43 protein-coding genes are annotated in these 57,671 nt (G+C 41.8%); 20 read left to right on the top strand and 23 right to left on the bottom strand.

Annotated features, from left to right (window positions below; translation table 11 throughout):
- Window positions 1-568: 568 nt before the first annotated feature.
- Complete coding sequence (locus tag ACSAZL_RS08900) at window positions 569-2,143, bottom strand: right-handed parallel beta-helix repeat-containing protein (protein ID WP_440948324.1); 1,575 nt, start codon at window positions 2,141-2,143, stop codon at window positions 569-571.
- 512 nt (window positions 2,144-2,655) lie between these two features.
- Here ACSAZL_RS08900 and ACSAZL_RS08895 point away from each other — a divergent pair.
- Window positions 2,656-4,203, top strand: a complete 1,548-nt coding sequence (locus ACSAZL_RS08895) for an AAA family ATPase (protein ID WP_440948821.1) — start codon at window positions 2,656-2,658, stop codon at window positions 4,201-4,203.
- Here ACSAZL_RS08895 and ACSAZL_RS08890 read toward each other — a convergent pair.
- Window positions 4,196-4,369 carry a hypothetical protein gene (locus ACSAZL_RS08890; RefSeq protein WP_440948323.1) on the bottom strand — a complete coding sequence of 58 codons (174 nt, stop codon included), beginning with the start codon at window positions 4,367-4,369 and terminating at the stop codon, window positions 4,196-4,198. The genes ACSAZL_RS08895 and ACSAZL_RS08890 overlap by 8 nt on opposite strands.
- 49 nt (window positions 4,370-4,418) lie before the next feature.
- Between ACSAZL_RS08890 and ACSAZL_RS08885 the strand changes: the two genes are divergently transcribed.
- Window positions 4,419-5,885, top strand: coding sequence for a vWA domain-containing protein (locus tag ACSAZL_RS08885; protein WP_440948322.1), 1,467 nt, complete (start codon window positions 4,419-4,421; stop codon window positions 5,883-5,885).
- A gap of 332 nt (window positions 5,886-6,217) precedes the next feature.
- Here the strand turns inward: ACSAZL_RS08885 and ACSAZL_RS08880 are convergent, their stop codons facing one another.
- The 3 genes from ACSAZL_RS08880 to ACSAZL_RS08870 all read right to left on the bottom strand — a co-directional run bounded on the left by ACSAZL_RS08880 (window position 6,218) and on the right by ACSAZL_RS08870 (window position 10,912).
- Window positions 6,218-7,462, bottom strand: coding sequence for an IS110-like element ISMac14 family transposase (locus ACSAZL_RS08880; protein ID WP_440945984.1), 1,245 nt, complete (start codon window positions 7,460-7,462; stop codon window positions 6,218-6,220).
- Window positions 7,463-7,868: 406 nt separating this feature from the next.
- Window positions 7,869-9,590 carry a thiamine pyrophosphate-binding protein gene (locus ACSAZL_RS08875; protein WP_440948321.1) on the bottom strand — a complete coding sequence of 574 codons (1,722 nt, stop codon included), beginning with the start codon at window positions 9,588-9,590 and terminating at the stop codon, window positions 7,869-7,871.
- A gap of 680 nt (window positions 9,591-10,270) precedes the next feature.
- Window positions 10,271-10,912: a C39 family peptidase gene (locus ACSAZL_RS08870; protein ID WP_440948320.1), complete on the bottom strand. Its 642-nt coding sequence runs from the start codon at window positions 10,910-10,912 to the stop codon at window positions 10,271-10,273.
- Between the two features lie 858 nt (window positions 10,913-11,770).
- On the opposite strand from ACSAZL_RS08870, the gene ACSAZL_RS08865 reads away from it, so the two are divergent.
- From ACSAZL_RS08865 to ACSAZL_RS08850, 4 genes are all read left to right on the top strand, one after another.
- Window positions 11,771-12,229 carry a pyridoxamine 5'-phosphate oxidase family protein gene (locus ACSAZL_RS08865; protein WP_440948319.1) on the top strand — a complete coding sequence of 153 codons (459 nt, stop codon included), beginning with the start codon at window positions 11,771-11,773 and terminating at the stop codon, window positions 12,227-12,229.
- 747 nt (window positions 12,230-12,976) lie between these two features.
- On the top strand, window positions 12,977-13,237 hold the full coding sequence (locus tag ACSAZL_RS08860) for a hypothetical protein (protein ID WP_440948318.1): 261 nt from the start codon (window positions 12,977-12,979) through the stop codon (window positions 13,235-13,237).
- A gap of 173 nt (window positions 13,238-13,410) precedes the next feature.
- Entirely contained in the window at window positions 13,411-13,647 is a 237-nt protein-coding gene (locus ACSAZL_RS08855) for a hypothetical protein (protein WP_440948317.1), read from the top strand.
- A 288-nt stretch (window positions 13,648-13,935) separates the two neighbouring features.
- On the top strand, window positions 13,936-15,228 hold the full coding sequence (locus ACSAZL_RS08850; protein ID WP_440948316.1) for an RNA-binding domain-containing protein: 1,293 nt from the start codon (window positions 13,936-13,938) through the stop codon (window positions 15,226-15,228).
- Between the two features lie 67 nt (window positions 15,229-15,295).
- Here ACSAZL_RS08850 and ACSAZL_RS08845 read toward each other — a convergent pair whose 3' ends face one another.
- The 3 genes from ACSAZL_RS08845 to ACSAZL_RS08835 all read right to left on the bottom strand — a co-directional run bounded on the left by ACSAZL_RS08845 (window position 15,296) and on the right by ACSAZL_RS08835 (window position 17,704).
- Window positions 15,296-15,664: a metal-dependent hydrolase gene (locus ACSAZL_RS08845; RefSeq protein WP_440948315.1), complete on the bottom strand. Its 369-nt coding sequence runs from the start codon at window positions 15,662-15,664 to the stop codon at window positions 15,296-15,298.
- Window positions 15,665-15,886: 222 nt separating this feature from the next.
- The gene (locus ACSAZL_RS08840; protein ID WP_440948314.1) at window positions 15,887-16,705 is read right to left on the bottom strand and encodes a hypothetical protein; all 819 of its coding nucleotides are present in this window, start codon (window positions 16,703-16,705) and stop codon (window positions 15,887-15,889) included.
- A 147-nt stretch (window positions 16,706-16,852) separates the two neighbouring features.
- Entirely contained in the window at window positions 16,853-17,704 is an 852-nt protein-coding gene (locus ACSAZL_RS08835; protein WP_440948313.1) for a tetratricopeptide repeat protein, read from the bottom strand.
- 659 nt (window positions 17,705-18,363) lie between these two features.
- Here ACSAZL_RS08835 and ACSAZL_RS08830 point away from each other — a divergent pair.
- A complete protein-coding gene (locus ACSAZL_RS08830; protein ID WP_440948312.1) occupies window positions 18,364-18,960 on the top strand; it encodes a flavodoxin family protein in 597 nt (198 codons plus the stop codon).
- Between the two features lie 15 nt (window positions 18,961-18,975).
- On the opposite strand, the gene mtaA is transcribed toward ACSAZL_RS08830, so the two are convergent.
- A complete protein-coding gene (gene mtaA / locus ACSAZL_RS08825) occupies window positions 18,976-20,013 on the bottom strand; it encodes a methylcobamide:CoM methyltransferase MtaA (RefSeq protein WP_440948311.1) in 1,038 nt (345 codons plus the stop codon).
- Between the two features lie 490 nt (window positions 20,014-20,503).
- Between mtaA and ACSAZL_RS08820 the strand changes: the two genes are divergently transcribed.
- A complete protein-coding gene (locus ACSAZL_RS08820; protein WP_440948310.1) occupies window positions 20,504-23,134 on the top strand; it encodes a NosD domain-containing protein in 2,631 nt (876 codons plus the stop codon).
- 443 nt (window positions 23,135-23,577) lie between these two features.
- Window positions 23,578-26,208 (top strand): NosD domain-containing protein, encoded by a 2,631-nt coding sequence (locus ACSAZL_RS08815; RefSeq protein WP_440948820.1) that lies wholly within the window; start codon window positions 23,578-23,580, stop codon window positions 26,206-26,208.
- A 676-nt stretch (window positions 26,209-26,884) separates the two neighbouring features.
- Here ACSAZL_RS08815 and ACSAZL_RS08810 read toward each other — a convergent pair.
- From ACSAZL_RS08810 to ACSAZL_RS08800, 3 genes are all read right to left on the bottom strand, one after another.
- Window positions 26,885-27,832: a glycine betaine ABC transporter substrate-binding protein gene (locus ACSAZL_RS08810; RefSeq protein WP_440948309.1), complete on the bottom strand. Its 948-nt coding sequence runs from the start codon at window positions 27,830-27,832 to the stop codon at window positions 26,885-26,887.
- A 223-nt stretch (window positions 27,833-28,055) separates the two neighbouring features.
- Complete coding sequence (locus ACSAZL_RS08805; protein WP_440948308.1) at window positions 28,056-28,886, bottom strand: ABC transporter permease; 831 nt, start codon at window positions 28,884-28,886, stop codon at window positions 28,056-28,058.
- Window positions 28,880-30,436 (bottom strand): quaternary amine ABC transporter ATP-binding protein, encoded by a 1,557-nt coding sequence (locus ACSAZL_RS08800; protein WP_440948307.1) that lies wholly within the window; start codon window positions 30,434-30,436, stop codon window positions 28,880-28,882. The genes ACSAZL_RS08805 and ACSAZL_RS08800 overlap by 7 nt, the downstream gene beginning before the upstream one ends.
- Before the next feature lie 685 nt (window positions 30,437-31,121).
- Here ACSAZL_RS08800 and carA point away from each other — a divergent pair.
- The 5 genes from carA (at window position 31,122) to ACSAZL_RS08775 (ending at window position 41,375) form a co-directional block, all read left to right on the top strand.
- Entirely contained in the window at window positions 31,122-32,228 is a 1,107-nt protein-coding gene (gene carA, locus ACSAZL_RS08795) for a glutamine-hydrolyzing carbamoyl-phosphate synthase small subunit (protein ID WP_440948306.1), read from the top strand.
- Window positions 32,228-35,440 carry a carbamoyl-phosphate synthase large subunit gene (gene carB, locus ACSAZL_RS08790; RefSeq protein ID WP_440948305.1) on the top strand — a complete coding sequence of 1,071 codons (3,213 nt, stop codon included), beginning with the start codon at window positions 32,228-32,230 and terminating at the stop codon, window positions 35,438-35,440. The genes carA and carB overlap by 1 nt, the downstream gene beginning before the upstream one ends.
- A 463-nt stretch (window positions 35,441-35,903) precedes the next feature.
- A complete protein-coding gene (locus ACSAZL_RS08785; protein ID WP_440948304.1) occupies window positions 35,904-37,088 on the top strand; it encodes an argininosuccinate synthase in 1,185 nt (394 codons plus the stop codon).
- 363 nt (window positions 37,089-37,451) lie between these two features.
- Complete coding sequence (locus tag ACSAZL_RS08780; RefSeq protein WP_440948303.1) at window positions 37,452-39,947, top strand: hypothetical protein; 2,496 nt, start codon at window positions 37,452-37,454, stop codon at window positions 39,945-39,947.
- Window positions 39,948-40,787: 840 nt separating this feature from the next.
- Window positions 40,788-41,375 (top strand): class I SAM-dependent methyltransferase, encoded by a 588-nt coding sequence (locus ACSAZL_RS08775; protein WP_440948302.1) that lies wholly within the window; start codon window positions 40,788-40,790, stop codon window positions 41,373-41,375.
- Between the two features lie 217 nt (window positions 41,376-41,592).
- On the opposite strand, the gene ACSAZL_RS08770 is transcribed toward ACSAZL_RS08775, so the two are convergent.
- The 4 genes from ACSAZL_RS08770 to ACSAZL_RS08755 form a co-directional block, all read right to left on the bottom strand.
- Window positions 41,593-41,835, bottom strand: coding sequence for a type II toxin-antitoxin system HicB family antitoxin (locus tag ACSAZL_RS08770; protein ID WP_011022122.1), 243 nt, complete (start codon window positions 41,833-41,835; stop codon window positions 41,593-41,595).
- A 3-nt stretch (window positions 41,836-41,838) separates the two neighbouring features.
- Complete coding sequence (locus ACSAZL_RS08765; RefSeq protein ID WP_011022121.1) at window positions 41,839-42,033, bottom strand: type II toxin-antitoxin system HicA family toxin; 195 nt, start codon at window positions 42,031-42,033, stop codon at window positions 41,839-41,841.
- A gap of 22 nt (window positions 42,034-42,055) precedes the next feature.
- Window positions 42,056-42,286: a type II toxin-antitoxin system HicB family antitoxin gene (locus ACSAZL_RS08760; RefSeq protein WP_440948301.1), complete on the bottom strand. Its 231-nt coding sequence runs from the start codon at window positions 42,284-42,286 to the stop codon at window positions 42,056-42,058.
- A 488-nt stretch (window positions 42,287-42,774) separates the two neighbouring features.
- Complete coding sequence (locus ACSAZL_RS08755) at window positions 42,775-44,013, bottom strand: hypothetical protein (protein ID WP_440948300.1); 1,239 nt, start codon at window positions 44,011-44,013, stop codon at window positions 42,775-42,777.
- 812 nt (window positions 44,014-44,825) lie between these two features.
- Here ACSAZL_RS08755 and ACSAZL_RS08750 point away from each other — a divergent pair.
- Window positions 44,826-46,112 (top strand): ATP-binding protein, encoded by a 1,287-nt coding sequence (locus ACSAZL_RS08750; protein WP_440948299.1) that lies wholly within the window; start codon window positions 44,826-44,828, stop codon window positions 46,110-46,112.
- Between the two features lie 307 nt (window positions 46,113-46,419).
- Window positions 46,420-47,379 (top strand): Fic family protein, encoded by a 960-nt coding sequence (locus ACSAZL_RS08745; RefSeq protein WP_440948298.1) that lies wholly within the window; start codon window positions 46,420-46,422, stop codon window positions 47,377-47,379.
- A 384-nt stretch (window positions 47,380-47,763) separates the two neighbouring features.
- Here the strand turns inward: ACSAZL_RS08745 and ACSAZL_RS08740 are convergent, their stop codons facing one another.
- Window positions 47,764-47,952 carry a CxxC-x17-CxxC domain-containing protein gene (locus ACSAZL_RS08740; RefSeq protein WP_440948297.1) on the bottom strand — a complete coding sequence of 63 codons (189 nt, stop codon included), beginning with the start codon at window positions 47,950-47,952 and terminating at the stop codon, window positions 47,764-47,766.
- A 443-nt stretch (window positions 47,953-48,395) separates the two neighbouring features.
- The gene (locus tag ACSAZL_RS08735; RefSeq protein ID WP_440948296.1) at window positions 48,396-49,223 is read right to left on the bottom strand and encodes a TrmB family transcriptional regulator; all 828 of its coding nucleotides are present in this window, start codon (window positions 49,221-49,223) and stop codon (window positions 48,396-48,398) included.
- Window positions 49,224-49,503: 280 nt separating this feature from the next.
- Between ACSAZL_RS08735 and ACSAZL_RS08730 the strand changes: the two genes are divergently transcribed.
- The 3 genes from ACSAZL_RS08730 (at window position 49,504) to ACSAZL_RS08720 (ending at window position 51,705) form a co-directional block, all read left to right on the top strand.
- Window positions 49,504-50,217, top strand: coding sequence for an SAM-dependent methyltransferase (locus ACSAZL_RS08730; RefSeq protein ID WP_440948819.1), 714 nt, complete (start codon window positions 49,504-49,506; stop codon window positions 50,215-50,217).
- An 885-nt stretch (window positions 50,218-51,102) separates the two neighbouring features.
- Entirely contained in the window at window positions 51,103-51,432 is a 330-nt protein-coding gene (locus tag ACSAZL_RS08725) for a hypothetical protein (RefSeq protein ID WP_440948295.1), read from the top strand.
- A 108-nt stretch (window positions 51,433-51,540) separates the two neighbouring features.
- On the top strand, window positions 51,541-51,705 hold the full coding sequence (locus ACSAZL_RS08720) for a hypothetical protein (protein WP_440948294.1): 165 nt from the start codon (window positions 51,541-51,543) through the stop codon (window positions 51,703-51,705).
- Window positions 51,706-52,066: 361 nt separating this feature from the next.
- On the opposite strand, the gene ACSAZL_RS08715 is transcribed toward ACSAZL_RS08720, so the two are convergent.
- The 3 genes from ACSAZL_RS08715 to ACSAZL_RS08705 all read right to left on the bottom strand — a co-directional run bounded on the left by ACSAZL_RS08715 (window position 52,067) and on the right by ACSAZL_RS08705 (window position 54,744).
- Window positions 52,067-52,396, bottom strand: coding sequence for a HesB/IscA family protein (locus tag ACSAZL_RS08715; protein ID WP_440948293.1), 330 nt, complete (start codon window positions 52,394-52,396; stop codon window positions 52,067-52,069).
- Between the two features lie 458 nt (window positions 52,397-52,854).
- Window positions 52,855-53,544 (bottom strand): flavodoxin family protein, encoded by a 690-nt coding sequence (locus ACSAZL_RS08710; RefSeq protein WP_440948292.1) that lies wholly within the window; start codon window positions 53,542-53,544, stop codon window positions 52,855-52,857.
- Between the two features lie 585 nt (window positions 53,545-54,129).
- Window positions 54,130-54,744, bottom strand: a complete 615-nt coding sequence (locus ACSAZL_RS08705; protein WP_440948818.1) for an undecaprenyl diphosphate synthase family protein — start codon at window positions 54,742-54,744, stop codon at window positions 54,130-54,132.
- A gap of 397 nt (window positions 54,745-55,141) precedes the next feature.
- On the opposite strand from ACSAZL_RS08705, the gene ACSAZL_RS08700 reads away from it, so the two are divergent.
- On the top strand, window positions 55,142-56,203 hold the full coding sequence (locus ACSAZL_RS08700; protein ID WP_440948291.1) for an NAD(P)-dependent alcohol dehydrogenase: 1,062 nt from the start codon (window positions 55,142-55,144) through the stop codon (window positions 56,201-56,203).
- Window positions 56,204-56,289: 86 nt separating this feature from the next.
- On the opposite strand, the gene ACSAZL_RS08695 is transcribed toward ACSAZL_RS08700, so the two are convergent.
- Both ACSAZL_RS08695 and ACSAZL_RS08690 read right to left on the bottom strand, forming a co-directional pair.
- Window positions 56,290-56,427: a carbon starvation CstA family protein gene (locus ACSAZL_RS08695; RefSeq protein ID WP_440948817.1), complete on the bottom strand. Its 138-nt coding sequence runs from the start codon at window positions 56,425-56,427 to the stop codon at window positions 56,290-56,292.
- 706 nt (window positions 56,428-57,133) lie between these two features.
- The gene (locus tag ACSAZL_RS08690) at window positions 57,134-57,541 is read right to left on the bottom strand and encodes a DUF1699 family protein (protein ID WP_440948290.1); all 408 of its coding nucleotides are present in this window, start codon (window positions 57,539-57,541) and stop codon (window positions 57,134-57,136) included.
- Window positions 57,542-57,671: the final 130 nt, after the last annotated feature.

Genomic DNA, 57,671 nt, shown 5'->3' with positions numbered 1-57,671 from the left:
GGTAAAATAAATAGACGCAGGAGAGCGGGCTTTCCCGTAAAAAAGAAGAAAAGAAAGCAAATAAAAGTCAGAAAGTGAAAGATGCTGGAAACATTTATGAGTAAGAAAAAGGTCCTAAAAGATCAGATCAGCAGAAATTTCGATCTCGTCTCTCTTTCAAATCGTTTTGCTTTATTTTTACTTTTGAGAAGGGCCGCCAGAAGCTGGCGGAGGCGCTGATATATACATGAAATTAATAATTGGTTTTCGGTGTTAAGAAAAGCATCCTCTGGTCTTCGGGAACATTTATTCAACATATTGTTTCTCTTAATTGCGGTATTGGTTTGCAGATTGTTTTACCAGACTGACCGACCGGCCCAGACCTGGTACGGTACAGGAGGAGAAAAAGGAGATATTTCCTGCCGTGTCCTGGAATCAATTAACCAGTTAAGGAAATTCAATAAAGCTCTACAAAAATTAAAATGATACTTACGGGATAAAAAATAAGGGAAAAAGAGAGGACATGAACCTGAAAAAGTATAATGTTTTTCCTTTATGTTTTTCCTTTATTGCATTAAAGTCATATCTTTCATTTTTTTCTTTTTCTGCCTGAGATCAAGAAGGCGATCAGCAAAATACCGGCAGGATAAGCAAATCCCAACGGGGATTTCTCCGTATCTTCCTCTTCCAAACTGGCTCTTCTTGATTTGTTAACATTTTCAACAGTTTTTGGAGTAATCACTTTTTTCTGGTAGAGCGACTCGACGGCCGGGCTGTAAATAAGTGCAAGCTCATCGGAATCAGAATCCCCGATCAAATAAGAAGAATCGCATATTCCATCGCCATCAGTATCCTCACAGATTCTGGAAAAACCATCTCCATCAGGTGTTGCCCAGCAGTTACCTCCCATATATGAACCCCCTGCTATGTTTGTACCTGCTGTTTTCGTGCCGTTCCAGATATTGGTTTTATCTTCAACTGCGTTCTCTGTGTTATTGAAATAATTATTGTAAATAGAGTTGTCAAAACTCTCGGTGAGCAGGATACCACTTTCGGTGTTATCGGTCACCACGTTGCTGCTCAGCACGTTTTCTTTACAGTTCTCCACATAGAAACCAAAGGAATTCGAACATACGTTATTTTCCAGTATTTCATTGTAGTCACTGTGCCCAAGGAGGTAAATTCCCTTGCTGTTATTCAATACGGAGTTACCGGCAACCGTATTATAGCGGGCAGAATAAGCTACGAATATACCGTCCTTGTTTCCGTAAAAACTGTTCTCTTCGACGATATTGCGCTCCGCACTGCCTCCAAGCTGCAGGCCGCACACGCTGTTTGACTTAACCGAATTTCCAGTTATCCGGTTATCGCCTGAAATGACAATAAAAATTCCCCTTTCACAATTTGATACCGAATTATTGGACAGACAGTTACCCCTGGAACTATCCAGTTTGATGCCTGCCTTCTGGTTTGCTGAAATATTATTGTCACTTATATAGGTACAGCTGGAAGAGGCTACCATAACTCCGTTTTCCCGGCTTGAGTAAACAATATTTCCTGTGAGGGTATTGTTATTGCAAGCGTTTTCAAGGTACACCCCATAGTAGTTGTCCGAAACCCTGTTCTTTCTGAGTACGTTTTCGCCGCTGGATACGCAGAGAATAAGGCCGTACTTGTTATCGGAAGCAGTATTTTCTCTCAGTACATTTTTACGTGACTTTTTAAGGTAAATTCCATAGTAGTTGCCCGACAGAATATTTCCCTGGACTATGCAGTTCTGGACATTGTCGAGGTAAATCCCGGCAATAAGGTTTTCTTCATATTTTGCTCCCCGAAGAGTAAAGCCGCTAACATTGACGTTATCTGCACTGATATGAAAAACGTGATCTTCTGTGTCTGCAGCCTCAACAACCGTTTCTTCCGGAACCCCTGTTCCTGAAATAACAGTAAGATGTTTCCCGATGTTCACATTTTCAATATATTTGCCGGGCATAACAAGAATCTTATCCCCTTCTTTTGCAAAGTCCACTGCTTCCTGTATCGAAGTAAAATCCGCTCCTCCATTAGCGTCCACAGTCAGAGTATCGGCAGCAGCAGTCCCGCATGCCAGTGCAATGAAGGATAAAGCAGCCACCGCCCGAATAATTTTCCGGAATATCCCCATAATATCAACCCCTTTTGCTTTTATGAAAATAACTGCCGATGAATAGTTTACCTATTAAGGGCAAATTTTAAGATGCACAGTATTAATTTTTTTACTATTCAATATAGAAGATATAGAGAATGATACTTAAACTTTTTTTAATATAATCGAGTTAGACATAAATTAGACTTGTTTTTGAAATTTTGAATTTTCTCTGAGAGCCCATAGGCAGATCTTCATCGAGTGCAGAAAGCAGGAAGCAGTACGTGAATAAGGTTGGATGGGTAAGAAGATCTATAATTCAGTTATACTTAGCTCTCTCAAAGCGAAATTCGATAGAAAAAAATCAAGAGAAGAACATAATTGCAAGCCTTAAAATAGAATCAGGCTAAAAACTTAGAAAACAGACCGAAAACAGCATTCGAAAAACTCTTTTATCCCGGAACTATCTCATAACTTAAACCATCTTGTAACTTAAATTATCGCATAACTGGAAATATCTCGTAACTATTACAAAAGCGGGAGGCCTTAATCTGAAAGAAACTCTTATTGAGATAAAGTCAGAATTTGCAGACTACTTCAAAGAACGTGAAGCCGAAATAAGTGGCTCCCTCCTTGCTGTCCTTTCAGGCGAAAATCTGCTCTTTCTGGGCCCCCCCGGCACAGCCAAAACCCAGCTTGCCCGAAGCATCTGCCAGACGATTGAAGGCGGGAACTTCTTTAATTACCTTTTAACAAGCTTTTCAACCCCTGAAGAGATCTTCGGGCCTCTCTCCTTAAAAGCCCTTGAAGAAGACGAGTTCAGGAGAAACATAAACGGTTGCCTCCCGACAGCCCATATTGCTTTGCTGGACGAGATCTTTAAGGCGAGCAGCGCAATCCTTAACAGCCTCCTGACCATCCTGAACGAAAGAAAATACCATAACGGAAGGGAAATAGTCGATGTCCCCCTGCTCTCGGTCTTCGGGGCTTCGAACGAACTTCCGGAAGAGGACGAAAGCCTGGAAGCGCTTTATGACCGTTTCCTGTTCAGGTACAGGCTCTCATATATCCAGGACGATGAAAACTTTAAAAATCTCCTTTTCAGAGCACCTGAGGACTTTAAACCTGCTGCGAGTATGCAGGTTTCAGAAATTGAAAAGCTCCGCAAAAGCTCAAACTCCCTGCCTGTTGATCCTGATGTTGAAGTTATAATCACGGAACTCCGGAAAAACCTCCAGCTGCAGGAAATCGAGATTTCGGACAGGCGCTGGAAAAGAATCGTGCAGGTCCTGAAGGTTGCAGCCTGCAGCAGCGGCTGTCCGGCTGTTGACAGGACAATGGTCCTTTTGCTCCAGCACATGCTCTGGAACCTGCCCGAAGAGCGGGAAACCATCCGAAAAACAGTTTTCAAACTCGTTGTTTCCGGCGGGACAAATACCGAAAAACTCCGCCTGGATGCTGAGGACCTGAAAACAGCCCTTAATATCGCCCTGAAAAACGAACTTCCCGTTGGAATCATCTGCGACAGTTGCGGAGAAGAATTCCAGCTTCGGGAAAAGCTGGAGCTCCACCATACTGCCTGCCCGAACCACAGCTATACTCTGAAACAGGAAGGAAATTCGAGGATTTATCCTTATGAGAACCTGGTGAGAGAAATTGATTCTCTCCACGAACGTTCAGGGAAGAAAAATACCCTGTCCAAAAGCCAGAGAGAGATTTTTGAAAAGGAATTCGAAAACCTGGCCGGTAGAGTAAATCGAGTAAAACAGAGGCTTGAGGAAGAAAAGGAACTGCTCAGAAATCTTATGGATGCAAACATCTGGCTTTCAACCCCTGACAGAAACGAAGCCCTGCTCCTGCATGACACAGGAAGTGCACAGCTTTCCGGAACAGAAGCCCTGATAGGCGAAATCGAAGAGCTGCTGGGTTTGCAGCATAAAGAATTAAGGTCCGGAGAGTTCAAGTCTGCAAAATCAGGAGATTTTGACTCTTCCGACACCCATGCCGCAAAAATGGAAGCAAAAGTACAGGTCCCGGATTCAGGTAACAATGCCAGTGGCTTTATGAAAGGGCTCGGATCCAGATTCAAGCTCAGATGACCAAATGAGGTGTTGATACGGAAGATTCGACCGGTTTTCTGACCAGCCCTGACAGAGCCTCTTCTGAGTCATACTCTTTTTTTTCCAGAAACAGGCTCTGGCAAGAGGCCCTTTCCGTCCAGAGACAGGCAGCTTCCCTGCTGGAAGGGGAACTGAGAAGCACCATTGCTTACCCCCGCACGATTCCCCGCCCTCTGCGCGAGAAAATAGCCGAAGTGATTGCCCTTGAAATCCTCTTTGAGCAGCCGTATGAGATAAAAGATGCTGAAAGGTTCATAGGAATTTTCGGGGCATTTTACCCGATCTTTCTTACCCTGAGAAACTCAAGGCCATGGCCCGGGCTTCAGAGGATAGCAAAAAGAAGCCACGGAGCTGGAATTGCATGCCTGAAACTGCTTCTGCCTCTGATCTACAATCTTATGGAGCATATTTCAGCAGCCAGGGAAAGAGGCTCGGAAAAAGACCTGTTTACGAGGCTTGATGCCGAAACCGAAGCCATCCTCAGGGAGTTTGAACAAATCCTTAAACAAACCCTCCTCCTCTGGGCAGGTGGGAATCCCGAGAACCTGGTAGCCCGGAATGTTCAGCGACCTGAGCCGGTTTCCGGAAATTCCGACATTTACGAAGCTGTCCTCAATTTCATGCAGAAGGATGGATGCCAGAATTTTCTTGACGGGATGCTGGAAGGTCTCTACTCCAGAATGCGGGAGTTTATCTCCGAAATGGAAGAAAACCTGGATCTTTTCGATACTCTTGCCCTTCTTTTCCCGGGAAGAAGCTGGAGTTATTCCGTAAAGGAGCTTAAAAAAGAGCCTTTTTACGTCCAGCTTAAGATGCTGAAAAATTACTCAGCTTTTTTTGAAAAAAACCCTGACCTGAGAAGAATCGTAAACTTTATAGGCAGGCGGGAGTTTGACCCCCCATCTGACCGTATCCGCTATTCTCCTTTCGGGAAAAACAGGATCCAGACTGTTCGCTTTTCAGACTCGATAAATAACCTCCTGCCCATGGAAGCCGCAAAGCTCCTCAACCCGGCTCTGAAGCGGAAATTCTATGCTGATATGCTTGAAGGAAAACTCCTGAGCTACCAGTTGCTCGGGAAACATTATACAGGCCCCCCCAGGATAAAACCAAGAGGACCCATGATCACTCTCGTTGATACCTCGGGTTCCATGCACGGGACTCCCCAGACCCTTGCCAAGTCTGCCGTGCTTGCCATGGCAAAGCTTATACTTGCCCAGCAGCGGGACATGAAGGTCATCCTTTTTGCCTCCACCAGCCAGCACCTGGAAATCGAACTCAGCAGCAGGAAAAAGATGTCTGAGAGGTTCCTGAACTTCCTGCTCTATACCTTCGGCGGCGGGACGGATTTCAACACCGCGCTTGCTTCAGGCCTCAAATCCCTTAAGGAAAAGGACTTTCAGGGTGCAGACCTGCTTTTCATTACCGACGGAAAGTCCGAAATCTCTGACGAGCTCGTCCTTGCCCGCTGGGAAGAAGCAAAAAAGAAATACAATGCAAAGGTCTACTCGCTGATCGTAGGAGGTAGTGGAGCAGGTGGACTTTCGCAGATCTCGGATTATACATATATTGTGGAGATGGAGCAGGACCATGAGGGCTCGGGCGGAAGAGTAAAACTGATAAAGTGTGAGACCAGGGAAGCTGAGACTAACAAAACGTGAGACCAGGGAAGCTGAGACTAACAAAACTTGAGGCCAGGGAAACTGAGAACGATGAAATGTGAGACAAGGGAAGCTGAGTAGAAATACGGTGATTTTCCCGCACGGATAATGAATAAAAAATAGAAAACGAAAAGAGCCGGACCTGCTTTTTTTACGTGAACGGGTTTGGAGTATACTTAAAAATAATGACCAAAATCAATAAAGAAATGAGAATAGATATAGCCGCACAGATAATTTTCTTGATGTCCATTTTACTGCTCCACTGAGATTTTAAGGGCTGTAACCTATAAAAAACGTTTCATTTAGCATGAAAGTATATGAGGAGATCTTCCTCACGTACTCTCTTTTTCGTCATTTCTCGCAATTACGTATATTTCACTCATTATTTTGATCCTTTCATCAACTGAGAACATCTCAGTCTCAACTATCTTTCTCTTTTGAATTTCTCCCTTTTTATATCCAGTTTCATCTTCATACATCTCCTCTTTTGTAATAAGATGCCAGATAATTGTTGCAATTTTTCTTGCTAGGGCAATAATCGCCTTTGAATGTCCAATCGACTTCTTTTTTCTGTTGAAAAACTCTTTTAACCTGCTATTTTTCGTTCTTGCTGCTGCCTGGGCAATCTGTGTTAGGATCCACCTTGCTTCCTTAGATCCTCTCTTAGTGATTCTACCGTTATGGTATTTATCCGCTGATTGGTACACCTTCGGAACTAGGCCAAGCCATGAAGCAAGCTTATCTCCTGAAGAAAAATCTTTGAAATCACCTATTTCAGCAATAAGAGTTGCTGCTCCAAGTTCTCCTATTCCTGGAACAGACATTAAAATTTCCATTTCTTGCTTATGATTTCTATAAGCATAATTGAAAATTTCTTTTTCCAAAATTTTGATTTCATTGTCAAGATGCTTTATGATATCCAGACAGATTTGAAGCCTGAATACAGTATCTTGAGAGATTTCTCTGTCCAGAATTTCCCTTATCTGCTTACTTTTCTTACGAACATTTGGAGAAAGGTTTGCAATAATCTGGTCAACGCTTTTACCTGAACAAATTCCTGATAGAATTGCTCTACCACTCTTACCAAAAATATCTGTTAGCACATTCTTCAGACTAAACATTTCAGGTGCGAGTATGGCGTGAGCTTCATTTTTTATATCTGTTCTTTTTTGTACAAGGTTATGGCGAAGCCGAATACATGAACGAAATGTTCTATGGTTTTTTGGGAAAACTCTTGATGGTTGAACCATATTATTCAATGCAAGTTGTGCGATGAATTCGGAATCGATCTTATCTGTTTTTTTGTGTGTAAAAGCCTTCATATCTCGGGCATTTCCAACTATAACAGGTAGATGTTTTATCAACGCATCATAAATCGGAACCCAAAAGTCACTCGTTGATTCACAGGCAACAACGTCACAGTTCTCTGAGATAACCCAGTTTTTAAAAGCTAAAATTTCGTCAGGGGTTCTATAGAAATGTTGTTGCTGTTTTTCACCAGATCTACTGAGGATTGTAGCAATGAAAAAGAGTTTGTGAATGTCTAAACCACAAACTTTGTTTATAACCTCAACCAATTTAGATCACCAAATTAGATCACCAAATTAATTTGGGCAGTAGAATTGCCTCAAAGGCCAATTTAGCATCCGTGATCAAAGTCACAGTTGAGCCTTCGATGGCAATTCACTGGTTAGTTTTATCACGGCTTCGAAGAACCAAAATAAGTACAACCTTACTGCCAAAGAGAATGATGAGGTTGATCGATAAAAAGGGAAGGAAAAAAACTACTTTCATTTCTTTGTGCATGTTATTCGAAGAATTTCATATGCGTTTTATATGAAAACGTTTTGCATGTGAGTTAAAATGAAACGAAGAAAGGTCATTTAAGATTCGGAAAGCGTGGAGTTCCGTTGCCCGCATTTCCTGAATCTACGGGATTGAAACTCTGCTTTCGGCTTCCCCTACGGTTCCGGAACATGTTTCTTAAGATAGTGAAGTCGATTTTATGTAAGGGCCCAGAATCATATCTTTATAAGAGCCCCCTGCCGGAACCTTCGGATACAGGACCTCTTCCCTGTCCGTGCAGGCTTCCAGGAAGCAGGGTCCGTCTGCATTCATAAATGCTTCCATTTTCTCTTTCAAATCGTTTCTGCTACTTACCCTCTCTGCATAACCGAAGCCAAATGACCCTGCAATCTCTGCAAAATTCACATCTTTTGGCCTTTGTGTTCCTATGCGTATTCCTTCATAAGCTGCATCCTGCAGGTTCTGGACCATACCATCGCTTCTGTTGTTCAGCATGAGTATCTTGATCGGAAGGTCCAGCGATGCGATGGTATGCAGTTCTCCCAGATTCATCCTCAGACTGCCGTCACCATCGATTGCTATGACTCCTGAACGCGGGTTTGCATAATGGACGCCGATTGCGGTGGGCATGGAAAAGCCCATTGTGCCGAAGGAGCCGGAAGTCATGAAAGATTTTGGGCGGTGCATTGGCAGGTACTGTGCTGCGAGCATCTGGTGGTTGCCTACACCGGTAGTTATCTTTGTGCTTTCGTCAACGTAGCTTGCAAGCATTGAAATGACCTCGGCAGCCTGTATGTGTTCGGATGTTCTGTTGTAATCCAGAGGCCACGACCTTTTCAGGTCTCTTGCACGCATCTGCCATTCCCGAATATCCAGACGGATGTTATGCTTCCTGGCATAGTTCAGCAGGTCGCGGAGCGCTGTAGCGGCGTCCCCCAGGAATGTAAATTTCGGGCTGCGCTCGATTTTTATCTGATGCATTTTCTCGGGATTGATATCAATGTAAGCTATGTCAGTACCTATTGCAAACCCAACCTTTTCCGCAACCCGGTCATCCCATCGTACCCCGATAGCGAAGAAGAAGTCGTTCTCCTGTATGAGCATGTTAGCATACGGTGTACCGAACATTCCCAGCATTCCCAGGTTCAGGTCATCCCTTTCGTCAACGACACCTTTTGCCATGAGTGTATTGACAGAAGGTATTCCGAAAAGTTCATTGAATTCTCTGACGGCCTGGCTTCCTGACTCCGAGTTCAGACCGCCTCCGAGATAGAGCAGGGGTCTTCTGGAGTTGAGCAACAGTCCAAAAAAGGCTTTGCATTGTTCTTCAGACAGGTGTTTATCATCGTGATAACTTCCCTCGAACCTTGTGATCTTCATACCATGATACTTATGGTTTTTCAGCTGTTTGTCAAGGGGGAAATCTATGACTACAGGCCCTGGTTTTCCTGACTTTGCAAAGTAATAGGCATCCTTGATTATGGTTTCCATGTCATCAGCATTGGAGAGCTGTATGACCTTTTTGGCTGCATCTCTGAAAATACCTTTGACGTTAATATGCTGGAAGGAATCGGTGCCTATCTTATGCTCAGGGACCTGTCCTGCAAATACAAGCAGAGGAATGCTGTCCCCATAAGCATCGGCAACGCTGGTGAGCGTGTTGGTTATGGCAGGTCCGGATGTGACTATGGCCACACCTACCCTGTTGCTTGACCGTGAATAACCTGCTGCGCTGAATGCTGCCGATTGCTCGTTGGAATTAACTATAATCTCAATATCACTATGCCTGAGGGCATGGAATACCGGAAGTATTGCTGCCCCCGTATAGCCAAAGATGTGTTTGACACCAAGGTCCTCCAGACACTTAATCAGGACTTCCGCTCCATTCATTTCTTTCATCTTAAAACTCCCGGAAAGAAACAAAACTGGCACAGGACGCACTATTCAGTATAATAAGCAAAAACAGCACACTTGAGCCAGAATGTTTTCTTTTTCTTGCTCAAGCGAGTACTACCACTACTACAACTACTACGGATACAGGTAAATTGAACTCCGTGTGGTTTGTGGTAGAACTTAACATTACAGGAGAAAAGGGAGAATATTATACTTAAGGGTTGTCGTGGGTTTTTCTGCCAATTCAACCCCGGATCGTGAGGCATACAATCAAAAAAACAGTTGCAGAAGAACTATTAATAAACATACCCATACAAGCCGAATGTGTCTTTTTTTCAAGTTTCATGTATTCTCTTCAGTTTCATGTATCTTCTTCAGTTTCATGTATCCTCTTCGAATTGTACGGGTAAAAACCACTTTCCACAGATGTACACAAAAATGCCACCTATTTTCTCAATAGGACAGTAATTTAAAAGCTCATCTTGCTTTTAACGAATAATATTGGGCAAATAGGCAAATAAATTATACATTTATGTACATCTGCAGAATCTAGGTTTAACGGCTTAATGATGCTATTTTTCAGTTCAAGTGTGTAAGTCCCGTCCCAAATGCAGAATCATATTTAATTTTATGACATGCTCTTAGATTTCTCAATTCTGGACATTTCAAGCATACTGGTACCTGGATCAGTCCACATGTATGAAACCAGGATTTTGTGCAGGCTTGTCTCCACTGATAAAGATTCCCATATGAATCATATTTGTTTTTTTATCAGCTGTAGGAGATGCATAACTGAAAGTATGCCAGCGTTCTATGAACTCATCATGTGGAATATACCCTCTGTTGCCAAGTATCCATGGGTCTTCAAAGTACACATTTTTGCTGTCTATGCCTATGACTACCATGTAGTGACTGCTCGCATTCATTTCCCAGGATTGATCCGCATTCTTCCAGGCCTGAAGTCTAACTATTACTGGAACGCCCTTATTAATGGAGTCTCTCAAATCGTCCAGTGTCAGGTTCTCCCTAATCTCGGCTCTGAACCCCATTTTTTCTGCCCCTTCTACGATGCCGCTGGGGGTGGTGCCCTTGCGGTCGGTCTCTCCGAGAGTAGTATTGACGAGCTCAATAAACTGGCCTTCTCCCATATCTTTACCGCCCCAATAGCTTACCACAGCCTGAAAGCATGAAGCTCCACACGAGTAGTTGGTGGATTGGCGCACATCAGGCACCTGCAACAACATAGTTGTGCCATTCTCAGGAACTACACATTTAACTTTGATCTCACTGGCGCCTGCAGGCATTCCTATAGCTATTAATATTGCCAAACCAGCAACGCTTAGAAAAAATGCTGCTTTTCTTATATTCAAACTCTTATTATCTATTTTCATAGACGTATCCCCACAAAATTCAAATTAGGAGAAGAGACCAGGTTTTTGTTAGAGAGTATAAAGCAGGCCTCTTCAATTAAAGAGTCGTAGCTAAATAGCTTAAGCGACTATTTGCGTTTTGAATCAAAGTTGCGCTGGCGCACCCTTCTGCAAGCTGCAGGGTGTGTTCTCGCCTCCGCTCCAAATTTCGTTATAGTAGACAATAACCCTGAATAATTCAGTTTGAGCAGAAATTAACAGCCCAAAAATGGAATTGATACATCATATTATCATTAACGGTTACTGGGGGAGTTTTCCATCCCCGCAGCAAGCTAGCGGGGTATTCGACTGAGATAAGATACAATATTATAATATTATAATTATAATTGTGAGAAACAAGATTTAGAAACAAAGTAGCTGATTAGATGCACAAGGCAATAAAAAAGCGATAAAACCCGTCAAAGAAACAAAAAGTTCATCCTTTTAATCTTGAGTTAAATGAGAGTTAATTTTTTAGTTGGTTTTGAGAGTTTTTTACTCGTATAAATCAAACCTACCCTGACAACTACTATAAGGGACAGACTCTAAGACGCGGTCTTAAAATTCAAATCATTTCTACAAATGGATGATAAGTACTTTGACGTTAACTTTTAGGATATCACTTTATCCTATAGAGCTGTGAGTTTAATTCACAAAATCAAACCCATTAGACATCATGATTTAAATCCGCTTTATAGGCAGTTAACAATTTAATACTGTAATTTTTTAGTAAATATTATAGAATTATTCACAAACTATCTCTTTCAGGTGAATAGTATGGGAAGCCAGAAACTCATCCAGGACCCCCAGCAAATCGAAGCCATCCTTTCGACCGCCAGATTCCTCCGACTCGCCCTTTCCGATGCCGAAACCCCGTACATCGTCCCCATGTCCTTCGGCTATAAGGAAAACGCCATCTATCTCCACAGCTCCCAAAAAGGCAGGAAAATCGAGATCCTTAAAAAGAACCCCAGGGTCTGTTTTGAAGCCGCCGCCGAAACCGAACTTATCACTGCTGACGACCCCTGCAATTATAACGTCCGCTACAGGAGCGTTATCGGGTTCGGGCAGGCAAAGTTTCTGGAAGCTTACAATGAAAAGGTCGAGGGGCTTACCGTGCTATCCGAGCATTACGGAAAAAAGGGACCATTTGAGTTTGAGGAATGGAAGGTTGACAGGTTGTGTGTGATCAAAATTGAGATTGAGAAGATGACCGGGAAAGAAAGCGGTTTTTAATCTGCTAATTCCTTTACCCAAAAACCGATTTTTAATTTACAAAGTAACAGTCAGCGCCTCTGCCAGCTTGTCTGGCGGCCCTGCGAAAAAAGAAAGAAAATTAGACTAAAGAAGAAACTTGAAAATAAGTGTTTTTCAGAGAGTTTTAATTCAATTCGCATCCTGACAGGGTATTTGGCTTTTTCACTTTTTGGCTTTGCGTATTCACTTTTTGGCCTTGCTTCTTTCTTTTTACTTTGAAAGCCGCTCTCCTGCGTCGAGCGTGGCAAGAACGACACTATAAAGGAGAGGTTGGAGATGTGGGAAGGGTGAGGAATATATTGAATTGATACCTGTGGAATAAGACAATATTTGAGGGGTAGAATCACCCCACTCTCCCCCTGTTCTTGTCACCATCAGGCTATATATTGGCTCGTACCTATGTGCTCCTGGGTTGGCTTTATCTATGATCTCTGTGTAAACTCAACGACCTGAACCCCACAATAAAGGAAGATAATAAAAATATACAAAAGTGTACATGCCGGCAAGAAACCTAAACCTATTTCATGAAGAAAAACTAAAAGCACATTTGGTGTAAGTGTATCTCAAATAGATGTTTCAGATGGAGATCTTATTGTTTTTATTGGTGGTATCATTGCAGGAATTAGTTCAGGTCTTTTAACAAATTTATGGGTCACAAGTAAAGGAAATCAAGGCACAGCTCAGTAGTACTTTATTGACAAATTATGAAAGATAGGAGTGAGTAAAATGAGTGATTACGAATTAACCGACATTGAAAAAAAAGACCTGGATAATTGGATAATGTTAAATATACTCCCGCAAAAAACACCAAATAAAAATTACACTAGTTATGCACTTAAAATTCTTTTTGAACAAGCACCAGATGGTTTCTTTATCACAAATAAGCAGTTTAAAGAAGCGATGGTCAGATGTAATTTCTTACCTGTAAATAAAAATAAATTAAATTGGGAATTCCGAATTTCCCTAAAATCTCCAGGGTTGAAATAATCTAAATGAGGTTATAAACCTAACTTGACATTGTCAAAAAGTTATTGTTTTTATCATTTCACAGGCATTTTCAGCAAAACCCTCTTTTTTAGGTGAAACAATAGGAAGCCGGAAACTCATTCAGGACCCGCAGAAAATCAAAGAAATTCCTTCAACTGCAAAATTCCTCCTCCTTGCCCCTTCCAATGCCGAAACCCCGTACATCGTCCCCATGTCCTTCGGCTATAAAGAAAGCGCTATCTATCTCCGCAGCTCCCAAAAATGGGAGGAAAATCGAGATCCTTAAAAAGAACCCCATGGTCTGTTTCGAAGCTGCCATCGAAACCGAACTTATCACCGCTGACGATCCCTGCAATTATAACGTCCGTTACCGGAGCGTTATCGGATACGGTAAGGCAAAGTTTCTGTAGGATTACAATGGAAAAGTCGAGGGGCTTGCCGTTCTTTCCGAGCATTACGGAAAAAGGGGCTATTTGAGTTTGAGGAGTGGAAGGTTAACAGGCTGTGTGTGATTAGGATTGAAATAGAGAAAATGACCGGGAAAGAAAGCGGATTTTGATCTATATCGTTAATTATAAGATTAAAAAAACGGGAGCTAGCTATTTACTGTAAAGTACTGTAAACGCTATAATTTTACAGTAAGCTCAATTACTGAAATTACCGTTAAATATTTACCTTTACAGTACTTTACAGTAAATATGGATATTGAAAAACTCCTTTCCCTGATTCAAGAAGGAGAGTCTGAAAAGGTAGAGTTTAAGCAGAAACCCACAAATACACTTAGTAAAGAGCTTACCGCCTTTGCAAATGCCAGCGGCGGGTATCTATTCATAGGAGTTGACGATAATGGAAAAATTGTGGGTACAGATATAAAAACGGCCCAGGAAGCCGTATCTGCTGCTGCTCAAAACATAATCCCTCCATTGAAGTTGAAAACACAAAAGTTTTCAATTGACGGTAGAGACATTCTTGCTGTAGAAGTTAAGAAAGGAGATACGCTTTCTTCCGTGGGAGGCATAGTATATATCCGTATAGGATGCAGTTCGAGACCTCTTTCTATTCAGGAAATAGTGATGCTTTCCAGTGAACTTGGAACCCTTAACTGGGATGAAGTGCCATTACTCCCCTTTGAGATTGCAAAAAGCGAATTTCTGGACTGGTTTTTTACGGAAATCACTAAAAGCAGGGGTAAAAGTATAGCTGATGAAGATCGGAACCGATACCTGAGAAGTGCAGGAGCCTTAAAAAATAGCATGCTGACAAATGCAGGCACACTATTTTTCACAGATGTTAAAGAGTTTATCCCTCATGCAAGAATAAGAATGATAGGCATGGAAAAAGACCAGCCGATATGGAGTAAGGAATACGAAGGTCCTATGTGGAAATGTATCGAATCCGCTTACGAAGACCTTTTGCGTGAGGTTAAAAAAATCGAATTCCTAATGGGGACAAGAAGAGTTAAAATGGAAGAATATCCACCAAGGGCTCTTCGGGAAGCGATCATAAACGCTGTTTCTCACCGGAATTACGTTATCAATGCAGATGTTCGAATTTTTCTCTATCCCGATCGAATTGAGATTAAAAATCCCGGCGGTTTGCTCCCCGGTGTAGATCTCGAAGATCCCGATCATGTCCCTCGAAACCCTGCAATCTATAATCTCCTCTATGATACCGGTTTTATAGAAAGGTACGGCTACGGGATCCAGCTTATCAAAAAGGAAACAGAAAAGAATCCCCTCTGCTCCGTAACTTTCAAAACCGATCCCAACCGCTTTACAGTGATCTTCAAGAAGACTCTCTCAATGATCCTTGATGATTATGATAAAAAGATCCTGCAATCCGCCGTATCTCCCCTTAAAAGCAGTGAAATTGCCGAAATTACAGGCATTTCCAAACCTACAGTTCTCCAGCACCTTAAGAAACTCGAACAACTGGAACTTATCAGAAGAATAGGGTCAAGTTCACAGACGAAGTATGAAGTGGTCAGATGAATTTAGAGCGGCTGGAATTGTGGAGAACTGTGATGAGAAAGTAGACCAGCCTACAATAATTCCAGAATCACAACCCCACGACCGGCAACCCCGCAGGCGTAAGCGCATCGAGCACCAGATGGGAAGCATACCCAGTCCCTGAAAAAAAGAGCACGATAGTAACTTCATCTGCCGGAACTGCGGTTAGAAGACTTAAATAGGTCTGGTTAAGATATAGCAGCAAAAGTGCCAGGCAAAGCAGTGAATGGAAAAACTTTCGATGGCGTCGATTTCTGGGAGGCTCGATCAGGTCAGGCAACACGGCTCCAAGGGCTGAGGACACTAAAGCTATTGGAAGAAGCGCTGGGCTGAGAACAAGTCCTTTCGGAACCAGATACCAGATCAGGACAAAGGAAATTAAAACTCCTGCGGTTATGTGCGTTTTTCGACCTGTCACAATATTCCCCCTTGCTTTCAGAAAAATCTTCTTTTTATTTTCACTTTCTTTTTTATTTTTTTTTGTATTTCTATTTTCTGGTACACTTGGGCCATAATTTTACATTTCATCATTTCTACATTGAACATGAGAGGACAGTAGGGAGGATAGTAGGAGAATAACTGGAGATAGTAGAGGAAAGTAAGGATTATAGGAGAATCATTGGCGGAAATCTGCTGCACATCACCCGATTCTGGACACAAGCGCATAAGCAAAACCACTTAAAACCAGCCTGATCGAAGAAAACACAACCGAAACCATCGCAAACGCCAGCAGGTAAACGTTTAAGGTAAGAATTCCGTTAAAAAAACCGGAAAGATCAGCATTTAGAAGCAGGGCAAATGCATTGACCAACAAAATGAAGGAGAAAATTGTAATAAGTCCCCTTGCTGTTCCTTTGAGGTCTTCTTTACTCAGGGCTATGTGGGAAGAAATCGCGATTGCAAGGGCCAAATAGACCCAGAAACCGGTTGAAGCCAGGTTTTCTGCCGAGAAAAGGCTTTTAAAAAGCTGAGCTGTCAGTGAAAAGATACTCACCAGTGTCTGAGAGTCGGGCTGGCCGGCATCAAGAGCCAGGTAGTTTGAAAAGGTGGAAAAAGAATCAGGCAGGAAGAGGGACATCCCAAGGATCAGGAAAAGCGTTCCGCTGAATATGGGGCCCATGCCTATGAAAAAGTTCCCTATGTTCTGGTAGAGGCTTTTCTGGTTCCAGCTGTGATTGACGTAGCCAAGGACTCCGTCCCGAGGCCTGAGAGTAAAGAGTTTGAATTCGTTTACTTTGTGCTTGAAGAGATAACACATGAGCAGGTGGCCGGCTTCGTGGACCGGGGTGCCTATCCAGGCTGTCGCCATGATCCCTTTAGTGCCGAAGACGCTCTGGACATAAAAATTAGCCTGATGTTCAAGTACTCCGAGGATCATGCCCGTAAGGATCAGAGCGCCTGTAACGCAGAGGGTTTCGAATAGACTTAACCGAAAAATAGTGAGAAGTGTATCTTCCATTTTTAACCCCTGACGCAAACTTATGCTTAAAGTCTTTTAACCTTTTGTATCCGAACAGCCTCTGCAACTATAAACATTTTAAGTTTCTTCCTTCTTCCTTCTTCCTTCTTCCTTCTTCCTTCTTCCTTCTGTTAAATTGATACACATTCATTGGTTAATCTTTTCTTCGCAGAGCTCTTTTCCCTGTTTTGCAGCTTCGATTCCGGGGCTTAGTTTAAGGGCTCTCACATAGCACTTGAAAGCCTCTTTATATTCTGAAAATTCACAGAGCAGGGCTCCTCCGCACAGGAGGGAGTTCAGGTGGTCAGGGTCGCTTTCCAGAGCCATTTTGTAGGAACTCAGGGCTTTTTCTTTTTCTCCCAGTTCCATAAACACATTGCCTTTCCAGTGCCAGGTCTCAGCATTATCAGGTCTCATGATGGGAGCTTTGTTTCGGGAGAAAAAGCTGAACCTGGGAAGTTTGCATGCCCAGTCCGAAGCCTGTTTGGGTTCGGCTTCAAGGGCTTTGTCAAAGGTTTCCAGGGCTTTTTCCGGAAGCCCCATCCTGAAATAGACAACCCCTTTGTTGGTCATGATTTTGGGAGATTCGGGGTCCAGGGAAAGGGCTTTATCAAAGGCTTCGAGTGCCTCTCCATTCCTGCCCATTGCCGAAAGCACAAAACCCCGGTTGGACCACTCTGTGGGGCTTTCGGGGTTCAGCTCCAGGGCTTTGTCAACGACTTCCAGGGCTTCTTCGTACTTTCCGAGCTTGAAAAGAGCCATCCCGCAGCAGGACTCTGCTTCAAAGACCTTTCCCAGGAAGATGTTTCCACTCTCCTCTTTCCCATTTTCTAAAAGGAGGTCTGCCATTTCTTTCCAGGTCTCGGCGGCTTCCCCGTAAGCCTGCAGGGCTTCCTCATATTTTCCCATCTCGAAAAAGACCCTGCCTTTGCCGGTACTCTCCTCTGCGGCTTTTTCAAGGGTTTTGAGCGTTCTTGCCATTTTTGCCATTTTTGCCATTTTTTTGCCTCATATCCACGAATATAGATATTGCCGGTGTTACCGGAATTGTCGGTATTGCCATATTGCCGGAATTAACGGTATTACCGGAATCAATGTAACTATCAGAATTTGTATCCGGATTTAAAACCAGTTTAGTAAACCTGTTAATTATCCAGATAAAAATCTGGAGTTTTATAATATATAGTGTTCTGCGATCTAATAAGGTTCATTGGTCCTGACTTTAATTTCCAGCCCTGGTTCTACAAAATATGGAGCTCATTTTCAGGCTCAGGAGGAATACTGCCATATTGCTTGAAATATTATTTGAAACGGTCCTGGTTTTTGTGAAAGGGTTTAATGCTGATTCAAATCTGGTAGTTTCTTCCTCGTATAGATAACAGGGGGGTCCTCACCGTCCGCAAAGCGGGTGGCCTTTTCCGAAATTGCTGAAAAAGAGAGCTTGCAGAATGAATTGCCATTGTCAGTTTTTACTTTTATTCGAACACTTCACATCAATATTTTGACTTTACATTTAATTCCCGATTTTTACATTTAATTCCCGACTTTATCTCTAATTTTTATATTTTCGAAATATCTTGAATTGGTTGAGGACTTCTATATAGCCCGTTTCCCGAACTTATTTAACCCCCGATTCCCGATACAAAAAGGGTAATAAGATGAATGAGGTTAAAATTCTAGGAGTGAGCGGAACCCCCCGGAAAAATGGGAATACTGACGTGCTGCTTGAGAGCTTTTTGAAAGGGGCGGAATCGGCAGGAGCTAAAACCGGAAAAGTCCTTTTAAGGAATTATTCGATCGAGCCCTGTATCGGCTGCGAAAGGTGTCGGAAAACCGGGACCTGCGCCAGGTTCCATGATGGAATGAGCCTGCTTTATCCCGAGATCGAGGCTGCAAAAGGGCTTATCCTCGGTTCTCCCACCTACAACTACAATGTAACTGCCCCGATGAAGGCCTTCATAGACCGGCTCTACCCTTACTACAATTTCACAAACGACCGCCCCAGGCGGTATTCGAGCAGACTTGCCGGGCAGGGGAGAAAAGCGATTGTTTTTTCGGTCTGCAAGCAGCTGGAAATCGAAGAAATGGGTTTTACACTCGGAGCGCTCGGGATGCCTCTCGAAGCCCTGGGTTATGAGGTAGTGGAAAAGTTCCCGGTGACAGGGTATTTTGATAGGGGAGCGGTTTCCGGAGATGAAGAACTTCTAAGAAAAACATTTGAGGCAGGCAAAAAAATGGCGGAAATTCTTCGTTGAGCCAGAAAGGAGAATTCATCTTCGTCCGCAAAACTCGTTCCTCGCCTCCACAAGGGCTTTCAAATTCCTGAGTGGGGTTTCAGGCGCAATACCGCAGCCTGGAGCAAGAATATCCACTCCGCTTTCGAGGCAGGTGAAAGCCTCCTTTTTCACATCTGCAGGGCTGCCCCTGAAAAGGGTCCTGGATGTAGAAACACTTCCGATTACAGCAACCCCGGATTCGTGAGCTGTTTCGACTGCGGTTTTCAGGTTCTTTACACCTTCTTCCAGACTGAGCCCGTCAAACCCGCATTCTGCCATGTCCGCAATAATCGGATCGGCAGCCCCGCAGATGTGGAGCACGCTTTTGCCTCCACCTCCCCCGAGGGATTTCGGAATCCTTGTCATGCCGGGTTTTATCAGAGCCCTGAAGGCTTCCGGAGAAATCATGTCCGGGGAAGAGACCGCATCTGCAATAACAATAATGTCAGCCCCACTTTTCAGGCATTCCTTAGCATACATTATGCAGGCATCGGTACAGAGATCGATCAACCTTGTTACAATGTGCGGTCTTTTGATCGTCCATTTGAGGAAGCGGGTAGCTCCGCAGAGATAGGTCGCAAGGTCAGCCGGGCCTTCCATGCCAACAATGAGAGGGAGATTCGAGCCGGCTTTTTCCCTGAGAATTTCCGTGGCTTTCAGGACAGCAGGGACCCGGCCTCTTTCAAGAAGATCCTCGGGCAGTTCCGGAATTACGGAGGAACTTTCAAGAGGACCGCTGAGCACAGCCGGAGTCCTTGCTTTCGTGCCCGGATCAACAGCACAACCGAGGGCTTCTCCGAGCACCACCATGTCAAAGGGGTACCTGAGGGTTTCAAAAGAGGCATTTACATACTGGGAAAAAGCAAGCAGTGCCATTTTTTCAGGCTGGCTGTCAGCTTCGGGTCTGGCTGCTCCGCACAGGTCCATAAGTTCGAGTACCGGCGCGGTTGTGAAAGTACCGACCGGTATCTGAGCGGGAGCTTTTCCTTCGAGGGTTCTGAGGATTTCTGTCCTGAAGTTCGGTTTTTCCATAAAATTGACCCCTAATTTTTTCTGCTTTTGCTTGAGCTATTAGCTGTACTACTATTATACTGCACTACTGTACTACTGTATCATATTAAGTGGTTATACCTATTTACAGATGCATCCGGTAATCAGGTTACAACTCCTGTACCTGATACTTAACCAGAGCAACCTGTGGAAACTCCCGCAAATAATACATCATCTCATTCTGTAAAAAGGAGCCCGCTGAGTTCCGAAGTCCCGTATATATCATAGGCTTTAATCCCTACACCTGAGCAACCTGTAGAGACACCCGCTGAACCCACATATCCTCCACGGGGTCTCCAATGTTTTCCTTTGAAAAACCTTCATATTTCTACGTGGCTCGTTTCGATCCAACCTTTATTTCTGAAAATAATTCATCAAAGAGAACTAATGAAAGTGAAAATATTTTAAATTTTATTAAAGGAAGTTAATATTAATATTCACAACCGATTATATTATAATAAAAGGGGGAAAAATGAGAAATAGAACAATTTTTTTAATAATTTTAGTTTTAATAATATCTATTTCAGCTACTGCATCAGCAAGGGAAATTACAGTAGATGATGATTCTGAAGCTGATTTCAGATCAATTCAGGAAGCTGTGAATAATTCTCTAACAGGGGATATAATAATCGTCAAGCCTGGAACTTATACTGAAAACGTTCTTGTTAATGTAAAAGGTCTAACTATCAGGTCAGAATCAAATAATAGCGATGTGCAGGTAAAACCGCTGAATGAAAGTGTAAGTACCTTTCTGATAACAGCTGATACTATAACGATCATGGGTTTAAATATAACAGGAGCCAGTAAGAATCATGGTAAAAATGCGATCTTTGTTTATAGCGATATGAATGATGTGACAGGTAATACCATTGAAAACGGTTCTATCGTTCTGGGATCCCATGTGCCAGACAATTTAACAATCATCTTTCATGGTGATGTGAATAATGTGACAGGTAATACCATTGAAAACGGTTCTATTTTTCTGGGATCCGAGCTTTCAGGCAATTTAATAGCCGAAAATAAAATTTCTAACGGCGAAGGTATACATATTTCCTGCTGTGGAAGAAATAATACAGTATCAGGTAATACGATCTCAAATTGTTCCACTGGCATCTATGCATATGATCAAGCAGTAGAGATTCGTAATAACAGGATTGCTAACTGCAATTATGGGATTAGGCTTTCGCTTGTAAGTTCAGGAATTGACAATAATACAATATTAAACTGTGATGTAGGGATTCATTTAGGTGATGGCTGTCTTGGCGCTGAAATAATTAACAACACGATAATGTCCAGTGCAGAATGCGGGATTGTTGATCAGTACAACGAAGGCGGTAAACGGATCTACAATAATTATTTTAATAATACTGTAAACGTAAGGTTTGGAGCTGGCAGAGAGAATACCTGGAATAATTCACTTACTCGAGGTACTAATATTGCCGGTGGCCCTTACATTGGAGGCAACTTCTGGGCAAAGCCAGATGAGACCGGATTTTCCCAGATCTGCGTGGATTTGGATAAGAATGGGATCGGAGACCTGCCTTATAAAATCTATGAGGATCCTTATAACGTCCATGAAGACGAATTTGACTATTTACCTCTTGTATCTATGTCCAGTCTGCAAAATTCGGTTACTCCAACTGCTAACTTTACAGTTAGCGTCACTAATGGGCCTGCACCCCTTGTTGTCAAGTTTATAGACCTCTCGAAAAATGCAGTTGTGTGGAACTGGGACTTTGATAATGATGGGATCTCAGATTCCAGAAAACAAAATCCTGTATATGCGTACAGAACTCAAGGAAACTATACAGTTAATTTGACAGCTAGCAATGGAATCAATACCAGTTCCAAACTTGTTAACATAACTGTTGGAAAAAGGGTTTCATCCACGTGGCCATTTGTATACATTACGAGCGGTGCATTCTCTGTAATTGACACAACCACAGGAACAGTTATAACATCTGTGAAAGTGGGACGTGGGCCTAAAGGAGTTGCGGTCGTACCTAATGGAAAAACGGCATATGTAGCGAACTCTGGAAGCAATAATGTCTCTGTAATTGATACTTCAACAAACACCGTTACAGACACTGTGAAAGTAGGATATAATCCTTCTGAAGTTGCAGTCAGTCCTGATGGAAAAAAGGTATATGTGGTGAACGAAGACAGCAACACTACCTCTGTAATTGACACCGCAACAAATACTGTTACAGCCACAGTGCCTGTAGGAAATACTCCTATGGGAATTGCAGTCACACCTGATGGAAAAAAAGTATATGTGACGAACTATGGCAGTTTTTTTAGTCCTGGCAATACTACTGTTTCTGTAATTGACACAGCTGCAAATATCGTTACAGCCACTGTACCTGTAGGAACTCATCCTCGTGGAATTGCAGTCACTCTGGATGGAAAAAATGTATACGTGGCAAATAGCTATAACAGAACTGTCTCTGTAATTGATACAGCTACAAATACCGTTACAGCTACGGTGGATGTAGATAATTCTCCTCATGAACTTGTAGTCAATCCAACAGGAACAAAGGTATACGTGGCTGGCGGAAACGGCTTTGTCTCTGTAATCGATACATCTACAAGAAAAGTTGTAACTACAATGAATGTAGAAGGCAGTCCTGAAGAGATTGCAATCACACCTAATGGGAAGAAGGTATATGTGGTAACCAAGGGCATTTATGGAAACAATTATAGCAACAATATCTCTGTAATTGATACTTCAAGCGATACCATTTCAGCAACAGTGAATATCGAGGTTTCTCCTGGGGGACTTACAATTATCCCGGATCCAGAATCAGTATTTCCGGTAGCTAATTTCAGCAGCAATGTCAGTGAAGGTTTTGCACCTCTCTCAGTGCAGTTTACCGACAGTTCAGAAAACGCAGCAGGGTGGAACTGGGACTTTGGAGATGGAGCTGCTTCAAACGAACAGAATCCAGCTCACACTTATTTATCAGCAGGAAACTATGCTGTTAACCTGAAAGTAAGTTATGAGAACAATTTTGCCTTCAAAAATGCCCCGATAATCGTACTGGAGAGCAACTCTGACGAAGATCAATGCTCAAGTGGAGGAAGCAGCCACACTAGCTGTTGAGGCAGAGGGAGTGGGGATCTCCTAGCCTGCAGAAATGTTGAAGTAAAAGAACTTTCCCAGGTCTTTATTACAAATGGAAAAATTGTAAAGTTTGACTTCACGAACATATCCAATCGGTAGATCATATAGCCATTTTTTTACGATAAGGAGGAATCAGGTTTGAAATTTTACTGAACTTACTTCATTCTACCCTTATTGACCTTCTTCTTTTCTATTGCTTTGATTTTCAACATCTCTCATTATAGCCAGAACCATCATAACTCCACTGTTATGTTTTCCTTTGAAAAACCTTCATATTTCTATGTGGCTCGTTTCAATTCAACCTTTTTTCTGAAAATAATTAATCAAAAAGAACTAATGAAAGTTAAAACTTTTAATAATTACCAATAATATTAATATTAATATTCATAGAAGATTATATTAGAACTAAAGGGGGGAAAGAAATAAGGAATAGAACAATTTTTTTAAGAATTTTGCTTTTCATTTTTATAATATCTATTTCAGCTACTGCATCAGCAGGGGAAATTACAGTAGATGATGATTCTGGAGCTGATTTCAAATCAATTCAGGAAGCTGTGAATAATTCTGTTCCTGGGGACATGATAATCGTGAGGCCTGGAATTTATACTGAAAACGTTCGTGTTGATGTAACAGGGCTAATTATCAGATCAGAATCAAATAATAGCAATGCGCAGGTAAAACCGCTGAACGAAAGCAAAAGTACCTTTCTGATAGCAGCTAATAACACAACGATCAGTGGTTTAAGTATAACAGGAGCCGGTAAGATGGATCATAAAAATGCAATCTTTGCTTATGGCAAGATGAATAATATAACAGGTAATACCATTGAAAACGGTTCTGTTTTTCTGGGGTTCTACGTGCCAGAAAATTTAAAAATCTTCTTTTATGGCAATATGAATAATGTGACAGGTAATACTATTGAAAACGGTTCTATTATTCTGGGATCCCAGATATCAGGCAATTTAATAGCCGAAAATAAAATTTCTAACGGCGAAGAGGGTGTATCTATTTTCTGCTGTGGAGGAAATAATACAGTATCAGGTAATACGATCTCAAATTGTTCCACTGGCATCTCCGAATGGGATCAGGGAGCAGATATTCGTAATAACAGGATTACTGACTGCGATTGTGGGATTTGGCTTTCGATGTCAAGTTCAGGAATTGACAATAATACAATATTAAACTGTGATGTAGGGATTATTTTAAGTGACGCTTGTACTGTTGACATAATCAACAATACCATAACATCCTGTACAGAATGCGGGATTTTTAATAAGGGAAATGATGACCGTAGAAGAATCTACAATAATTATTTTAACAATAGTCTAAACGTAAAGTTTGGACCTGGCGACGGGGGAAATATCTGGAACAGTTCACTTGCTTCAGGCAGTAGCATTGCCGGTGGCCCTTACATTGGAGGCAACTTCTGGGCAAAGCCAGATGGGACCGGATTCTCCCAGATCTGCGTGGATCTGGATAAGAATGGGATTGGAGACCTGCCTTATAAAATCTATGAGGATCCCTATAACGTCTATGAAGGTGAATTTGACTATTTACCTCTTGTATCTATGTCCAGTCTGCAAAATTCAGTTACTCCAACTGCTAACTTTACAGCCAGTGTCACTAATGGGCCTGCGCCCCTTGTTGTCAAGTTTACAGATCTTTCGAAAAACGCAATCCTGTGGAACTGGGACTTTGATAATGATGGTATAGCAGATTCTACAGAACAAAATCCTGTATATGCGTACAGAACTCAAGGAAACTATACAGTTAATTTGACGGCTAGCAATGGACTTAATACTAATTCCAAATTTGTTAACATAACTGTTGGAAAAAGGGTTTCATCCACGTGGCCATTTGTATATATTACGAGCGGTGCATTCTCTGTAATTGACACAACCACAGGAACAGTTATAACATCTGTGAAAGTGGGACGTGGGCCTAAAGGAGTTGCAGTCGTACCTAATGGAAAAACGGCATATGTAGCGAACTCTGGAAGCAATAATGTCTCTGTAATTGATACTTCAACAAACACCGTTACAGACACTGTGAAAGTAGGATATAATCCTTCTGAAGTTGCAGTCAGTCTTGATGGAAAAAAGGTATATGTGGTGAACGAAGACAGCAACACTACCTCTGTAATTGACACCGCAACAAATACTGTTACAGCCACAGTACCTGTAGGAAACACTCCTATGGGAATTGCAGTAAGTCCAGATGGAACTAAGGTATATGTAACGAACTATGGTAATACTAACACCCCCGAATATACCGTTTCTGTAATTGATACAGCAACTAACATGGTTACATCTACGGTACATGCAGGCGAACGTCCTTGGGGAGTTGCAGTCACACCTGATGGAACAAAGGTGTATGTGACAACCTACTACTATGTCTCTGTAATTGATACAGCTACAAATACCGTTACAGCTACGGTGGATGTAAGAAAAAGACCTACTAAAGTTATAGTCAATCCAACAGGAACAAAAGTATATGTGGCTGGCGGAGATGGCTTTGTCTCTGTAATTGATACAGTTACAAGAAAAGTTATAACCAGATTGAATGTAGGAAAGTATCCTGAAGAAATTGCAGTCACACCTAATGGAGAAAAGGTATATGTGGTAACCAGGGGTGATTATGAAAACAATTATAGCAAAAATATCTCTGTAATTGACACCTCAAGCGATACTGTTTCAGCAACAGTAAATCTCGATGTTTCTCCCGGGGGACTTGCAATTATCCCGGATCCGGAATCAGTATTTCCGGTAGCTAATTTCAGCAGCAATGTCAGTGAAGGTTTTGCACCTCTCTCAGTGCAGTTTACCGACAGTTCAGAAAACGCAACAGGGTGGAACTGGGACTTTGGAGATGGAGCTGTTTCAAACGAACAGAATCCAGCTCACACTTATTTATCAGCAGGAAACTATACAGCTTGTCTGATAGTAAACAACCCAGATGGCACAGATTCAAGGTTTACTACAGTAACCGTGCTGGAAAGTAGTTTCGGTAATGATAGCGATTCCAGTGGAGGAAGCTACAGTAACGGTGGTTGAGGGGGATACCGACGACGATAACCGGCATTGCAAAAGAACGGCGAAATAAAAAATCGGTGGTTCTGTATTAATCAGTTGATATTATTCAGATATCTGAGACTAAGATCTTTTGTTTTTATTCAGATATCTGAAACTAAGATCTTTTGTTTTTATTCAGATATCTGAAACTAAGATCTTTTGTTTTTTGATTCTACTCTTTTCAGGACTGAACTTTTCTCTTCTCCAACTCAAAAAATGAACAGGCGATTTTATATCTTGAGGCGAATTTATATCTTGATTTGGGGGACCTCATAAAACTCACAGGTAAATATAAACGCCTCCGCCAGCTTGTCTGGCGGCCCTGCACAAAAGGAAAAAGAAGAAATGAATGAGAAGTGATACTGAAATTGATATCGTTTTAGCCTTTTGTCCTTCTTTTAAACTCACAAACGCCTTCAGCAGCTTTTAATTGCTAACCTGTTGTTTTCATCCTTCTATATCTTTTTTGTCTTTTTGGGAAAGACCGCTCTCCTGCGTCGAGCGGGACAAGAACGACACAATATAGCAAATATGGTTGTATGGGGTCAGAACCCAGGAGTTTGAGTCCAAGTTATTTTTTCAAAAATATCAACCATGTAAAGATGGACGAACAAAAAATCAGGTAAAAAAGAAATGGAAGGAAGAGAAATTTACTTTTTTACTCTTCTGACTCTTCTCCTATCCATTCGTTAACTTTTTCCGGGTTGTTTGAAACCCAGTTTGCTGCGGCTTCTTCAGGAGCGGTTCCGTTTTCGATGTCCATCATGACAGCCTGAATATCATCATGGGTCCACTGGAAGCGGGTCAGGATGCCGTAAAGGTTGGGCTTTTCTTCTTCGAGGCCGAGCTTTGCCAGGGTTTCAACATGGTCGGCATCGCCGTACGCACCTTTCGGGTCATCGAGGTATTTGAGGTCCCAGCGGTTGAAAGCCCAGTGAGGGGACCAGAGGGTTACGACTGTCCACTCTTCGGAGTCGATTGATTTTTTCAGGGAAGCGGTCATTGCGGCACTGCTGCCTGAAACGAGCTCCATATCAAGGTCATAGTCGGAGATTGCGGTTTCGGATGCCTGCATGATGCCTGCTCCGGGGTCGATCCCGATAATCTGGCCGTTGAACTTATCCTTTTCGGAATTGAGCTCCTCAATGGAGTCTATGGTTACGTAAGAAGGCACTACAAGCCCGATCTTACAGTCTTCGAGGTTAGTCTGGACGGAGTCGATCTGGTCTCCGTAAGCTTCCCAGTAGCTCTGGTGAGTGTAGGGGAGCCAGGCAGAAGTGGTGAAATCGAACTGCCCGTCAGCAAGTCCCTGGTAGAGGGGGCCTGCATCTACCGCAACGATTTCCACGTCTTCATACCCTGCCTGTTCGAGGACCTGCTGCATCACATTGGTGCTTGCAATCTCCCCGTCCCACAAGACATAGCCTATCGTTACAGGTTCACTGAATTCCGAAGCCTCATCGGGAGGAGCGGCTTCTGCGCCTTCTCCGGTTTCGTCTCCCTGTTCTGCGCAGCCTGCTGCGAAAAGGGAAAGCCCTATTATCAGAACGATTGCCAGAACCGATCCGAGTTTTTTTCCTTCAGGATTTAATTTTAGATTTGTCAAAATATCTACAACCTTTTTTTGAGTTTTTTTTATTTTTGGTTTTTAACCAGGGGATTGAAATGAAAGATGCACCGTCTTCTGGGGGATAGAGGGTGCCCCTGTTAAAGTGAAAAGTCCTGATTCCTGAGAACCCTGAATACCTGTTTCGGGACGAAATCAGGAGCGGGTGCTTTCAGGGTCAGGTTTTTTTTCAGAACCGAGTGTTTTCAGGATTCACGGAATTTTATTTGGGACTCAGGTTCTGAGTAATCCGGTCAAGGAAAATCGCAATTATAACAATCGCGAGCCCTGCTTCAAAGCCCATGCCGATATCCAGTCTCTGGATTCCGTAAAGGACCTGGTACCCGAGTCCACGGGCTCCTATCATGGCTGCAATGACGACCATGGAAAGGGAGAGCATAATGCACTGATTGATCCCGGCCATAATAGTCGGGAGTGCCACAGGCAGTTCAACTTTGGAAAGTTTCTGCCAGCCCGTGGAGCCAAAGGCATCTGCAACCTCGGTAAGCTCTTTTGGAACCTGTCTGATCCCGAGGTTTGTGAGCCTGATTGCGGGAGGCATTGCAAAAACAACAGTTGCGATCATACCCGGAACATTCCCAAGTTTGAAAAAAATAATTGCAGGGATCAGGTACACAAAAGACGGCATTGTCTGCATGAAATCGAGTAAGGGTTTTACAATGTGGCCAAGAATGTCGTTTTTTGCAGAGACGATCCCCACGGGAACCCCTATAAGCAAGGCAAAGAAAGCGGAAGAAAGCACAAGGGCGAGCGTTTCCATCGAGAGTGTCCAGAGCCCCATATTGTCGATAAGGAAAAAACCGAATGCAGTCCCGATTGCAAGCTTGAGATTGCGCTTTCCAGCAAAGTAGACGAGCAAGGATATTCCGAGGACAAAGAGTTCGGGAGGCAGGAAAAGCAGGGCATCCTTTAAATTCGAGATCAGGAAGTCGAGCTTATCACTTGTGAAGTCAAGAAGCGGGCCGAAATTGGCTTCGATCCAGTCCACGGCAAATTCAACCGTGTCCCCGATGGGGAGGCGGGGGATCAGCATGTTTTCACCTCCGTGCCCGGAATGGCATCAGGCCTGGAAGGAGCTTCGGCAGGAGTCTCGGCAGGTGTTCCGTCCTTTGCTTCTGCCTCCGCAGGGAAAGGGGCACTGCCAGTTCCGTCATTAATAATCCCATCATTAATTATACGGTCATTTGTTATACTGCCCGGAATTCCGGAGCCTTCGGAAGGAGGACCGGCTTCCCCTTCATTTTTGCCACTGAAGATAGTTTTTTCTGGGGTTTTCTCTTCGGAAGGGTTTCCTGCAGAGTTTCTTTCTTCCGGGTTCTTTCCTTCTGAATCGCTTCCTTCAGAAGCCTGTTCTTCGGAAGCCTGTTCTTCGGAAGCCTCAGCCTGTCCGTTTTCTCCGGACATTGCAAGGGCGCCAAGTACAGTACCCCGAACTATAATTCCGAGAAGTTTTCCGGAATCATTGACCACTGAAAGGGGGTATGGGCTTTCCGCAATCAAGGGAATTACTTCGCTAAGGGGAAGGTCAGGAGCCACATGGGGAGCCTCGGGAATCATCGCTGCTTCAAGGCTCTTTCCGGTCTTCAGGGCTTCAAGGGCGTCCCCTATCATGAGTATGCCTTTTAAGCGCCTGTTCTTTCCTTCAACTACGTAGATTGAGGAGATCCCGTGATCTTTCATCAACTGGATGGCAACCCTGGGCCCGGAATTGAGAGATACGAGCGGTTCGGGCCGTTTCATTACCGATTCGGCTGTCAGGATCTTTGACCTGTCGACTCCTGCAACGAACCTTGAAACATAGGAGTCGGCGGGTTCGGTCAGGATCTCTTCGGGAGTCCCTATCTGGACAACTTCCCCGTCTTTCATTAGAGCTATACGGTCCCCGAGCTTGAGGGCTTCGTCCAGGTCGTGGGAGACAAAGATAATTGTCTTCTGTACCCTGTCCTCAAGGGCAAGCAGCTCGTCCTGCATGTCACTCCTGATAAGGGGATCAAGGGCGCTGAAAGCCTCGTCCATGAGCAGGATGTCAGGGTCATTGGCAAGAGCCCTTGCAAGCCCTACCCTCTGCTTCATACCCCCGCTGAGCTGTGTTATCTTACTGTGTTCATAACCTTTGAGCCCCACTGTTTCGATGGCTTCGAAAGCCTTAGAATAGCGTTCCTCTTTAGGGATTCCCTGGATCTCAAGCCCGTAAGCCACGTTGTCCAGAACTGACCTGTGAGGGAGCAGGGCAAAACTCTGGAAAACCATGCCAAGCTTACCTCTGCGAGTCGTTCTCAGTTCCTCAGGGCTCATAAGGGTAATATTCTGCCCGTCGATCAGGATCTCTCCTGCCGTTGGTTCGATCAGGCGATTCAGGCAGCGCAGGAGGGTGGATTTTCCGGAGCCCGAAAGCCCCATTATTACGAAAATCTCTCCGTCGTAGACCTCAAAATTCACCTTGTTAAGCCCGACAGTATGTTTTGTTTTTTCAAAAATTTCACTTTTGGATAAACCTTTGTTTAGAAGGGAAATTACTTTCTGGGGGTCTTTTCCAAAAACCTTAGTGATGTTTCGTACTTCGAGTTTTACATTTTTGTCCATTATGACACCCCGGTTTGACCGAAGTTTTTTAAGAACTATCGATATTCGTAAGGAAATAAAGGGAGTTGCCACAAAAATCCGGGAAATAAAAACTGAATTTTAGTCAAATTAGTTGTGTCTGTACAATTAATTTAAGGCAACTGAAAATATAGATCAAAGAAAACTTTCTATTTTTTGCAGCTTAAATGGTTTATTTTCCTGCCTGTTACTTTTTCACAATGCTATATAATATTATTGCGGAAAATTAATATATTACAAATATTGGGAGAAACAAAAATGGCATAAACCATATATAAAGTCAGGATCTAAAAGTATGAAATTTGACTTTACTTTAGCATATTTGGGTTTCGGGTTATGCGCGGTATTATATAAAAATGAATTTCCCCCATGGAGAAACATCTATAGATTATATGAACTGTAAAACTTTTATAAAGACATTGACGCGGTTTCATGATGATCCGGCTCAAATGAACTTATCATCGAGCTTAAATGAACATATTTTACTGTACAGGGGAGTTGTTGAATAAGAAATTTTTATGCAGTTTGAAGGCCGAGTTTCCAAAAGAATGATTTAATTGAAAAGTTTATATATTAAAAGACTGAAAAAAACAGAGAAATCAGGGAATCGGGAAAGTCATCGCAACACTTATACATGTCTTATGACATTTACTCGCAGGTTCAGATGATGAAAGCAGTACTAGGATTAGAAGACGGAACAATTATTAGGGGCACCGGTTTCGGTGCCGAAGGCACAGCTTGCGGCGAACTTGTTTTTACCACTCAATTCACGGGATATGAGGAGGCTCTGACTGACCCTTCCTACAAGGGCCAGATTTTAATGTTCACCTACCCTCTGATAGGGAATTACGGTGTCAGTGGGGAGCGTTTCCAATCCGACAACATCCATGCGGAGGGGCTTGTTGTCCGGGAAGCCTGCAAAAAACCCTATCACTACAAATCCACCCGTTCTATTCACCAGTTTTTGGAGGACGAAGGAAAACCGGGGATAGAAGGCGTGGACACCCGTATGCTCACCATAGGGGCAAGGGAGCGCGGGACCATGCGTGCTGCCCTGATTACCGGCAGTGATGATGGGGAAGAGGCCGTGGATGTGGCAAGGAATTTCCCACAGATAACGGATGAGGAACTTATCGCCCGCGTAACATGCAAGGAACCCCGCTTCATCCCCGGAGCGGAGGGCGCCTGGAAGGGCAGTGGCAAACCCAAACATGCGGTTGTGGTCGACCTCGGCATAAAGAGGAACATCATAAACAACCTGCATAAAAGGGGAATTGACCTCACCCTGGTCCCTGCGACCGCAAAACCGAAGGAAATCGCAGGGTACGAACCTGACATGCTCTTTATCTCAAACGGGCCCGGAGACCCGGAAAAAGCAACCGATGCGATTAATGCGGTAAAGGCTTTTGCAGGCACGATTCCGGTAGCCGGAATTTGTTTCGGGCACCAGATCATCTCCCTTGCAATGGGAGCCAGGACTTACAAGCTTAAGTTCGGGCACAGGGGAGGAAACCAGCCTGTAAAGGACCTGATCGAAAATAAGATTTTCATAAGCTCCCAGAACCACGGGTATGCCGTTGATGCGGATTCCCTTGAAGGGACCGGCCTTTATGTGAAGTACCTGAACGCAAACGACAAAACCGTTGAAGGGGTATCCCACAAAGACCTGAACATTTTCAGTGTGCAGTTCCACCCCGAAGCCCAGGCCGGACCCATGGATACCGAGGAGACGTTCTTCGGCAAGGTCGTAAAGGTCCTCGGAGGGGATCTCTGATGCCAAAACGTGAGGACATAAAGAAAGTTTTGCTTATAGGTTCGGGACCGATTACGATCGGGCAGGCTGCAGAGTTTGACTTTTCGGGGAGCCAGGCGTGCAGGTCCTTAAAAGAAGAAGGTGTGCAGGTAGTGCTCGTAAACTCAAACCCTGCAACCATCATGACCGACCCCGAAATGGCGGATTCGGTCTACATCGAGCCCCTTGATGCCAGAATTGTGGAAAAAATCATTGAAAAAGAACGCCCGGACGGGATCATTGCAGGCATTGGCGGACAGACCGGCCTGAATATCACGAGCGAACTTGCGGAAATGGGCGTCTTTGAAAAGTACGGGGTCCAGATCCTGGGAACCCCTGTCGAAGCTATTAAAAACACGGAAGACAGGGAACTTTTCAAAGAGACCATGTTGAGGATCGGGGAAAAGGTCCCCCAGAGCCGTGCAGTCCATACTTTAAAGGAAGCCGAAGAGGTTGTCGAGGAACTCGGCCTGCCTCTGATCGTCCGCCCGGCTTACACCCTCGGAGGTGCCGGCGGCGGAATTGCCCGCACAAAAGAAGAGCTCCTTGAGATTACCGAACGCGGGCTCAGGCGCAGCCGCATCAGCCAGGTCCTTATCGAAGAAAGCGTGCTCGGCTGGGCAGAAGTCGAGTATGAGGTCATGAGGGACGCAAAAGATACCTGTATCGTAATCTGTAACATGGAAAATATCGACCCCATGGGCGTCCACACAGGAGAATCGGCGGTCGTTGCCCCCTCCCAGACCCTGACCGATGCAGAGCACCAGATGCTCAGGAGCGCCTCTATTAAGATCATCCGTGCCCTCAAAATCGAAGGAGGGTGCAATATCCAGTATGCCTTAAAGGAAGGCGACTACCGCATTGTCGAGGTAAACCCGAGGGTCTCAAGGTCTTCAGCCCTTGCGTCCAAAGCCACGGGCTACCCGATTGCCCGCGTAACCGCAAAGATTGCAATCGGAATGGCGCTCGATGAGATCATTAACAGCGTCACCAAAAATACCCCTGCTTCTTTTGAGCCGGCTCTGGACTATGTGATTACAAAGATCCCAAGGTGGCCTTTTGACAAATTCGTAACTGCGGACAAGACCCTGACCACAGCCATGAAGAGTACGGGAGAAATCATGGCAATCGGCAGGACAATGGAAGAGTCCCTCCTTAAGGCTTTCAAGTCTCTTGATATTGACTCCCAGCTCGGAAATAAGCGCTGGGACGAGCACGAGATCAAAACTCTTCTCAAGACTCCCACAAGCGAACGCCTTTTCGTGATCTTCCATGCGCTTGAGCGGGGAATGTCGGTAAAGGAAATTGCCGAACTCACGAGCATCAATCCCTTCTTCATCTCAAAAATGAAGAAAATTGCTGAAATGGAAAAACGCATCCGGACAGAAGAACTGACCCCTGAACTCCTGCGCGAAGTAAAGAAGATGGGCTTCCCGGACACCCGCCTTGCGGAACTGACCGGTAAAACAAGGGAGCAGATCAGCGACCTCAGGCACGACGCAGGAATTTTAGCCACCTTCAAGATGGTCGACACCTGTGCAGCTGAGTTCCAGGCAGCAACCCCCTATTACTATTCCACTTACGAAGATACCTGTGAGACAAACTCCACAGACAGGAAGAAAATCCTCATTCTCGGTGCAGGGCCCATCAGGATCGGACAGGGAATCGAGTTTGACTACTGTACCGTCCACGCAGTAACCGCGCTCAGGGAAGAGGGCATAGAGACCCATATCATTAACAACAACCCTGAGACCGTCTCAACGGACTTTGACACCTCGGACAAGCTCTTTTTCGAGCCCCTCACCATGGAATACGTAATGAACGTAATCGAACGTGAGAGGCCTGACGGGGTCCTTGTGCAGTTCGGAGGGCAGACCTCGGTCAACCTCGCGCTCCCCCTGAAAAAGGAATTAAAGCGCAGGACCGACCTTGACACCGTGATCATGGGCACCGACCCCGAAGACATGGACCTTGCCGAAGACAGGGAAAAGTTCTACGTCCTCATGCAGAAATTCGGAATCCTCCAGCCGGAAGGCGGGTATGCGACCTCCCAGCAGGAAGCAATCGAGGTTGCCCAGAGGATAGGGTTCCCGGTCCTGGTGCGCCCCTCCTATGTGCTCGGCGGCAGGGCAATGGAGATCGTTTATGATGAAATCGACCTTGAACGCTACATGAAAGAGGCAGTCAGGGTCTCTCCCGAACACCCCATCCTTATTGACGACTTCCTGGAAGGCGCCTGCGAAATCGACGTTGATGCCGTCTGCGACCGGAAAGACGTCCTTATCGGGGCAATCATGGAGCACATCGAAGAAGCCGGAGTCCACTCCGGAGACTCTGCCTGTGTAATCCCGCCCCAGTCGCTTTCGGAAGACGTACTTGCCCAGGTGAGGGACTATACCCGGAAGATTGCGCTCGGCCTGAGGGTCAAGGGCCTGATCAACATCCAGATGGCAGAAAAAGGCGGAAAGGTCTTTGTGCTCGAAGCCAACCCGCGTTCAAGCAGGACCATCCCCTTCGTCTCAAAAGCTGTCGGCCTCCCGCTTGCAAAGATTGCAGCCAAAGTAATTGCCGGACACAGCTTAAAGGAGATGGGATACACCGATGAGCCAAAGCCCAAACACGTCTCGATCAAAGAAGTCCTCCTGCCCTTCGACAAACTGCCCGGAGCAGACCCTGTCCTCGGCCCCGAAATGAAGAGCACGGGAGAAGTCATGGGTGTGGACTACGACTTCGGAAGGGCCTACTATAAGGCAGAGCTTGCAGCCGACAACCTCCTGCCCCTTACGGGAAAGGTCTTCCTCTCGATCAGGGAAGCAGACAAGCCCGAACTCGTGGAAGTTGCAAGGAAACTGCAGGCAGCAGGCCTCGAACTCATGGGCACCCGCGGGACAGTGAACTACCTTGCCCAGCACGGAGTCTTCCTTGATACTGTAAAGAAAGTCCACGACGGAAGCCCGAACGTAATCGATATGATGCGCAGGGACGAAGTCGACCTGATTATCAACACCCCGACAAGCAAGCAGTCCCGCAGAGACGGCTCAAGGATCAGGCGGGCAGCCGTTGACTTCAAGGTCCCCTACATCACCACGATCCAGGCAGCAATTGCTGCAGCCGATGCAATCGAGACCATGAAGAAAGGGCAGGACCTTACGATCAAATCCATCAACGAGTACCACAAAGAGATGGGGCTGTAAGGTCAGTAAGGTGAAAGAAAAAAGCCCGTAAGAAAGTACTGCTTAAAAAATCGCTGTGCCAGCGGAAAACGGAAGAATTAATGAGAACCACAGCCGACAGGGTGGCTTTCCATCCTCCGGCAAAAAATACCAGTTTTTGAGCCCGGCAGCCCTTTAGCTGTCAAATCTTCAGGATTTACGGCTAAAGCATACTGCTACCAAAATTATTAAACTTATTAAACTTATTAGTCCATTAATCCATAACCCATTAGTCCATTAATTCATAGCCTATCAGTCCATTAATCCGTTAATCCATAACCCATTAATCCAATAATCCGTTAATCCATTAATCCGTAACCCATTAATCATTAATCCATTAATCTGCTAAATCATGAACCAACTGCTTTTTAAAGAATTAAATGGTTAAACTCACCAGATTCATTATCGTCCTTATCATAAATTACCAGAAAGGGGTAGTAAAAGCATGGTAAAGAAAGTTGCACTTGCATATTCCGGTGGGCTTGACACCTCAGTGTGCATCCCCATCCTCAAGGAAAAGTACGGGTACGATGAAGTAATTACAATTTCAGTAGACGTCGGCCAGCCCGAAGAAGAGATCAAAAAAGCTGATGTAAAAGCCCAGAAGATCAGCAACAAGCACTACACGATCGATGCAAAGGAAGAATTTGTAAAGGATTACATCTTCCCCCTGATCAAAGCCAACGGAAACTACGAAGGCTACGTCATGGGCACATCGGTAGCCCGCCCGCTGATCGCCAAAAAAGTGGTAGAAGCAGCCATTAAAGAAGGTGCAGTTGCCCTTGCCCACGGCTGTACGGGAAAAGGCAACGACCAGCTCCGTTTTGAAGCCGTCTTCCGCCAGACTGACATGGACGTTATCGCCCCGATGCGGGAGATGAACCTGACCCGTGAGTGGGAAATCAATTACGCAAAAGAGCACGGAATCCCTGTCGAAGCCACAAAGTCCAAGCCCTGGAGCGTTGACGAAAACATCTGGAGCCGCAGCATCGAAGGCGGCAGGCTTGAAGACCCGTCCTTTGTCCCGCCGGAAGAGATCTTCGAGTGGACCAAATCCGCAGAAGATGCCCCGAACGAGCCCAGGATCGTTGATATCGACTTTGAAGCCGGAGTCCCTGTTGCCCTTGATGGCGAAAAGCTTGGCGGCTACGCCCTTGTCAAGAAGATGAACGAGATTGCAGGCGAGAACGGCGTCGGCAGGACCGATATGATCGAAGACCGTGTGCTCGGCTTAAAAGCCCGTGAGAACTACGAGCACCCGGCTGCAACCGTGCTCCTCGCAGCCCACGCCGATCTCGAGAAACTCGTCCTGACCCGTGGGGAACTGAAGTTCAAGAAGATCGTTGAAGAGCAGTGGTCCGAAATGGCATACGCAGGCCTTGTGGACGACCCCCTGTTTGCCGACCTCAACGCCTTTATCGACAAGTCCCAGGAAAGGGTCACGGGTACAGTGAAAGTGAAGCTCTACAAAGGCGCACTTACTATCCTTGCCCGCAGCTCGCCAAATGCACTTTATTCTGAGGATCTCGTTTCGTTTGACAGCCAGACCATTGACCAGAAGGATGCGGAAGGATTTGCGAAGTATCACGGGTTCCAGGCGAGGATGTACAGGAAAGTGATGGAAAAATAAAATTGAAGGTTTTGTCTGTTCCTCCTTTTAGAGGGAGCAGACTTCTACTTTTTAATTTAACTTCGTTATTCTCTAGCTCTTTTTTCTGTTTTGATAATTGTTTGCTTGGAAGCAAATTTCTATATTTTCTAAAAAACAGATAACTTTTTTGAGATCACATTTTATACCCCGGGTTCTCACCGGTCGACGGAGGAGACCGGCTTTTCCTAAACTAAATAGAAAGTGTTTTATTTTTTCCATATGAAAGAAAGTTACTGCTTAGAGATTTGGTCAAAATAATATGATTTCATTACTAAAATTCTAAAATCCCTAGTCTGAAAAATGTAGTCTTAGCCAAAAAAGTTATGTTTATGAGGAAAACCTATGGTATTAGATAAAATTAGAAATTTTTGTCAAAATTATAAAGTGAATCTAGAACCTAAGGTTTCCATCAAACCTTCTATAACTCTTTTTGGAATACTTTCATTTGAACTATTAGAAATTGAGCCAAAAGATGCTGTTGAATTAGAAGCGATAGATCCTGAAAACTGGAGTCCAGAGACTAAAACCAAAATCAACGAGTACCTTCAAAATATATTAGATATGTCTTTGGAGGAATATTGTTCACAACTGAAAAAAGAACTAGAAAAAACGAAAATTGAAACAGTAAAGTCTATATTAGAAAGTGTTACAAAGAATATCAAAGAAAGCCCTTTACTTACTCTCGATGAATTTGAATCCAGGACAGAGAACAGAGATGTTTGTAGTAAAGAATATTCAAAATTTGTAGGAAGACAAGATGATTTAAATTCATTAAAAGATTTTGTTACAATATCTTCCGATAAAATACTGATACTCACCGGGCCTGGAGCAATAGGAAAAACGAGGTTAAGTATAGAGTTTGCTAGACTTATGAGACGTGAAATAGAAGATTGGGATGTTTATTTTATCCACCGTGAGAACAATTTTAATAAATTCCGTGCAAGAAAATATACATTACTAATTTTGGATGAGGCATCAAGGTATCCAGAAATTGAAAGAAGCAAACTTATTGATTTTGTCTTGCATCCTCCCAAAGAATCTAGCTATATGAAACTCATACTTATTTCGAGACCAATTTTCAAAGATTCAATTGAAAGTGATTTAAGGGAAAGGTATGCAAGTTTCACTGATCTTCATCTGGAAAAAGGAAATATAGCTGAATTTCTACAACATAATTTAGATGTAAAAGAAAATATTGCACTCAAAATTGAAAAATTAGCTGATAACAGTTTTTTGAATGCTATATTTTACAATGAGTATTTCAAAGAAAAAGGTAAAATTAACGAATCAAAAAATATTTTAGCTCATAGAGTCGAAAAGTATGCCAATGATATTTGCAATAGGTCTTCATACAGAATAGAAGAAGTAAGACTAGCTCTTTCAAGAATCTCTTTAATAACACCTGTGTCATGGGCAGAAGACAAAGAATTTTTGAAAATGTACAAAAAAGATCTTGATGTTGTGGAAGAAATAATTCGGCTTTCCGATAGTAGGAATTTAGATCTTCTTTTCTATAGGCAGAGTTCTTTTACTAAAAATACTAATGTTAAGTATGATTTCAGATATGACCCTGTTGCTGATTTTCTAAGGGCAGAATATATTAAAAAAGACGAATCGGTAAGTTGGATCCAGAAACATATTTCATATTTTCCTTATAGAATGACATGTAATCTTTTTTTGATCCAAAGATATGCTCCGAATCATTCTCAAAGGGTATCTCAAATTATTTCTGAGATCTGGATGGGCATTAATAGTTCAAAGGGTAATAACCTTGAATACTTTGAAGCTTTTGTTTTTCTTACAAGCGATTTTTTACCATTCAATCTGAAATCAATCGAAGATCTCAATCTTGACAATTTAATAGATTCATACAAGTCCGTATCTTCATCATCATTTAAACATGAAGTTAGCTTTTATTATTCAAGTACTCTTGCAAATTTAATTATTCCCTGTGGATTAGTCAAACGATTTGACTATGTTAATAATTGCCTAAAGGAAATGAGAGACATTTGCAAAAAAGACTCAGATAATATGGCAGAAATATTTGCAAAAGGATTGTGTAATGCGATTAATAGCTATGGAATTGCCCAAAGATTCGAAGATGTAAATAATTGCATAAAGGAAATGAGAGAACTTTCTAGACTATATCCAGACCACGTGGCAGAAATATTTGCAAAAGGATTGCATGATGCAATGAATCATTATAATCGCGCCAGACGATTTGATAATATATGTGATTTCTTGAGTGAAGTAAGAGATCTTTACAAAGAGCATCCAAATGAAGTCGTAGATAAACTTGCAAAATGTTTGCATATTGCAATTTGCTATTCTGGCAGTAATGAACAGTTTAACGACATGAGCTATTTTTTGGATGAAACGAGAGAACTTTATAACGAATATCCGGGGTATGTTGTAGAAGAGCTTGCAAAAAGTTTAGCTAATGCAACTCACTATTATGGCAGCACCAAAAGATTTGACGATATGCACAACTGCCTAAAGGAAATGGATGATCTATATAAAAAATACCCAGATAATGTGGCTGAAAAACTTGCATATGGCTTTATTAATGCAACTAATTATTATGGCAGTTCTGGTCAATTTGACTATGTACATGAATACTTAAACAAAATGAAAGAAATTTGTAAAGAATACCCAGATCATTTGGCAGAAAAATTTTCTAAATGTTTGTACAATGCAATCTACTACTATAACAGTGCAGGACGGTTTCAAGATGTAAATAATTGCCTGAAAGAGGCAAAAATACTTTACAAAAAACACCCCGATAGCGTGGATGAAAAACTTAGAGAAGTTATTCATTCATGTCCTAGTGATTTATAAAGATAGCTCCTATTATCTTGATCAATAATCTAAATGTATAAACAAACATTGTGGAGAACAGTAAGACAGTAGATCACCAGCAGGAAAAATATATTTCAACTGAGCTAGTTACGGTGAAGATTTTCATTTCGTATTTGGAGATCCAGTTTCGGAGAGATCCAACGAAAATTGAATCAGGTTACTAAGTTTTCGGGTCGTGGGTGCGAGCCATTGATCAGATATGAAAAAAAGAACACGCACTCCATGTTTTAAAAAAAAATAGGGAGAGATCCGAAGGCTCTTGGTTTTCAGTAACTCACACCCACGACCAGTTTTCGATTGAATCAGAAATTTCCCCACGAGGAAAAAATCGATTAATCTAAAGAAGCCCGGCAAAGTGCCCCTTATAAAACTGTAAAAATCATGGTTTTTTCAATTTCACTTTTCTTAACATTATCTTCACAAACGTGTTCGGGGTAGATTTAAGCGGACCGCCGGCAGGAAAAATATATTTTAACTGAAATTGGTATATGGAAGGTTTCATTATCTGTTTATTGGTCTAGTTTTGACAATTTATCATATTCTAAAACATTACTCAATAAAAGATTCTCTTTGTTTCAAAAGATAAACTCTCGAGGTGCTCTTTCCAAATTTACAAAGACTCGAAAATCAAAGAAAAAAATAGCTTTTTCACATCAGTAACCTGATTTTGTTTAAAAAACCCGAAAGTGTTCTACATCTGTTATCAAAACTATCCAGAAATTCAAAAGAAAGTTCATCAGAATAGTTATTAAGATTAATGTTATTGATAAGCAGATATCAAATTGTAACTTAACGCTTTTAGCTTCGAGGAGGAGAAATTTGTTCTGGGATGAAGTATATAAGGGCACGCCACCGTGGGATATTGATCATCCTCAGCCTGCTTTTCAGGCTCTGATAGAAAGTGGAGAAATCAGGCCTGGTCGAGCTCTGGACATAGGATGTGGCCGGGGTGAGAATGCAATAATGCTGGCTAAGAATGATTGTGACGTTACAGGAGTAGACCTTGCTAAAGACGCTATCTCCGATGCAAAGGCAAAGGCCATAGAGCGCCATGTTAAGGTAAATTTTATTGTAGGAAATGTACTGGAGATGGACCAGCTTTTCACGGAGGATGAGTTTGATATTGTTATTGACTCCGGCTTGTTTCATGTGATAACGGACGAAGAGAGGCTACTCTTTACTCGACATGTGCACAGAGTGCTCAAGGAAGGTGGCAAATACTTCATGTTGTGTTTCTCTGATAAGGAGCCGGGCGAATACGAGCTGCCAAGAAGAGCTTCAAAAGCTGAAATAGAGAGTACTTTTTCGCCTCTATTTAATATAATTTATATAAAAGACGTGATTTTCGATTCGCTGCTTAACCCTGGTCGCAGGCAAGCCTACCTTTTGTCGGCTACAAAAAGTTAATTAGAGCAAGAAAGTATTTTCTAAAAAACCGGTAAATTGTGAAATAGATCAGCTCTTAAAATTACTATTTCTAAAGCTGAAAAAATTCCGGATTTTTCAATTTCACTTTTCTTAACCCTTTTCTTAACAAACGTATTAGGGGTAGATTTAAGCAGACCGCCGGCAGGAAAAATATATTTAAAGTGGATTAAAAAGAGTTTTCAAGTAAGAAATAAAATTATACAACTTCAGAACTGGTAGAGGATTTTTCAGCAATAGCCACGTACTCGGCAAAGGATTCTGATTCCGGAATAGGTAAATTGTCTTCCAGTAATCCCTGAACGTGCATTTCAATGGCTTCGTAGATATTTTTCTCTGCTTCTTCTCGGGTAGAGCCGGTAGCTACACAGCCCGGAAGGTCAGGAGAATATGCTGAATAATTGTTATTTGCTTTTTCGATTACAACGAGGAAACGGTGCATGATTTAGTCCTCTATTTTTAATTGAGCTTGTTTTAATATGCTGTTCAATGTTCCCGGAGCAAGATCATCTCCACTATGACCTGCAATTGTCACCCTACCTGGTTTAGCAGGATGTTTGTATTGCCGGTGGCTGCCTTTTGTTGCAACCAGATACCAGCCATCGGCTTCAAGATGTTTTATGACCTCACGTACTTTCATTTCAATCTGTCTTCATGGCTATTTAAATGTAATTCGAAAACTTGCAGAATCCGGGTAGGTGGAGTCCATTTCTTAATCTGATAACGATCCATTCATCAATAACTTCTTCCAGATTTCTACGGCATTCTTCCAGGGTTTTGCCTGTAGCCCATAAACCCTCAAGTTCGGGAACTTCTCCATAATAGGGTTCTTCGTCATCGATTATTTTATATTGTGCCCTTTCAAAAGCTGCGTGGATGTACCGGATAAGCATGATTACACCTTTCCGAATGTGGTATATCTAGTTTTATGCTGTTTAAATCTTATATAGATTCTGTGGATCGGATGATTAAGTTTTGGTTTACTACTGCTGACCGATGAAGAAAATGCCTCTTTCTAAATCATGACGATTTTTCCTAATCCATAACTTACCTGAAAAACGTCGCTCAAATCTGAAAATTTCCCAAAGGGAAAAGAATCGCTTAATCTAAAGAAGCCCTGCAAAGTGCCCCTTATAAAACTGAAAAATCGCGGGTTTGTAATTTCACTTTTCTTACTATTATCTCAACAAACGTGTTCGGGGTAGATTTAAGCAGACCGCCGACAGGTAAAATATATTTAAGTTAAATTGAAAGTAGAAGAAGAGCTTTCACTCAATATTCAGAGGTTTAATTTCGGATAGTTCAGAGATTAACACTGGGAGAATGTTAAAAAATTAGAGGAAATGACCCTGAAAACAGAATATCTCCTCAATTCTAAATCTTAAATATTTGACTGAGTTTTTATCTGATCTATAATTCCCCTTGCCTCAGTAATCATATAATTTGCATCATCAACTGAAATCCTGTTGCATTTGCTCATTTTTTCAACGAGATTAATGAAGGGTTTAAGTGTGGAAACAGCTTTTGCGTCCTTGCCTAACTCAAGGAAATGTATTGTTTCATCAAGAGGTCTAATGAGAGCTTTTTTTGTTCCCGCGTTTTTTGAGAGGGTATTTTTCGCATAGTCTTTGAGATCGTTCGTTCTATCAAGAGGCGTTAACTCAGCAGAATCAATGGAAAACATGCAGATATCCCAGTTTTCATTGCGGATATCTCCCCACAATATCCTGTCCCCATAAATAGCAGGATGTCCATAGGATTGCTCTGTGTTAGTTATCTGGTATTCGGTGGAACTGGAAATGTCATACATGTAGATGTCTCCGTTCAGGTTACGACTATCATCCCACACGATCCTATTCTCAAAAATTACAGGATTCCGCTGAGATGCTGGATCGGTAGTAATCTGAGTTTTTGTAGACGTTGCGATATTGTACATATAGATATCCCAGTTTCCACTGCTAGGATCTGCCCATACTATCGTGTCACCGTAGATGGAAACATCATATTGGTCGTACTCGTCACTGGTAATCTGGGTTTCTTGTTGAGTGGAAATATTATACAGGTAAATATCCATGTTTCCACTGCGGCTATCCAACCATACTATTTTGTCATCGTAGATAGCAGGGGAATACTGGTATCCATCGCCAGTGATCTTCGTTTCTGTTAAGGTGGAGACATTGTACATGTAGATATCTGATCCACTTCGACGGTCCTCCCAAACAATGTTGTCCCCATAGATGGCGGGGGCGAATTGGGACGATTCATCGGTGGTAATCTGATATTCCATTGAAGTGGAAACGTTATACATGTAGATGTCCGTGTTCCCTGGATCCACATTTCCATTCCGATAATCCACCCAAACAATCCTGTCACCGTAAATAACAGGCTCTGTCGTATATATGTCTGGATATTCCTGATATGATTCATTGTTTGTGATCTGAGTTTCCGTAGAGGTAGAAAGATTGTACATAAACACATTTTTGTATCCGTTGTTATAATCCGCCCACACAATTCTGTCGCCGTAGATACTGGGATCATATTGATCCGCTTGATTGGTAGTGATCTGAGTTTCCGTTCCCTGTGCCATCTCAGCGGATGCAGTTGCGCATATAAAAGGCAAAATGAATAAAGCTACAAATATTGGATATAGTCTGTTTCTTGTTTTCATTTATCAGTCCTCAACTAATCTCTTAATTATTGAATTTCAGTCATTGTCGCTAACATTGAGACATAAATCGTAAACATGCAAAATAGCGTAGCACTATTTAGAGTGGCTATAGCGGAACCTTAACGTAAGCCTTGATACAAATCAAAATTAAATAATTCTGAAATACAGAGCTAAATGGCTCTGTTACAAATGGCCCTGTTACAAACCCAATTTACTTTCTAGAATTGTTATTCAAAAGAAACCTTTGCAACAAACATGTATGAATTCCTCCAACTTTTTTGCACTGTTTGCTGGATAATAATATAGCGTGTCCTTATATAAAATACTTTGGAGTCTGCCAAAAGTTTCATTTTGTATTTTACGGTCCAGTTTTTATTTTTTTACCTGATCCATAACTCACTTGAAAAAGCATCACTTGAATGAGATAAATTTCTCTCCAGAAGAAAAAGAATTGTTTAATCTAAAGAAGCCCGGCAAAGTGCCCCTTATAAAACTGCAAAAATCACGGGTTTTTCAATTTCGTTTTTCTAACTTAATCTCAACAAACGTACTCGGGGTAGATTTAAGCAGATCACCGGCAGGAAAAAGATATTTTAACTGAATTGAAGGACAAAATAAGAAATCTCCTTTCTTGTTCGACATCCCTAAATTATAAACCTCAAATCCACTTCCATTTAAATAATCATCATTATAATGATGATTTTAGCTCCAAATATCGTCATTGTAATGAAAGATATAAATACTCTACACACAAATATTCCCTTATGAAGCAGCTCATGAAAATGTGGAACCCCTGGTGGACAGAAAGAAAGGTCCCCGCTTCCAAAAAGAGGATCTCACGCCCCGAAACTCTTCAAACAATCCTGAAGCTTCTGGATATCAGAGAGGTGATCTGCATTACCGGGGTCAGGCGATGTGGGAAGTCGACTGTGATGTACCAAGCAATAGACCATCTTATAGGAAAGGGAGTGGAACCTGAAAATATCCTTTACTTCAACCTCGATGAACCTTTTGAAGACAAAAGCATAGGGTTGCTCGACAGAATATTTGGGGAATATATAGAGCTTCATGTGCCGAAAGGAAGAAAATATATCTTCCTTGATGAAATCCAGAATATAAAGGATTGGGAACAGTGGATCAAAAAGTTCTATGATCTTTATGAGGAAGATATCAAATTTGTGCTTACGGGTTCAAACAGCAGTATGCTCTCTGACCAGCTCTCCACCCTTTTGACCGGGAGGATGATCACAAAACATGTGTTTCCTCTTTCATTTAAAGAGTATCTGGATTTTGAAGGCTTTGAACCAAAAGATCCTGACATTCAGAGAAACGAAGTTCTGCACTATTTCAACAAATATCTCTTCAAAGGAGGCTTTCCCGAAGTTGTCCTTGAAGAGGATATGGATATCAATCACCTCCGGCTAACCGAATACTTCAACAGTATTCTCCTTCGGGACATAGTGGTGGGCCGGAATATCCGGGAAAGTGCAAAACTTATCGAACTTGCCAATTATTCCTTATCAAACATCTCTACCCTCCTAAGCTATTCAAAAATTTCAAACGCAACAGGGCTATCGGTTAACAGCCTTAAAGAATACCTGCTTTACCTGGAACAGGCCTACCTGATATACCAGTTAAACTTCTTTTCATACTCAGTTAAAGATTCGATCTCAATCAAAATGCCCAAAAAAATATACTGCATTGATAATGGGCTTCGAAATTCCGCAGCATTCACCTTTTCTGCCGATGAAGGAAGGCTGGCAGAGAACTTGGTCTTTGTAGAGTTGAAGCGGAGAAAAGTAGAATTCTTTTACTGGAAAGAAAAAAGAGAAGTGGATTTTGTAATAAAAGGTATAGATGGAGCGCTCACAGGTATAAACTGCACTTATACGGATCACATAAAACAGGGAGAAATCAATGCTCTTCTGGAATTCAAGGAACATTTTGGGGAGAAAGTTTCCAGGTTAATCTTGCTTACGAAGAATCTCGAAAAAGAGGAAAATGATATTATCTATGTTCCTCTCTGGAAATGGGTTCTTGGAACCAGATGATTGAAATGATCCATTTTCTGACGACTTCCTTAATCCATAATTCCTCTTAAAAAACGTCGCTTGAATCGAAAAATCCCCCACGAGGAAAAAGAATCGATTAAGCTAAAGAAGCCCGGCAAAGTGCCCCTTATAAAGCTGCGAAAATCACGGAATTTCAATTTCGTTTTTCTTAACGTTATCTCAACAAACGTATTCGGGGTAGATTTGAGCAGACCGCCGGCAGGAAAAAAATATTTCAAATGAATTTAATTTTAAAAAAATTTGTAATATCGGATAACTAAAATATTTGCCGATACCGATATATGCTATGGACACATATCGGATATATAGAATTATGGCCAATACCGATACTTTTCTGATTCAAGAAGAACTTCTTGTACGAATAAATGAAAAAATGAAGCAGCTAAACTCCATGCGGCCCATTCCGGCAGATACTTTAGGCAGGCTCCATGAAGAGATGAGGTTAGTGCACACCTACCACTCGAACGCAATAGAAGGGAATACGCTAACACTCCAGGAAACAAAACTTATCCTGGAAGAAGGGCTGACTATTGGCGGAAAATCTCTCCGGGAGCACCTTGAGGTGAGCAATAACGCAAAAGCTTTTGATCGGATGGAAGAGTTAGCAAAGAAAAAACGTTCAATAGACCATATCGTAATTCAGGAAATCCATGAAATTGTAACCAGAAGTATACTTGAAGATGCAGGTAGATACCGCACCAGAAATGTGAGGATAACCGGCGCAGTAAAATCTCCGCTCGATTGGTCGAAGATAGTGAAACTGATGGATGAACTTATCGAAAAAGTAGCTGAAAGCAAAGCTCATCCCATTGAAACAGCTTCCTTCCTGCATCACAGGTTTGTAGAAATTCATCCATTCAGCGATGGAAACGGACGGGTAGCCCGGCTTCTCACAAACCTGTATTTGATTGCAAGGGATTATCCTCCTGTCGTGCTTAAAAAAGAGGACAGGAAAAAATATTACAGGTCCCTTAGAGCCGCAGATTCTGGAAACCTGGGGCCGTTTGCCAATTTCATTGCAAAAGCTGTAGATGAAAACCTGACCCTCTATCTCTCCATATCAGGAGGAAAGGATGAACTGATGCCTCTGAAAGAACTTGCCACGGAAACTCCTTATTCTCAGGAATACCTCAGTCTGAGAGCCAGACAGGGGCTTCTGGATGCTGTAAAAATAGGCAAAACATGGCACAGTTCAAAACGTGCGATCGAACAATATCTATCCGAGCACGGGAATAAAGATATTTGATTTCCGTGTTCTTAACAAATCTATTAGAAAGAGATTTAGGCAAACCACCAGCAGGGAAAATGTGTTTCAATTGAATTGCTATGGAGAAAATTTTCATTTCGTATTCAGCCGTTCAGTTTTGGATAGATCCAATGAAAACAAGATTCGGTTAACAGGCTTTTATCGAATTCGAAAACAACCAGTATAATCAAAAAGATATTGATAACTCCTGGAAATAGTCTGGAAGAGAACATCTCGATAAGAATAAAACTTACTGACCTGTAAAAGATAATTCCCAATCTGTAAAGACTCTGGATTAAGAAAAAAGTATATTCCGAATCTAAATATATTTAAAAAAATGGAAAAGAAATAAGTGTTGATGTAACTCAGTTAGACAAACAACATTTAGTATCTGCGGTTTTCTCTGGGTTTCCTGTGGTTAGGAAGACACTCTCTGCAATAAACCGGTCTTTCTGGATCAGGTTTGAAAGGTACTTCGGTTTCAACACCACAATCGGAACAGGTTGTCTTGTGCATTTCTCTGGGAGCGCCAAAATTAGAATTTCCTCTGAAGTTTCTGTCATTAAAAGCCATTTATGTTTCACCTTGGTTTTAGTTGTTGGTTAATTGTTTGAAAATAAGATTGTATATAACTCTTTGATTAAAAACAAAAAATGGTTTTTAATAACAGGTCATTATACTGCTCTTTATTTTTCAACACATATACCTGGCACTTAAAATATATAAATATATCTATGAAAAATAAAAAATACCGCTAAATTTATCATCCATGATAAGTGCCCCTTCTAAATCTGCACAAATCATGGAGTTTTTCGATTTCGCTTTTCTTACCTTTATCTTAACAAACGTATTTGGGAAGATTTAAGCAGACCGCCGGCAGGAAAAATATATTTAAAGTGAACTGAATGGAGAAGAAGAACTTTCATTCAATTTTAAGCAACTTACTTTCATCTTCAGGGAAGAGAGGCGAAAACTAATGGAAAAATTGAAATTTACGGATATCTTTGCAAGTCAAGTCAGAGAAACACTTCACCCTTTGTCCAGAGTTCATCAAATTTTGTCTTGAATCGCTTTGCATATGCTTCATCATATATTCTTGTCATGCCGAGGTTTCTACCCGTATTGAACTGGTCTTCAATATCAAGAAGGGTTATCCTGGAATCAATGATTACAAAATTGTATTCGGTCTCTAAAATTCTTACTTCCATCAGGTCCTTAATATTGCGTTTAAATGACAGGTCTTCTATCGAATTAATAAACTCTTTTAAAGATGGCAGGAATTTTGATCCCGGATCTAAAATTTTAACTTTTATGCCGCGCTGTACCAAACTCAAATAGGCTTTGCTAAAGGTGGATATTGAGGCATCATATAGCTCTGATCTTCCAGGCTTGTACTTAAGATGGATTACAACACATATTTCATGCTCGATTTTCTCAAAAGACGAATCTACCATTTCATTCAGTTCATTATTACGAAACCTGTCAGGCCAGAAGACGGTTTCAACATTTTGTGGTGAATTGTCGTTGCAAAGTTCCCTTTCGATTTCATCAAATGTTTCTTTGAGCATTTTGAGCTCATTGAGTGTTTCTTCCTCTTTTCTTTTGTACATGAGTTTAAACGCACTTTTAGGATCGACCGCCCGGTATCTCTGTGGCCGTGACGGTTGGATTTCAACAAGCTCATAGTTTTTGAGGGCTTTGAGAACCTCGTAGATCTTTCCTATAGGGACCTTCGATGCATGTGATAATTTGCTTGCTTCCATAGAATCTTGTTTAAGAAGAGTCAGGTAAACCGAACTCTCATACTTGTTCAATCCAATTTTTGCAAGTAATTTTTCATTCATTTTTTCACTACTTTTCAGTTTATTGTAGAGTAAAACGGTTATCTTTCCGAACGATATTAAGACTACTGTTCAAGCATATGAAAGCGAAGTTATTAAGTTAAAGGCTATGCTGACCGACCGAATATATCCGTTCAAAATAAAAGAACGATATGTGACAAAGGTTGCCTCGAAATCTATAGAAGAATAACAAATAACAAACTCCAATAATAAGTTACAAACTAAATAACAAGTAATAAACTCCATGAAATAATATGGGATAGATTAACTAAAAGTGGTCAAGATGATGTTTACAAAAAGTAACAAATATGATTTTGATTTTGTTAAAGAAAACATGATGGGACCAAATGCAATAAAGATTCTGGAGGAAGTGTCCGAATCTTTGAAGCTTGAAAAAGGCATGAGAATACTTGATCTTGGATGTGGGAGAGGGCTGACCTCAATATTCCTGGCAAAAGAATATGATGTTACGGTTTTTGCAACTGATCTCTGGATAAGTGCAACAGATAACTATGAGAGAATCAAGTCAATGGGACTGGAAGATAAAATAATACCAATACACGCAGAAGCTCATGATCTACCGTTTGCAAATGAGTTTTTTGATGCTGCTATCAGTGTAGATGCCTATCATTATTTCGGGGTTGAAAAAGATTATTTGACAAAGTATTTTGCTCCACTCGTAAAAAAAGGAGGGCAAATAGCAGTTGCAGTTCCGGGCTTGAAGCAGGAATTTACAAATGGAGTTCCAGCAGAATTAGTGCCATACTGGTTTGATGATATGACTTTAACTCTACACTCATGTGATTGGTGGTATAATTTATGGAAAAACTCTGATTTGGTAAGTATTAAAGAATGCAAAGAATTAAATTGCTTAAAAGAATCCTGGCAGGATTGGCTTTCGTGTGATAACGACTATGCCCGTAGAGATATTGGAATGATGGAAGCTGAAGGTGGGAATTACTTTAATCTGATTTCACTCATAGCTACAAAGTTATGATTCAAAATCTGTTGAGGAACTCACTACCCGGCCTGCAAAATTCCGTTCATTAGCTTCCTCAGACCGGCATGAGGTCTTCAGGGATGTGGTTTGGGGGGAAATAAGGTTCTATGGATTCCATAGAACATCATCGATTTCACGGAAGGACATAAGTCCATATTTATAATTTCAACACAATATTAGGTTCGGGATAGATTATAGTTAAAAACTTCAAGTAAAGCAGAAGAACATAGTGATACTTTTAAAAAACAAACATAAAATTATTCAAACTACAGGCAAAAAGAAACGAAAGTACTTTTCAAGTCACATTACTTTCATTCCAAACAGATAAAGAAAAAAATGAGCGGTTGGAAACTGCTACTTCTTCAACCGTACGTTGCCGTGTTTTCGATTTCTTAATCATCCGGGTGCGTTTGGGAGAGTTTTAAGCAGACCGCCGGCAGAAAAAATATATTTTAAGTGAATTTTTTTGAGGGAAGATTTTTGTTTCGTATTCAACGACCCGGTTTTCTGATGATTTTTTTAAACCATATTCACTTGAAAAACGTCGCTTGAATCAGAAAAATCCCCCACGAGGAAAAAGAATCGCTTAATCTAAAGAAGCCCGGCAAAGTGCCCTTTATAAAATGTAAAAATCACGGGTTTTTCAATTTCACTTTTCTTAACTTTTCCTTTAACAAATGTATTCAAGGGAGATTTAAGAAATACACATCTACAAAACTAATTACAAAAATTTTTGACGTTTTGCTCCTTAATCGAATCAAATGAAGACAAATATTTAAATTAATTTAAAAAATGGTGAAGCTTTTTATACATAACTGTTAAACTATTATTGATATGTAAGGGGAGGGACTTTACACAACTATGTTGAATGGAGAGCAAAATATGGAAAAATATGAAAGATTCAAGGCGTGGGCTCATCAAAATCCAAATTATTTATTGCTCTTATCATTTGGTTCTGTAATGAGCTTTTTGCTGTTTACAGGTATTATCATCGGAATTCTTGCAGGAGCTGGAATGATGGTAATGCCCGGCAATATTTCTCTAACGATATTTGAATTAATTATTTGGTGTTTAGCAATGATTCCAATTTCTGCTTGGGCACTGGAGATAAAGGGAAGAAGCAAATGGTGGTTAATCCTTTCAGTTGCATGGTGGGGAGTCGTAATATTAGTGCTACTGAAAAACAACAGCAAAGAAACTTCATACGTTTGATGTAATTGCGTAACTTGTTGCTGCAAATTTCACCCATTCAGCGGTGGAAACGGACGGGTAGCCTAGGCTTCTCACAAACCTGTATTTGATTGCGAGGGTTATCCTGTCGTGCTCAAAAAAGAGGACAGAGGAAAATATTACAAATTCCTTAGAGCCGCAGATACTGGAAACCTGGGACCGTTTGTCAATTTCATTGCAAAAGCGGTGGATGGAAATCTGACCTTATATCTCTCCATCTCAGGAGGAAAGGACGAAGTGATACCTTCAAAATAACTTTCTATAGAAACTCCTTATTCTCAGGAATATCTCAGCCTGCGGGCCAGACAGGGGCTTCTGGATGCTGTAAAAATAGGAAAAACATGGCACAGTTCAAAACGTGCGATTGAGAAATATCTATTCGAGCATGGGAAAAAAGATGTTTGACTTCCGTGTTCTTAGCAAATCCATTAAGAAGAGATTTAGGCAGACCGCCAGCAGGAAAAATACATTTAGAACTTATCTAAAATCAATTTTTATCCACCCCGCAGCAAGCTGCGGGGTATTCGATTGAAATAACCAATGTATATTCCTCCAGACAGACATTGTATCGAGCCAGAAGAATATGGTTATTGCGTTATTAAGCTTGTCCAAAATTTTACTCTGCAGCGCATATGTAACCTGCTTCGTAGCTGCTACAGATGCCGGAGTTAGCATTTTGTATTATGAAATTTTTACCTTTGCTGTCAGCTCTGAAATCAATGCTACCATCAGTAAAGCCAGCCTCCACAAATGATGACATGACGATCTTGATACCATTATTCTCCATGATTGCATCATTTTCAGTTATGTCATCAGCAAGTGCTAATCCATAGTGAATATCTGCACCCGACTCAGTTACATAGATCCGTATCGCTGGCTGTTCGATCCCTTCTTTCTCGAATAATGATTTAAGCTCTGCAGCAGCTCTGTCTGTTATTTCTATCATTTATGTACCCCCAATTTCCATATATAATTGCCAATTTCTTACCATATATAGATTGGCAATTATATATGGTATTATTTATTGAAGCTGCTATATAAATGCCTTGTTTTCTAATTTAGTTATCCAAAATCAATTTTACGACTGCATCGTTACCTGATCCATAATTCACTTGAAATTGGTCACTTGAATCAGAAAAATCTCCTCCAGAGGAAAAGAATCGCTTAATCTAAAGAAGCCCTGCAAAGTGCCCCATATAAAGCTGCAGAAATCACGGATTTTTCAATTTCACTTTTCATAAAAAACGTATTTGGAGAAGAATCCAGCAGCCCACCAACAGGATAAAATATATTTCAAATTATCGGGCATACACCAGAAAAGCATAGATGAAAAAACATGAAAAAAATATTTTCAGTTTATAATTTTCAAAAAATAAAATAAGTAGACGGGGTGATTTGTCTTGATCAGTTCTTCAGGGCTTCTAAAGTTTGCTGGAAATGCTGATTTATGATCTGAATATATATTTCTCTTGGCAGGAGTTCACGGCTTACAATATCAAGGGTCTCCGGTGACATTCTATGTTCCTTTACAAGCTGGCGGCCTGCTTCCTTTGCTGCTTCGAAAATATCACCTATTGGTGCACCCATCTCCAGCATGCCAGACATTGCTCCACCGTGAGGGCGCAAAAGTGCCCCTGAAAATTCAGCAGATAGATTTTTGCAAAGGGCTTTCATATGTACAAGAAGGGGATCAAAATTGTCCTTTTCCCAGAAGCCGCAGTTGGAGACCAGAACAAATTTACGAGCCTTTGTTTCTCCACGCGCAGGATGGCGGCAGTGTTCATCTTGTAATTCGAAGAATGGTTGTGCGAGAGGAATAATACGATCGATCAGATTCTTCATCGGACCTGTGATTCCGTCTACATAAACCGGAGTAGCGAATACTATAACATCAGCCGCATCGATCCTTGGATATAATAAATTCATATCGTCATTATGCAAACATTTTCCTGGCGTTTTTAGCCAGCAGTTGAATTCTCCTGTGCACGGATGAATATTTAGTTTACTTGTATAGAAGAGTTCTACTTCTGCCCCTGCTTCTTTCATCCCTTCAAGAAAAGGGTTCAATATCATAGCCGTATTGCCTTTATCCATTCTAGGACTGGAATTTATTGCCAGAACTTTCATATGTTGTTCCTCCAGCATACCTCGACTACTCTTATCAAAGAACAGTCTGATGTTTTATTAAATAGCAATCCTTCAAGCTTCAGTCTTACAAATCAAATTTGTCGGATCTTATAAAATTAAAAAACTTCATTGAAAAAAATACTAAATCAAATCATAAATTACATCATAACATAAAGATTTATTTGAGAAATTACACCATATCAATACTTGCAGAAAAATAATCTAAAAAGAATCTCTATTAAAAGATCACAAAACTTATCGGCCCTGCAAATTGTTCCTTTTAAAGCTGAAAAATCAGGGTCTTTCTATTTCACTTTTCTTAACTTTATCTTCACAAACGTATTCGGGATAGATTGAGCAGACCGCCGGCAGGAAAAATATATTTTAATTGAACTGGAATGATTGAAAGGATTTCATTCCCTATCCGGGAGTCCAGTTTCAGATGGCCCCTATGAAAACAAAACTCGGTTAACAGGTTTTAAAATTAACTTGGAAACAGCCCAAAAAAGAAAAAAATCAATTTAATGAATCGGTAAAAGGCAAGAAAGTCAATTATCCACCCAGTGTGATATCTTGATCTTGATAAAATTCCAGTGCATTGAATAAATGTTCCGGCTTAAAATCTGGCCACATTTCGTTAACCACATATATATCCGAATATACCGTTTGAACCGGAAGCATTCCACTGAGTCTGTGTCTTCCTCCCCAACGGATAAGTAAATCTATTCTTGGAATCTCTGCTGATGCAATATTTTCTATCATTTTTTTACTATCCGAAGAGTTCTCAAATGCATACGTTAAATCCCAGTACCAACCATAATTTACCAAAAAATTTATCCTTACTTTACCTTTCCCAAATTTAGTCCTCTTTGTATATGCAAGTAACTCTTTTGGAAACATGTCCGAATTGGTATTCCCTACTACAAGCAGTTCGGCATCATGTTTGGAAAGTTCTTTAACTGACTTTATACAGGCATCCACAAACGCTTTTCTTTGAATTTGAGGTCTTTTTGTGTTATCCTGAGTGAATCCAAAAAAAGTAACTTCGTCTATTCCTATTTTTACGCATATATCATATAGCTCCAGGCCTGGAGCTATTCCATGTTTATATCCTTCATGCTTTTCTAAACCTCTGTCTAAAGCCCATCTCCTGTTTCCATCCGGTATTATAGCTATGTGTCCTGGTAGTCTTTTAAATTTAGGTATATCCAGAAAATAACCCCCTATTTCTTTGCTTAAAAATGCTATAAATAATCTTCACCGAACTCAGCTAACGAATTTTATGCGTAGAATTTAGTTGGAAGTCTTAACTTTAATCAGAAAAACTCCCTAAGAGGAAAAAAATCGTTTAATCTAAAGGTACCCTGCAAAGTGCCCCATTTAAAGCTAAAAAATCATGGGTTTTTCAATTTCGCTTTTCTTAACTTTATCTTAACAAAATCAGAGGTAGATAGGAATCCTCTAATAATAAAATTTCTATATGTTAAAATGTAGTTGCTGCAGATGTGGGTTACTACAAAAAACATTGAAAAATAATTATTTTGAAAAAGTTGGTGTGAATAATATGAAAGGATTTGCAATGCTTGAAATTGGAAAAGTAGGCTGGATTGATGCTGAAAGACCTTCAGCAGGACCATATGATGCAATCGTGAGGCCTCTTGCGGTCGCGCCGTGTACATCAGACATTCATACTGTCTGGGAAGGTGCGCTTGGAGACCGCAAAAACATGATTTTAGGACACGAAGCTGTAGGTGTTATAGAAGAAATCGGCTCAGAGGTCAAAGACTTCAAACCAGGCGATAAAGTAATTGTTCCTGCAATTACACCTGACTGGCGATCCATGGAGGCACAGGATGGAATGCCTATGCACTCAAATGGAATGCTTTCCGGATGGAAGTTTTCAAACTTCAAAAGTGGAGTCTTTGCAGAATATTTCCATGTAAATGATGCAGACATGAATTTAGCTCTACTTCCAGAAGGAATGCCCCTCGAACAGGCTGTCATGCTATCGGATATGGCAACTACTGGAATACAGGGCGCAGAAATGGCAAATATTAAAACGGGTTCTACAGTTGCAGTCATAGGAATAGGTCCTGTCGGTTTGATGGCAGTGGCAGGCGCCTCTATTCTTGGTGCAGGCAGGCTCATTGCGGTAGGAAGCCGGAAAGTCAGTGTTGATCTTGCTCTGGAATACGGAGCATCCGAAATTGTTGATTACAGAGGAGGCGGACTTGTTGAACAGATTCTTGAAAAGACGAGTGGAAAAGGTGTGGACTCTGTAATCATAGCAGGAGGAAATGAAAACACAATTTCAGATGCAGTCAAAATAGTAAAGCCCGGAGGCACGGTATCAAACGTCAACTACTACGGAACCGGAGACGTACTTCCTATTCCGCGTATTGAATGGGGGTCGGGTATGTCTCACAAAGACATACGTGGCGGCCTGACAACCGGAGGTCGTCTGAGAATGGAAAGAATGGCTGCCCTATGTACCTACGGAAGGATAAAACCGGAAAAAATGGTTACCCACCTATTCGAAGGATTCGACAAAATGGAAGAGGCTCTCATGCTCATGAAAGAAAAACCAAGAGATCTGATCAAACCTGTTGTTCTTCTGGAGGAATAAGCGAGTCAACTACCTCTCCCTGAACTCTTCGCAAAGCTCAGGGTTTTCAGGAAGGGGTATCCTCGCTTTATGGGATAAAAGATTGATCAGATAGACAGAATAGAGCCGTAAAAGTAGCTAATACGTCTGCCATATTTCTCATCGGGTAGACAGCGAGCCATTATCGGGGACTGGGTCGAATGGAACCCGCTAACAGCTCCGCAGGCGATGGTTATGAAAAGCATAGGCCACAAAGGAAGGCCAATCAGGGTGAAAACTCCTTAAAGCTATTTCAGGGATCTCATATCCTTTGATGAGGAGCATGGACCCGATGCTTAACGCCATTATCAACAGGACAGCTCCGAATAAGGGGTAGATACGGCTTATGATCCTGTCAATCGGAACGACAGTAGCTACGAAGTAATACAGAAGGATGATAACCAGCCAGAAATTCGATCGGGCCAGCAGCCCTGTGAACCCCAGACCTGCCAGAACTCCGCCCGCGAAAATACTGCCCAGGACGATCCACAGGAAGGCAGCGGGACCGCATAAAGCTCCCAGAATAGCGCCATATATAGCCCCAAGCCAGCAGAAACCGGATAAGGAACATGCTGCGCCAGCTTAGAGGGACAAAATCAACACCATCTTCCTATGTGTGTGCGGGTGTTCTTCGTGAGGGATCAGCTCCGAATATATTTTCGACAAAAAAACCATAAGAAAAATATCCCAGCACAAGTGCGACAAGAGAAAGCAGGAAACTGATCATATGATTTAATAAAGAGACTTTTTATTATTTGCGGTTTCCCCTCAAAAGACGAAAAATTTTGAGATTGAAGTTGGAGATGTTGGAGATTATAAAACGAAAGAAAAATACCTATCTCTATCCGCTCTAATCTCCAGCAAAACAGCTGCTAATGCATTATATTATTTTTGAATCGTATTCCATTAAAATCAAACGGGGACTTCTTTCGCCAGGATATAAGCGACCATTTCAGAGTTCAGCTTGCTCTCACTTGAAACCTTTTTCTCAATCTCCTCAGCTGATTTGCCTTCAATTTTCATTTCCTTAATATTGTCAATCAGCGAGGACGGAATTATGTAATATTCGTTTATATCTTTCCTGTGCCCCCAGATATCTCCTTCGAGAAGCTGGATTCTCTGCATCTGAAGGAACATTCCTATAGATTTTGAGACAGTTGCCATATAAGATTTAGGCAGTTGAATTACCTCAATTCTCGGGCAGCTCTCTACCAATTCAAAGATATCCCTGTTTGAAGGTCGGAATGTCAGGTGTACGATACGCTCATTCGGATTAAGTGTAGGGATTTCTTCTCTGGAACTAACTACTCTAATTTTCATTTTGTCCCCCTCTGTAAATTTTTTTAATTTTACTATAATATAAATTACGCTTACTTATTATAAATATTTTTCTTATTAAGCTAATATTATTTAGTTAGTATTCCAGATATACAGGTTATATTATAGTTAT

The sequence above is a fragment of the Methanosarcina mangrovi genome (genome assembly GCF_052057765.1).
Taxonomy (GTDB): domain Archaea; phylum Halobacteriota; class Methanosarcinia; order Methanosarcinales; family Methanosarcinaceae; genus Methanosarcina.
Note: the sequence above shows the minus strand (reverse complement) of the source record. Positions and strands in the feature narration are given on the sequence as shown.

What these genes read in the sequence shown, in the direction of transcription:
- ACSAZL_RS08835 (WP_440948313.1), bottom strand. Translation starts at nt 17,704, where the DNA reads ATGGCAAAAATGGCAAAAATGGCAAGAACGCTCAAAACCCTTGAAAAA.
- carA (WP_440948306.1), top strand. Translation starts at nt 31,122, where the DNA reads ATGAAAGCAGTACTAGGATTAGAAGACGGAACAATTATTAGGGGCACC.
- ACSAZL_RS08750 (WP_440948299.1), top strand. Translation starts at nt 44,826, where the DNA reads ATGAAGCAGCTCATGAAAATGTGGAACCCCTGGTGGACAGAAAGAAAG.
- ACSAZL_RS08740 (WP_440948297.1), bottom strand. Translation starts at nt 47,952, where the DNA reads ATGGCTTTTAATGACAGAAACTTCAGAGGAAATTCTAATTTTGGCGCT.
- ACSAZL_RS08690 (WP_440948290.1), bottom strand. Translation starts at nt 57,541, where the DNA reads ATGAAAATTAGAGTAGTTAGTTCCAGAGAAGAAATCCCTACACTTAAT.
- carB (WP_440948305.1), top strand. Translation starts at nt 32,228, where the DNA reads ATGCCAAAACGTGAGGACATAAAGAAAGTTTTGCTTATAGGTTCGGGA.
- ACSAZL_RS08745 (WP_440948298.1), top strand. Translation starts at nt 46,420, where the DNA reads ATGGACACATATCGGATATATAGAATTATGGCCAATACCGATACTTTT.
- ACSAZL_RS08820 (WP_440948310.1), top strand. Translation starts at nt 20,504, where the DNA reads ATGAGAAATAGAACAATTTTTTTAATAATTTTAGTTTTAATAATATCT.
- ACSAZL_RS08875 (WP_440948321.1), bottom strand. Translation starts at nt 9,590, where the DNA reads ATGAAAGAAATGAATGGAGCGGAAGTCCTGATTAAGTGTCTGGAGGAC.
- ACSAZL_RS08760 (WP_440948301.1), bottom strand. Translation starts at nt 42,286, where the DNA reads ATGCTTATCCGGTACATCCACGCAGCTTTTGAAAGGGCACAATATAAA.
- ACSAZL_RS08865 (WP_440948319.1), top strand. Translation starts at nt 11,771, where the DNA reads ATGGGAAGCCAGAAACTCATCCAGGACCCCCAGCAAATCGAAGCCATC.
- ACSAZL_RS08805 (WP_440948308.1), bottom strand. Translation starts at nt 28,886, where the DNA reads ATGCTGATCCCCCGCCTCCCCATCGGGGACACGGTTGAATTTGCCGTG.
- ACSAZL_RS08735 (WP_440948296.1), bottom strand. Translation starts at nt 49,223, where the DNA reads ATGAATGAAAAATTACTTGCAAAAATTGGATTGAACAAGTATGAGAGT.
- ACSAZL_RS08765 (WP_011022121.1), bottom strand. Translation starts at nt 42,033, where the DNA reads ATGAAAGTACGTGAGGTCATAAAACATCTTGAAGCCGATGGCTGGTAT.
- ACSAZL_RS08890 (WP_440948323.1), bottom strand. Translation starts at nt 4,369, where the DNA reads ATGGTGCTTCTCAGTTCCCCTTCCAGCAGGGAAGCTGCCTGTCTCTGG.
- ACSAZL_RS08700 (WP_440948291.1), top strand. Translation starts at nt 55,142, where the DNA reads ATGAAAGGATTTGCAATGCTTGAAATTGGAAAAGTAGGCTGGATTGAT.
- ACSAZL_RS08725 (WP_440948295.1), top strand. Translation starts at nt 51,103, where the DNA reads ATGGAAAAATATGAAAGATTCAAGGCGTGGGCTCATCAAAATCCAAAT.
- ACSAZL_RS08900 (WP_440948324.1), bottom strand. Translation starts at nt 2,143, where the DNA reads ATGGGGATATTCCGGAAAATTATTCGGGCGGTGGCTGCTTTATCCTTC.
- ACSAZL_RS08830 (WP_440948312.1), top strand. Translation starts at nt 18,364, where the DNA reads ATGAATGAGGTTAAAATTCTAGGAGTGAGCGGAACCCCCCGGAAAAAT.
- ACSAZL_RS08770 (WP_011022122.1), bottom strand. Translation starts at nt 41,835, where the DNA reads ATGCACCGTTTCCTCGTTGTAATCGAAAAAGCAAATAACAATTATTCA.
- ACSAZL_RS08800 (WP_440948307.1), bottom strand. Translation starts at nt 30,436, where the DNA reads ATGGACAAAAATGTAAAACTCGAAGTACGAAACATCACTAAGGTTTTT.
- ACSAZL_RS08730 (WP_440948819.1), top strand. Translation starts at nt 49,504, where the DNA reads ATGATGTTTACAAAAAGTAACAAATATGATTTTGATTTTGTTAAAGAA.
- ACSAZL_RS08780 (WP_440948303.1), top strand. Translation starts at nt 37,452, where the DNA reads ATGGTATTAGATAAAATTAGAAATTTTTGTCAAAATTATAAAGTGAAT.
- mtaA (WP_440948311.1), bottom strand. Translation starts at nt 20,013, where the DNA reads ATGGAAAAACCGAACTTCAGGACAGAAATCCTCAGAACCCTCGAAGGA.
- ACSAZL_RS08840 (WP_440948314.1), bottom strand. Translation starts at nt 16,705, where the DNA reads ATGGAAGATACACTTCTCACTATTTTTCGGTTAAGTCTATTCGAAACC.
- ACSAZL_RS08715 (WP_440948293.1), bottom strand. Translation starts at nt 52,396, where the DNA reads ATGATAGAAATAACAGACAGAGCTGCTGCAGAGCTTAAATCATTATTC.
- ACSAZL_RS08850 (WP_440948316.1), top strand. Translation starts at nt 13,936, where the DNA reads ATGGATATTGAAAAACTCCTTTCCCTGATTCAAGAAGGAGAGTCTGAA.
- ACSAZL_RS08785 (WP_440948304.1), top strand. Translation starts at nt 35,904, where the DNA reads ATGGTAAAGAAAGTTGCACTTGCATATTCCGGTGGGCTTGACACCTCA.
- ACSAZL_RS08860 (WP_440948318.1), top strand. Translation starts at nt 12,977, where the DNA reads ATGAGTGATTACGAATTAACCGACATTGAAAAAAAAGACCTGGATAAT.
- ACSAZL_RS08710 (WP_440948292.1), bottom strand. Translation starts at nt 53,544, where the DNA reads ATGGATAAAGGCAATACGGCTATGATATTGAACCCTTTTCTTGAAGGG.
- ACSAZL_RS08695 (WP_440948817.1), bottom strand. Translation starts at nt 56,427, where the DNA reads ATGCTTTTCATAACCATCGCCTGCGGAGCTGTTAGCGGGTTCCATTCG.